Source organism: Halobacillus litoralis (genome assembly GCF_004101865.1).
Lineage (GTDB): Bacteria > Bacillota > Bacilli > Bacillales > Halobacillaceae > Halobacillus > Halobacillus litoralis_A.
On sequence record NZ_CP026118.1, the window covers coordinates 57,672 to 115,342 of the forward strand.

Annotated in this window: 63 protein-coding genes (2 of these 63 cut by a window edge); 60 read left to right on the forward strand and 3 right to left on the reverse strand. The window is 41.9% G+C overall.

What is annotated here, in order from left to right; genetic code table 11:
• From HLI_RS00325 to HLI_RS00340, 4 genes are all read left to right on the forward strand, one after another.
• Window positions 1-215: the end of a genetic competence negative regulator gene (locus HLI_RS00325; RefSeq protein ID WP_128522518.1), read on the forward strand. It extends 367 nt beyond the left edge of the window; only the last 215 of its 582 coding nucleotides appear in the window; the start codon falls outside the window, past its left edge; it ends in the stop codon at window positions 213-215.
• Window positions 216-341: 126 nt separating this feature from the next.
• Complete coding sequence (locus HLI_RS00330; protein ID WP_128522519.1) at window positions 342-1,286, forward strand: D-alanine--D-alanine ligase; 945 nt, start codon at window positions 342-344, stop codon at window positions 1,284-1,286.
• A gap of 130 nt (window positions 1,287-1,416) precedes the next feature.
• Window positions 1,417-2,697, forward strand: a complete 1,281-nt coding sequence (locus HLI_RS00335) for a Glu/Leu/Phe/Val family dehydrogenase (protein WP_128522520.1) — start codon at window positions 1,417-1,419, stop codon at window positions 2,695-2,697.
• Window positions 2,698-2,947: 250 nt separating this feature from the next.
• On the forward strand, window positions 2,948-3,877 hold the full coding sequence (locus tag HLI_RS00340; protein ID WP_241655978.1) for a YpdA family putative bacillithiol disulfide reductase: 930 nt from the start codon (window positions 2,948-2,950) through the stop codon (window positions 3,875-3,877).
• A 90-nt stretch (window positions 3,878-3,967) separates the two neighbouring features.
• Here the strand turns inward: HLI_RS00340 and HLI_RS00345 are convergent, their stop codons facing one another.
• Entirely contained in the window at window positions 3,968-4,936 is a 969-nt protein-coding gene (locus tag HLI_RS00345) for an asparaginase (RefSeq protein ID WP_128522522.1), read from the reverse strand.
• Window positions 4,937-5,025: 89 nt separating this feature from the next.
• On the opposite strand from HLI_RS00345, the gene prsW reads away from it, so the two are divergent.
• The 40 genes from prsW (at window position 5,026) to HLI_RS00545 (ending at window position 40,746) form a co-directional block, all read left to right on the forward strand.
• The gene (gene prsW / locus HLI_RS00350; protein WP_128526772.1) at window positions 5,026-5,688 is read left to right on the forward strand and encodes a glutamic-type intramembrane protease PrsW; all 663 of its coding nucleotides are present in this window, start codon (window positions 5,026-5,028) and stop codon (window positions 5,686-5,688) included.
• A gap of 493 nt (window positions 5,689-6,181) precedes the next feature.
• A complete protein-coding gene (gene sleB, locus HLI_RS00355; protein WP_128522523.1) occupies window positions 6,182-7,039 on the forward strand; it encodes a spore cortex-lytic enzyme in 858 nt (285 codons plus the stop codon).
• Window positions 7,040-7,050: 11 nt separating this feature from the next.
• Window positions 7,051-8,391, forward strand: coding sequence for a germination protein YpeB (gene ypeB, locus HLI_RS00360; RefSeq protein WP_128522524.1), 1,341 nt, complete (start codon window positions 7,051-7,053; stop codon window positions 8,389-8,391).
• A gap of 333 nt (window positions 8,392-8,724) precedes the next feature.
• Window positions 8,725-9,387, forward strand: a complete 663-nt coding sequence (locus HLI_RS00365; RefSeq protein WP_128522525.1) for a flagellar brake protein — start codon at window positions 8,725-8,727, stop codon at window positions 9,385-9,387.
• Window positions 9,388-9,530: 143 nt separating this feature from the next.
• On the forward strand, window positions 9,531-10,211 hold the full coding sequence (gene cmk / locus HLI_RS00370) for a (d)CMP kinase (protein WP_128522526.1): 681 nt from the start codon (window positions 9,531-9,533) through the stop codon (window positions 10,209-10,211).
• Window positions 10,212-10,214: 3 nt separating this feature from the next.
• Window positions 10,215-10,796, forward strand: coding sequence for a lysophospholipid acyltransferase family protein (locus HLI_RS00375; RefSeq protein WP_128522527.1), 582 nt, complete (start codon window positions 10,215-10,217; stop codon window positions 10,794-10,796).
• A 102-nt stretch (window positions 10,797-10,898) separates the two neighbouring features.
• Window positions 10,899-12,041, forward strand: coding sequence for a 30S ribosomal protein S1 (gene rpsA, locus HLI_RS00380; RefSeq protein WP_128522528.1), 1,143 nt, complete (start codon window positions 10,899-10,901; stop codon window positions 12,039-12,041).
• Between the two features lie 16 nt (window positions 12,042-12,057).
• Window positions 12,058-13,092, forward strand: coding sequence for a type 2 isopentenyl-diphosphate Delta-isomerase (fni, locus tag HLI_RS00385; protein WP_128522529.1), 1,035 nt, complete (start codon window positions 12,058-12,060; stop codon window positions 13,090-13,092).
• An 87-nt stretch (window positions 13,093-13,179) separates the two neighbouring features.
• Entirely contained in the window at window positions 13,180-13,776 is a 597-nt protein-coding gene (locus HLI_RS00390; protein ID WP_128522530.1) for a YphA family membrane protein, read from the forward strand.
• On the forward strand, window positions 13,773-14,642 hold the full coding sequence (locus HLI_RS00395; RefSeq protein ID WP_128522531.1) for a YIEGIA family protein: 870 nt from the start codon (window positions 13,773-13,775) through the stop codon (window positions 14,640-14,642). The genes HLI_RS00390 and HLI_RS00395 overlap by 4 nt, the downstream gene beginning before the upstream one ends.
• A 12-nt stretch (window positions 14,643-14,654) precedes the next feature.
• Window positions 14,655-14,840: a capping complex subunit for YIEGIA gene (locus tag HLI_RS00400; protein ID WP_128522532.1), complete on the forward strand. Its 186-nt coding sequence runs from the start codon at window positions 14,655-14,657 to the stop codon at window positions 14,838-14,840.
• A 185-nt stretch (window positions 14,841-15,025) separates the two neighbouring features.
• Window positions 15,026-16,336 carry a ribosome biogenesis GTPase Der gene (gene der, locus HLI_RS00405; RefSeq protein ID WP_128522533.1) on the forward strand — a complete coding sequence of 437 codons (1,311 nt, stop codon included), beginning with the start codon at window positions 15,026-15,028 and terminating at the stop codon, window positions 16,334-16,336.
• A 25-nt stretch (window positions 16,337-16,361) separates the two neighbouring features.
• Window positions 16,362-17,402: an NAD(P)H-dependent glycerol-3-phosphate dehydrogenase gene (locus HLI_RS00410; protein WP_128522534.1), complete on the forward strand. Its 1,041-nt coding sequence runs from the start codon at window positions 16,362-16,364 to the stop codon at window positions 17,400-17,402.
• Window positions 17,403-17,463: 61 nt separating this feature from the next.
• Window positions 17,464-17,721, forward strand: a complete 258-nt coding sequence (locus tag HLI_RS00415; RefSeq protein WP_128522535.1) for a stage VI sporulation protein F — start codon at window positions 17,464-17,466, stop codon at window positions 17,719-17,721.
• A gap of 199 nt (window positions 17,722-17,920) precedes the next feature.
• Entirely contained in the window at window positions 17,921-18,118 is a 198-nt protein-coding gene (locus tag HLI_RS00420; RefSeq protein WP_128522536.1) for a DUF2768 domain-containing protein, read from the forward strand.
• A 16-nt stretch (window positions 18,119-18,134) separates the two neighbouring features.
• Window positions 18,135-18,863 (forward strand): hypothetical protein, encoded by a 729-nt coding sequence (locus tag HLI_RS00425; RefSeq protein WP_128522537.1) that lies wholly within the window; start codon window positions 18,135-18,137, stop codon window positions 18,861-18,863.
• Between the two features lie 307 nt (window positions 18,864-19,170).
• Window positions 19,171-20,649 (forward strand): stage IV sporulation protein A, encoded by a 1,479-nt coding sequence (gene spoIVA / locus HLI_RS00430; RefSeq protein ID WP_128522538.1) that lies wholly within the window; start codon window positions 19,171-19,173, stop codon window positions 20,647-20,649.
• 689 nt (window positions 20,650-21,338) lie between these two features.
• Window positions 21,339-21,611: an HU family DNA-binding protein gene (locus HLI_RS00435; RefSeq protein WP_008638574.1), complete on the forward strand. Its 273-nt coding sequence runs from the start codon at window positions 21,339-21,341 to the stop codon at window positions 21,609-21,611.
• A 194-nt stretch (window positions 21,612-21,805) separates the two neighbouring features.
• Window positions 21,806-22,030 carry a trp RNA-binding attenuation protein MtrB gene (mtrB, locus tag HLI_RS00440; protein WP_128522539.1) on the forward strand — a complete coding sequence of 75 codons (225 nt, stop codon included), beginning with the start codon at window positions 21,806-21,808 and terminating at the stop codon, window positions 22,028-22,030.
• A gap of 90 nt (window positions 22,031-22,120) precedes the next feature.
• Window positions 22,121-22,924, forward strand: a complete 804-nt coding sequence (locus tag HLI_RS00445; RefSeq protein WP_128522540.1) for a heptaprenyl diphosphate synthase component 1 — start codon at window positions 22,121-22,123, stop codon at window positions 22,922-22,924.
• 2 nt (window positions 22,925-22,926) lie between these two features.
• Window positions 22,927-23,634 carry a demethylmenaquinone methyltransferase gene (locus HLI_RS00450; RefSeq protein ID WP_128522541.1) on the forward strand — a complete coding sequence of 236 codons (708 nt, stop codon included), beginning with the start codon at window positions 22,927-22,929 and terminating at the stop codon, window positions 23,632-23,634.
• 16 nt (window positions 23,635-23,650) lie between these two features.
• Window positions 23,651-24,622: a heptaprenyl diphosphate synthase component II gene (gene hepT / locus HLI_RS00455; RefSeq protein ID WP_128522542.1), complete on the forward strand. Its 972-nt coding sequence runs from the start codon at window positions 23,651-23,653 to the stop codon at window positions 24,620-24,622.
• Window positions 24,623-24,713: 91 nt separating this feature from the next.
• Entirely contained in the window at window positions 24,714-25,160 is a 447-nt protein-coding gene (gene ndk / locus HLI_RS00460; protein WP_128522543.1) for a nucleoside-diphosphate kinase, read from the forward strand.
• 401 nt (window positions 25,161-25,561) lie between these two features.
• Window positions 25,562-26,338 (forward strand): CheR family methyltransferase, encoded by a 777-nt coding sequence (locus HLI_RS00465; protein WP_128522544.1) that lies wholly within the window; start codon window positions 25,562-25,564, stop codon window positions 26,336-26,338.
• A 365-nt stretch (window positions 26,339-26,703) separates the two neighbouring features.
• Entirely contained in the window at window positions 26,704-27,873 is a 1,170-nt protein-coding gene (gene aroC, locus HLI_RS00470; protein WP_128522545.1) for a chorismate synthase, read from the forward strand.
• Complete coding sequence (gene aroB, locus HLI_RS00475) at window positions 27,873-28,943, forward strand: 3-dehydroquinate synthase (RefSeq protein WP_128522546.1); 1,071 nt, start codon at window positions 27,873-27,875, stop codon at window positions 28,941-28,943. Before aroC ends, aroB begins: the two co-directional genes overlap by 1 nt.
• Window positions 28,944-28,949: 6 nt before the next feature.
• Window positions 28,950-29,312 (forward strand): chorismate mutase, encoded by a 363-nt coding sequence (gene aroH, locus HLI_RS00480; RefSeq protein ID WP_128522547.1) that lies wholly within the window; start codon window positions 28,950-28,952, stop codon window positions 29,310-29,312.
• A gap of 13 nt (window positions 29,313-29,325) precedes the next feature.
• Window positions 29,326-30,420, forward strand: a complete 1,095-nt coding sequence (hisC, locus tag HLI_RS00485; RefSeq protein ID WP_128522548.1) for a histidinol-phosphate transaminase — start codon at window positions 29,326-29,328, stop codon at window positions 30,418-30,420.
• A complete protein-coding gene (locus HLI_RS00490) occupies window positions 30,420-31,520 on the forward strand; it encodes a prephenate dehydrogenase (protein ID WP_128522549.1) in 1,101 nt (366 codons plus the stop codon). Before hisC ends, HLI_RS00490 begins: the two co-directional genes overlap by 1 nt.
• A gap of 12 nt (window positions 31,521-31,532) precedes the next feature.
• Entirely contained in the window at window positions 31,533-32,822 is a 1,290-nt protein-coding gene (gene aroA / locus HLI_RS00495) for a 3-phosphoshikimate 1-carboxyvinyltransferase (RefSeq protein ID WP_128522550.1), read from the forward strand.
• A gap of 66 nt (window positions 32,823-32,888) precedes the next feature.
• Complete coding sequence (locus tag HLI_RS00500) at window positions 32,889-33,761, forward strand: hypothetical protein (protein WP_128522551.1); 873 nt, start codon at window positions 32,889-32,891, stop codon at window positions 33,759-33,761.
• An 18-nt stretch (window positions 33,762-33,779) separates the two neighbouring features.
• Window positions 33,780-35,033 (forward strand): tetratricopeptide repeat protein, encoded by a 1,254-nt coding sequence (locus HLI_RS00505; RefSeq protein WP_128522552.1) that lies wholly within the window; start codon window positions 33,780-33,782, stop codon window positions 35,031-35,033.
• 30 nt (window positions 35,034-35,063) lie between these two features.
• A complete protein-coding gene (locus HLI_RS00510) occupies window positions 35,064-35,624 on the forward strand; it encodes a ReoY family proteolytic degradation factor (RefSeq protein ID WP_128522553.1) in 561 nt (186 codons plus the stop codon).
• Window positions 35,625-35,901: 277 nt separating this feature from the next.
• The gene (locus HLI_RS00515; RefSeq protein ID WP_164908434.1) at window positions 35,902-36,357 is read left to right on the forward strand and encodes a DUF2487 family protein; all 456 of its coding nucleotides are present in this window, start codon (window positions 35,902-35,904) and stop codon (window positions 36,355-36,357) included.
• Window positions 36,358-36,489: 132 nt separating this feature from the next.
• Window positions 36,490-36,996: a QcrA and Rieske domain-containing protein gene (locus HLI_RS00520; RefSeq protein ID WP_128522555.1), complete on the forward strand. Its 507-nt coding sequence runs from the start codon at window positions 36,490-36,492 to the stop codon at window positions 36,994-36,996.
• Between the two features lie 3 nt (window positions 36,997-36,999).
• Window positions 37,000-37,674, forward strand: a complete 675-nt coding sequence (gene qcrB / locus HLI_RS00525; protein WP_128522556.1) for a menaquinol-cytochrome c reductase cytochrome b subunit — start codon at window positions 37,000-37,002, stop codon at window positions 37,672-37,674.
• A 28-nt stretch (window positions 37,675-37,702) separates the two neighbouring features.
• The gene (locus tag HLI_RS00530) at window positions 37,703-38,596 is read left to right on the forward strand and encodes a menaquinol-cytochrome c reductase cytochrome b/c subunit (RefSeq protein WP_128522557.1); all 894 of its coding nucleotides are present in this window, start codon (window positions 37,703-37,705) and stop codon (window positions 38,594-38,596) included.
• Between the two features lie 74 nt (window positions 38,597-38,670).
• Window positions 38,671-39,285, forward strand: a complete 615-nt coding sequence (locus tag HLI_RS00535; protein ID WP_128526773.1) for a lipoprotein heptaprenylglyceryl N-acetyltransferase LhaT — start codon at window positions 38,671-38,673, stop codon at window positions 39,283-39,285.
• Window positions 39,286-39,312: 27 nt separating this feature from the next.
• Complete coding sequence (locus HLI_RS00540; RefSeq protein ID WP_128522558.1) at window positions 39,313-40,008, forward strand: hypothetical protein; 696 nt, start codon at window positions 39,313-39,315, stop codon at window positions 40,006-40,008.
• Window positions 40,009-40,071: 63 nt separating this feature from the next.
• The gene (locus HLI_RS00545; RefSeq protein ID WP_128522559.1) at window positions 40,072-40,746 is read left to right on the forward strand and encodes a zinc metallopeptidase; all 675 of its coding nucleotides are present in this window, start codon (window positions 40,072-40,074) and stop codon (window positions 40,744-40,746) included.
• 413 nt (window positions 40,747-41,159) lie between these two features.
• Here the strand turns inward: HLI_RS00545 and HLI_RS00550 are convergent, their stop codons facing one another.
• On the reverse strand, window positions 41,160-42,032 hold the full coding sequence (locus HLI_RS00550; RefSeq protein ID WP_128522560.1) for a YitT family protein: 873 nt from the start codon (window positions 42,030-42,032) through the stop codon (window positions 41,160-41,162).
• A 162-nt stretch (window positions 42,033-42,194) separates the two neighbouring features.
• On the opposite strand from HLI_RS00550, the gene HLI_RS00555 reads away from it, so the two are divergent.
• The 16 genes from HLI_RS00555 to nth all read left to right on the forward strand — a co-directional run bounded on the left by HLI_RS00555 (window position 42,195) and on the right by nth (window position 56,769).
• Complete coding sequence (locus tag HLI_RS00555) at window positions 42,195-42,536, forward strand: nucleotide pyrophosphohydrolase (RefSeq protein ID WP_128522561.1); 342 nt, start codon at window positions 42,195-42,197, stop codon at window positions 42,534-42,536.
• Window positions 42,529-43,329: a 4-hydroxy-tetrahydrodipicolinate reductase gene (dapB, locus tag HLI_RS00560; RefSeq protein ID WP_128522562.1), complete on the forward strand. Its 801-nt coding sequence runs from the start codon at window positions 42,529-42,531 to the stop codon at window positions 43,327-43,329. The genes HLI_RS00555 and dapB overlap by 8 nt, the downstream gene beginning before the upstream one ends.
• Window positions 43,330-43,344: 15 nt before the next feature.
• The gene (mgsA, locus tag HLI_RS00565) at window positions 43,345-43,758 is read left to right on the forward strand and encodes a methylglyoxal synthase (RefSeq protein ID WP_128522563.1); all 414 of its coding nucleotides are present in this window, start codon (window positions 43,345-43,347) and stop codon (window positions 43,756-43,758) included.
• 6 nt (window positions 43,759-43,764) lie between these two features.
• Entirely contained in the window at window positions 43,765-44,895 is a 1,131-nt protein-coding gene (gene bshA / locus HLI_RS00570; RefSeq protein WP_128522564.1) for an N-acetyl-alpha-D-glucosaminyl L-malate synthase BshA, read from the forward strand.
• Complete coding sequence (locus HLI_RS00575) at window positions 44,885-46,087, forward strand: CCA tRNA nucleotidyltransferase (RefSeq protein ID WP_128522565.1); 1,203 nt, start codon at window positions 44,885-44,887, stop codon at window positions 46,085-46,087. Before bshA ends, HLI_RS00575 begins: the two co-directional genes overlap by 11 nt.
• On the forward strand, window positions 46,063-47,055 hold the full coding sequence (locus HLI_RS00580; RefSeq protein WP_128522566.1) for a biotin--[acetyl-CoA-carboxylase] ligase: 993 nt from the start codon (window positions 46,063-46,065) through the stop codon (window positions 47,053-47,055). The genes HLI_RS00575 and HLI_RS00580 overlap by 25 nt, the downstream gene beginning before the upstream one ends.
• Window positions 47,048-47,869 (forward strand): 3-methyl-2-oxobutanoate hydroxymethyltransferase, encoded by an 822-nt coding sequence (gene panB / locus HLI_RS00585; protein ID WP_128522567.1) that lies wholly within the window; start codon window positions 47,048-47,050, stop codon window positions 47,867-47,869. Before HLI_RS00580 ends, panB begins: the two co-directional genes overlap by 8 nt.
• Window positions 47,870-47,880: 11 nt before the next feature.
• Entirely contained in the window at window positions 47,881-48,747 is an 867-nt protein-coding gene (gene panC, locus HLI_RS00590) for a pantoate--beta-alanine ligase (protein WP_128522568.1), read from the forward strand.
• A gap of 18 nt (window positions 48,748-48,765) precedes the next feature.
• Window positions 48,766-49,155 carry an aspartate 1-decarboxylase gene (gene panD / locus HLI_RS00595; RefSeq protein ID WP_128522569.1) on the forward strand — a complete coding sequence of 130 codons (390 nt, stop codon included), beginning with the start codon at window positions 48,766-48,768 and terminating at the stop codon, window positions 49,153-49,155.
• An 88-nt stretch (window positions 49,156-49,243) separates the two neighbouring features.
• A complete protein-coding gene (gene dinG / locus HLI_RS00600; RefSeq protein ID WP_128522570.1) occupies window positions 49,244-52,042 on the forward strand; it encodes an ATP-dependent DNA helicase DinG in 2,799 nt (932 codons plus the stop codon).
• A 96-nt stretch (window positions 52,043-52,138) separates the two neighbouring features.
• Window positions 52,139-52,309: a YpmA family protein gene (locus HLI_RS00605; protein ID WP_128522571.1), complete on the forward strand. Its 171-nt coding sequence runs from the start codon at window positions 52,139-52,141 to the stop codon at window positions 52,307-52,309.
• Window positions 52,272-52,799, forward strand: a complete 528-nt coding sequence (locus HLI_RS00610; protein ID WP_241655909.1) for a cell wall elongation regulator TseB-like domain-containing protein — start codon at window positions 52,272-52,274, stop codon at window positions 52,797-52,799. The genes HLI_RS00605 and HLI_RS00610 overlap by 38 nt, the downstream gene beginning before the upstream one ends.
• A gap of 14 nt (window positions 52,800-52,813) precedes the next feature.
• Window positions 52,814-53,998 (forward strand): pyridoxal phosphate-dependent aminotransferase, encoded by a 1,185-nt coding sequence (locus HLI_RS00615; RefSeq protein WP_128522572.1) that lies wholly within the window; start codon window positions 52,814-52,816, stop codon window positions 53,996-53,998.
• Between the two features lie 21 nt (window positions 53,999-54,019).
• On the forward strand, window positions 54,020-55,312 hold the full coding sequence (gene asnS / locus HLI_RS00620; protein WP_128522573.1) for an asparagine--tRNA ligase: 1,293 nt from the start codon (window positions 54,020-54,022) through the stop codon (window positions 55,310-55,312).
• Window positions 55,313-55,410: 98 nt separating this feature from the next.
• A complete protein-coding gene (locus HLI_RS00625) occupies window positions 55,411-56,103 on the forward strand; it encodes a DnaD domain-containing protein (protein WP_128522574.1) in 693 nt (230 codons plus the stop codon).
• Between the two features lie 9 nt (window positions 56,104-56,112).
• Complete coding sequence (gene nth / locus HLI_RS00630; RefSeq protein ID WP_128522575.1) at window positions 56,113-56,769, forward strand: endonuclease III; 657 nt, start codon at window positions 56,113-56,115, stop codon at window positions 56,767-56,769.
• Between the two features lie 39 nt (window positions 56,770-56,808).
• Here the strand turns inward: nth and HLI_RS00635 are convergent, their stop codons facing one another.
• On the reverse strand, window positions 56,809-57,671 hold the final stretch of the coding sequence (locus HLI_RS00635; protein WP_128522576.1) for a penicillin-binding protein 1A. 1,813 nt of this gene lie beyond the right edge of the window; the window shows 863 of its 2,676 coding nt (coding positions 1,814-2,676); its start codon lies off the right edge, out of view — the gene reads right to left on this strand; it ends in the stop codon at window positions 56,809-56,811.

The following is a 57,671-nucleotide window of genomic DNA, read 5'->3' on the forward strand; positions in this document are numbered from 1 at the left end:
TGGATGTTATCGGTGGTAGTGTCTATTACTATGACGAGGATTATTATATGCTTATTCGTGATGAAGATATACTTCACTTGGATCAAGATCAAGTTATTGCTTTGTTGTCCGAATTCGCCTGTGCGACAGCGGCTACATCGCATCGTCTGATAGAATATGGCAAAGAGATCATGGACAGTCATGCATGTGAAACCATTTATAGACATTTTTCATAACCTGTAAGAACGCAGCTTCAAAAAAGCTTCGTTCTTTTTATTTTTGAATAGAAGCAGGATAAGGAACATGTTAAGATGATAACTGGTGTTATTTAATATACAGAGGTATGAAATGGAGTGTAAACAATGAAGATTGCGGTTTTATATGGTGGAACTTCTGGAGAACGCGAAGTTTCCTTGTCGACGGGAAAGGGAATAATAAAAGCGTTAATTAATAAAGGCCACGAAGTCATTGAAATCGACTTCTCCCCGGAACGAATAGAAGAAATCCTCCAATTGGACGTAGACCTCGTTTTCATCGGCTTGCATGGTCGCTTTGGAGAAGACGGGAAGATACAAGGTCTACTGGATATGATCGGCCTCCCCTACGTAGGCTCAGGGGTATTGTCATCCGCCCTGGCTATGGATAAAGCGAAATCCAAACAAATTTTTTCTTTGAATGGTCTTTATACAGCAAAGAGCGAGGTCTATGATGTGTCTGTGGAAGAGGAGTTTGCATCCATTGAAAAAGAAATCAATGATAAGTTTTCGCTGCCCTTTGTCATAAAACCGAATCAAGAAGGCTCCACACTAGGTCTGACGATTGTCAAAGAGGAAAAACAAGTCATGGAAGCCATTCAGATGGCAGCACAATCTGATTCTATGATTCTTGTTGAAGACTATGTTAAGGGAAGAGAGATGACAGTGCCGGTCATCGGTCTAAAAGGGAAGGAACATGCACTCCCGGTAATCGAAATTATTCCGAAGAATGATTATTACGATTTTGATTCAAAATATAAACCCGGGGGGAGTGAACATATCGTTCCCGCCAAAGTTGAGGATTCAATGACGGCTCAACTTCAGGAAGATGCTGTATTGGCACACCAGTTGCTCGGTTGCGACGTCTATTCCCGTGTTGATTTTATCATTAATGAAAATAACGAACCCATTATTCTGGAAGTGAATACATTGCCTGGCATGACACCTACAAGTCTATTTCCTGACTCCGCTCAAGCAGTAGGGATGAGTTATGATGACTTGATTCAAAAATTTGTCGAACTTTCTGGAGTGAATAAGAAGAAAAAAGTGTAATCGCTTACAATTTCTTTTTGAAATCAATCAGAAAAGGTGTATTTACCGCTTTCTTTAAATGTAGGGAACGTGTATACTAATCACTGAAAGAAGAGCCCTAATCGAATGGATTGATATAGGAGGTAAATGGATGGTAGCCGATAAGCCAACAGATTCTGCAAATGAAAACAACGATAAACTTGACGTGTTGAAGTCCACTCAGACAGTGGTCAAAAAGGCACTTGATAAATTAGGATACCCAAACGAAGTCTATGAATTGTTGAAAGAGCCTGTACGTATGATGACAGTAAGAATTCCAGTGCGTATGGACAACGACCATATCAAAATATTCACAGGCTACAGATCACAGCATAACGACGCTGTGGGACCAACAAAGGGTGGGGTTCGTTTTCACCCGAACGTTACCGAAAAAGAAGTGAAAGCTCTGTCCATCTGGATGAGTTTGAAAGCGGGCATCGTCGACTTGCCTTACGGTGGTGGTAAAGGCGGGATCATCTGTGACCCACGTGAGATGTCCTTTCGCGAACTTGAAGGAGTCAGTCGTGGCTACGTTCGTGCCATCAGTCAAATCGTAGGGCCTACAAAGGATATCCCTGCACCTGATGTCTTTACAAACTCCCAAATCATGGCATGGATGATGGATGAATACAGTCGTATTGACGAATTTAATAATCCTGGATTTATCACAGGTAAACCGCTTGTATTAGGAGGTTCGCACGGTCGCGAAACAGCAACTGCCAAAGGGGTGACCATCTGCATCGAAGAAGCTTGTAAGAAAAAAGGCTTCAATGTTGAAGGTGCGAGGGTCGTCGTCCAAGGATTCGGAAATGCAGGCAGCTTTTTAGCGAAGTTCATGCATGATCGTGGAGCCAAAGTTATTGGCATATCTGATGCTTACGGTGGTTTACACGACCCTGATGGATTGGATATTGATTACTTATTGGATCGTAGGGACAGTTTCGGCACGGTAACGAACTTATTCAAAAATACGATTACAAATGAAGAACTTCTTGAACTCGATTGTGATATTCTCGTACCAGCTGCGATTGAAAATCAGATCACGGAAGATAACGCGTATAATATAAAAGCATCTATCATTGTAGAAGCAGCTAATGGTCCGACAACTCTGGATGCCACAAGAATCCTATCTGAACGGGATATCCTCCTCGTTCCTGATGTTCTGGCTTCTTCCGGTGGAGTAACCGTATCTTACTTTGAATGGGTACAGAATAATCAAGGATACTATTGGACAGAAGAAGAAGTGGAAGAAAAGCTCCACAAAGTCATCGTAAAAGGTTTTGATAATGTTTATCGTACCGCGGAGACTCGACGTGTCGACATGCGTCTTGCGGCCTATATGGTCGGTGTTCGAAAAATGGCTGAAGCTTCAAGATTCCGCGGATGGATATAGGTTGATTCTCCTTTTACAATCTCCTATCATTGTTATGGTAGGAGATTTTATTATGTTAAAAATCAGAAAGAGCTGTTAGACTGGTGTCTTTGAAGACCAAAGTAAAACAATAAATTAACCGAAAACATTGATTAATGAAGAGCAAGTATATAATAAAGCTTTGATTATTGGAGAGCTTGGCATAGAAAGAGGAGTGTTGCAGGTGCATCAGGAAGAAAAAGTCATCATCATAGGCGGAGGGCCGTGCGGAATGAGTGCGGCCATTGAATTGAATAAAAGCGGAATTGAACCATTGATCATAGAAAAAGGGAATATCGTTAATTCCATTTATAACTATCCGACACATCAAACTTTTTTCAGTTCCAGTGAAAAATTAGAAATCGGTGAGGTCCCATTTATTACGGAACGCCAAAAACCTGTCCGTAATGAGGCTCTCGCTTATTATAGATCTGTGGCTGATCGAAAGCAGCTGCGCGTCAACACATATGAAAGAGTTCTCGAGGTTGTTCGCAACGATGACGGGTTCACAGTCCATACGGAAAAAGAGATGGGCAAAGAAGCGGTATACGAGGCGGAACAGATCGTAGTCGCCACTGGTTATTATGATCAACCGAATTATATGGGGGTTGTAGGGGAAGATTTGCCAAAAGTGATGCATTACTTCAAAGAAGCACACCCTTATTTCAATAAAAAGGTTGCCGTCATAGGCGGGAAGAACTCGGCTGCTGATGCCGTGCTAGAATTGGAGAAATCAGGTGCCCATGTGACAGTTCTTTATAGAGGAGAAGAATATTCGAAGAGCATCAAACCCTGGATTCTGCCTCAATTCGAAGCCCTTGTCCGAAAGGGGATCGTAGATATGGAATTCTGTGCGAATGTGAAGGAAATAACACAAGATGAAGTCATCTATGATTGCCGTGGTGAGGAAAAACGCATAGACAATGACTTTGTTTTTGCTATGACCGGTTACCGCCCTGATCATAGTTTTCTAACTAGAATGGGTGTGGAGATGGATTCGGAAACCGGACGTCCCACTTTCGACGAAGCCACTATGGAAACGAATGTTCCCGGAATTTACATCGCTGGTGTTATTGCAGCTGGCTATAATAATAATGAAATCTTCATTGAAAATGGTCGTCATCATGGAGGCAAAATCGCTGAAGCAATTAAAAGTGAATAATTGGAACTGAAACCCAGCTCCTCTCCTGGCAATTTTATAATTCCTTCACACAAGAAAAGGAGTCCTATCCGAGGACTCCTTTTTTGTTAGCTAACTGAACATATGTTCCAGTTCTGTTGTGTTTTGTGTCATTTCAAGGGCGACCATCAACTTAATACGTGCTTTTGGCCCTGTTAAACTATTGGCAAAAATAATCCCCATCTCGCGTAGCTTTTTGCCGCCTCCAGGGTAACCATATGTATCCTGGACAATCCCCTGATAACATCTGGAAACAAGAACAATGGGGATTTCCTTTGTCAGAGCACGCTGCAAAGCTTCGACTGTCTCTGGCGGGAGGTTTCCTTGACCTAATGCTTCTATGACAATTCCGTCGATTCCGCTGTCAGTGACCGCATCGATCAGTGACCCATCCATGCCGGCATAGGCTTTAATGAGGGAGACTTTTTTATCAATCTTTTGAACAGGATAAGAGTCGTGTCTTGTCATTTTATGATGAAAGAACACATCGTTCTTCGTAGTGACTCCAACCGGACCGTATTGTGGACTTTGAAAAGTCGCTACATTGCTCGTTGAAGTTTTCGTTACATTTTTAGCAGTATGAATCTCATCATTCATCACAACGAGCACACCCTTGTCCTGCGCTTCATCACAACTTGCTACGCGAATTGCACTCAGCAAATTGTACATCCCATCAGCTCCAATTTCATTGCTGGATCTCATTGCTCCTGTTACAACCACAGGCTTTCTGGTTTGTAAAAACAAATCCAGGAAATAGGCGGTTTCTTCCAAAGTATCTGTTCCATGTGTAATGACAATGCCATCGAAGGATTTTTTGGACATACGTTCATGGATATACCTGCCTAATTTCAACATATGGTCAGGTCTGATATGCGGGGAAGGGAGATAAAAGAGAATATCATCCTCAATTTCGGTTTCTCCTCGCAATAGAGTAGTTATTTCATCAAGCGGATGTTTTGATGAAGTATTGACCTCGCCTGTTTCTTTATTTTCTTTCATTGAAATTGTTCCACCTGTGTGAATTACTAAAATACGTTTCATAACTTCCACCAACTTCCATTCAGTTATTCCTTTTCATATACCTTCATGATACGATGAATTGTAGGTTAAAGAAAGAGAGAGGATTGATTATTTTGGCCATCTTAACTGCTGCCATATCTCCTGCTGTGGCCATTATGACCTTCATATATTTAAGTAAACGGATTGAATTAGAACCGTTCCCTTTAATTATCCGTATGTTCATAATAGGAGTCATTATGGTGTTCCCCATCATGTTCATTCAATATGCATTCGAAGTGGAAAACATATTTCAGCATCCATTATTAAAGTCGTTCTTCCTCGTAGGTCTAATGGAGGAATTCTTTAAATGGTTCTTTATAGTATTTGTCGCTTATCGCCACTCGGATTTTGATCATCACTATGATGGCATCATTTATGCAGTTGCTGTAAGCTTAGGTTTTGCAACGATCGAAAATGTCATTTATTTGTTTTACAATGGTATTGAAATAGCTATGCTTCGAGCTATTTTCCCTGTTTCCTCACACGGTTTATTCGGAATTATCATGGGTTTCTATGTAGGGAAAGCCAAATTTACAACTGTAAAGTCAAAAATTTGTATGGCCTTTGCACTTTTCATACCTGTAGCGCTCCATACGTTGTATGATTACATAATCACTGTGAACGAGAGTGCGTGGATGTATTGGATTACTCCTTTCATGATTATTTTATGGATCATCGGCTTCCGCAAAATCAAAATAGCGAATCAACATCATGAAAAGTTATTGAAGTCCTGAAAGAGTCTGGGATAAATGAATTTTCCCACTAGAAAACCCGAATTCATTCGGGTTTTCTTTATGAAGCAATACATTCATACGCCGCTCCGGCAACATACTTCGTTTTCCGCGGGCACGGCCTCAGCCTACTCAGCAAGCAAAGACCGCTTCCTTCCGGGGGCTTCCGCTCGTGCTGTTCCGGCAGGTTGCCTATCCTCCAATTGATTCATTCTACTCTATTGTTCTTCTTTCCAGTGCCAGTTATCGTTTAGTCCCAGCCTCTTTCTATCCCTCCTTACTACCAAGTCACTTCCACACTTAAATTATCCGGTTCTGACGCCCAGACACTCGAGACATAAGCAACTCCATTCTGTGGCAAAGAACGCCACGACATGGTTTTGTTTATGCTTGTCGTGTCTATCAGGGCGTCTCCACATTAAATTTATGCATAATCTTTTGTTTCTGTTAAAAACTACCCCTATAACTAAACTATTGGGTCAGGGGTGGATGATGGATGGTATGGAAAAAAGCTACGGTCGTATTTGTAGGGATAGCCTTATTGCTATTGCCTTTATCAGAGTGGAGCTATATCAAACCTGTCCAAGGGTTTTCTAATCAGGTCATACAGCAAGGTTCGACAGGGGAAGATGTCATTGAACTTCAATCCAGGTTGCAATACTTAGGTTTTTATAATGGAGATATTGATGGCGTTTTTGGTTGGGGAACATACTGGGCTGTGCGTAATTTCCAATATGAATTCGGGTTGGATATTGATGGATTGGTAGGGCAAGAAGTAAAGAATAAGTTAGTCAAGGCAAGTAAGTATGACAAAGGTTTTGTTAAAGAACAAATCAGACAAGGAAATGAATTCACTCATTACGGCGGCACACCAAAAGCACAGCAAACGAAGAAAAAACAAGACGATCAGCAGCAAACAGGTCAAAAAGCTCCTCAACAGGAGCAGGAACAGCAACAAGAAACAAAGGAACCTACAGCCGTAAACGTTCCAAGTGGTTATTCTCAGAACGATATTCAATTGATGGCAAACGCTGTTTATGGAGAAGCGCGTGGAGAGTCTTATGTTGGGCAAGTCGCTGTTGCGGCCGTTATTTTGAACAGGGTGAACAGCGCATCATTTCCTAACTCTGTGTCAGGAGTCATATTTGAACCGCGAGCTTTCACAGCAGTCAGTGACGGTCAAATTTGGTTAGAACCGAATGAGCAGGCGAAAGAAGCAGTGTTAGATGCTATCAACGGCTGGGATCCTTCAGCACAAGCATTGTACTATTTTAATCCGAATACAGCGACATCCAGCTGGATATGGTCAAGACCACAGATCAAACAAATCGGGAAACATATTTTCTGTAAATAGGAGGTGGGCGTATGACGCGATGGATTACCATCATAGTGTTGAGTATAGCATTAATAGGTGTAGGGGTTTGGGGTTACAAAGAGAATCAAGATAAAAATGCTGTGCTGGTGCAAGCTGAAAATAGTTACCAGCGTGCCTTTCACGATCTGACATACAACATCGACCTTCTGCATGATAAGATTGGTTCAAGTTTAGCGATGAATTCTAGAGAGCGCTTGTCCCCTCAGTTGGCTGAGATTTGGAAAATTGCTTCAGAAGCGAATTCCGATGTTGGACAGCTGCCTTTGACTCTCCTTCCTTTTAATAAAACGGAAGAATTTTTATACGATATTGGGGAGTTTGCGTATCGTACGGCTGTAAGAGACTTAGAGAAAAAACCATTGAGCGAAGAAGAAATAAAAATGCTTGACCAGTTACATGAAAAATCAGGAGAAATAGAAAATGAATTGAGAAAAGTCCAGAACGTTGTGTTAGAAGATAATCTCAGATGGATGGATGTCCAGCTCGCTTTAGCTACGAATGACGAAGTCGGAGATAACACAATCGTAAATGGTTTTAAAACAGTAGAGAAATCAGTAGAAGGCTATGAAGGTTCAGTAATGCAGACTGGGTTTGGATCTTCTGGTGCTGAGAAAAGCTTTCGTCATTTACAAGGGGATAACATTTCTGAGAAAGAGGCGAAGAAAGTAGCAAGCAATTGGCTTGAAAAAGTTGACATCAATAAGTTGACTTTGACCAAGTCAGGTAAAGGGGCCGATGTCCCTACGTACACAGCTTCATTCCAAAATGGAAAGAGAAATGGCTATATCGATTTGACTGAAAAAGGCGGCCATCCTTTGACAATAATGATCAGTCGTCCTGTGAAAGAGGCAAACATCAGCTTGTATGAAGCCTCTGAAAAAGCGAAAAAATATGTTAAGGGTCTCGATATCTCTGAATTAGAACTTGTCGAAAGTAGTCAATACGATAAAATGGGAGTGTTCCGTTTCCTATACACAGAAAACGACATCCGTTTTTATCCAGATTCCATTGTGGTAAAAGTAGCTTTAGATAACGGTGAAGTGTTAGGGATGTCTGCAAGGGATTACTACAATTTCCATAGTGAACGTGACTTGAATGAACCGGAAATCACTCTGGAAGAAGCTAGAGACAAAGTGAATCCAAACGTGGAAATTCAAGAACACCACCTTTCCGTCATCGAAAATGATATTCAAGAACAGGTTCTGTGTTATGAATTCCTGACAACTATGGAAAATACAACTTACCGTATTTTCATAAATGCTTCCACAGGGCAGGAAGAAAAAGTTGAAACATTGAAAAAGGCAGAAATGAAATTCAATCAGGAAGTATAGCTATACATTTAACATTAAAGGAGCCGTCGTCAAGACGGTTCCTTTTTTGATATTGGGAGTTCGTTACTGTATGAGGAGAGCAAGTGGGCTTGACACAACTCGCTGGGGGTATCGCCTGGCTCCTTCACCCGAGGAAAGCGAGTCATTCCCCGTCGCCCCGATCTACTGACCAAACTACTCGGAATCAATTCATGTGGATAAGGGATCTTAAAGTATATTTAAGTAATGTTCAAAAGAACTTGTGGATCATTTTACCTATAATCTTCCTTTTTTAATAAAGAAGTGAGATAATAAAACTGATACGATAGGCTTGTTTCAGAAGGGAGAATTGTGGTGAAAAACATAAAAATAGGGACCCCCTTAACCTTAGAAATTCAAAAACCGCATGAAAAAGAAATGGATCGATATAAATGTAAGATTGTGGACTTTGATGAAGAAAAACTTTATATTGATTATCCTTTACATACCCGGACAGGAAAGACAGGTTTTTTCTTGGATGGAAGTCAATTTCAAGCAAGCTTTGTAGGTGAGGACTCATCGGTTTACTGGTTCAAAACTGAAGTGGTGACTAGAAAAAAGTTGAATATACCAGTCATCGTTCTCACTTTTCCTGGAATGGAAGAATTGACCCGGATCCAAAGACGTAAATATGTACGGGTGGATGCCTCCATTGATGTTGCAGTCCAGACAGGAGAGGCACTCTTCTCGACCCTCACCCAGGATGTAAGTGGTGGTGGTGTTATGCTGATCCAACGGAAAACCCAAAAGTTAGCGGAAGGGCATAAATTGAACTTGACTCTCGTCTTACCGATGAACTCTGGGGATTATCATTACATTGAAGCGACGGGGACGGTAATTCGGGTGATTGCCGCTGAAGGGAATCAGCCAGACCGTGTATCAGTCGAGTTCGTGGATATTCAAGAAAAGGACCGGCAGTTGATTATTCGCTATTGTTTTGATCAGCAAATGCAAAAAAGGATGAAGGCGTTGAGATAGACGGAAATTCATAGATTTTCAATCAAAAGTTATGTTATTCTTGACAGTGTTAATCAGGCAAACACATATCTTACTAATCACAACGCTATCCCCGATCAGGGGACGGTTTGTTTTAGTTAGAGCAGATGGAGGAAGAATGACAAATGAACACAATGACTATTGCAATTGACGGCCCAGCGGCTGCCGGAAAAAGTACCGTAGCAAAGAAAGTCGCAGAGGAACTATCATTTATATATGTAGATACAGGAGCCATGTACCGGGCGCTGACATGGAAAGCGCTCCAAAAGGGCATCTCTTTGGAAAATGAATTATCGCTGGCAGAACTCCTTCAACAAACGGACTTGAACCTCGTCCAAAGTAAAAACGGGCAGCGAGTCATGTTAGATAATAAAGATGTCTCCGATGAAATTCGTACAGATGACGTGACTAACAAGGTGTCAATCGTAGCCAAACATAAACTGGTACGAGAAGAAATGGTACGCCGTCAACAAGAACTTGTGAAAGACCGCGGTGTAGTCATGGATGGAAGGGACATTGGGACTCATGTGCTCCCTGATGCGGAAGTGAAAATTTTCATGATTGCCTCCGTTGAAGAACGAGCAGAGCGTCGCCATAAAGAAAACGTCGAAAAAGGGTATCAGTCAGACATTCAACAGTTAAAAGAGGATATCCGAAAACGAGATGAAATAGACTCCAATCGGGAAATCGCTCCATTGGTAAAGGCTGCTGATGCCATTGAGGTGGATACCACAGCCATGGGTATCAACGAGGTTGTGGCACGTATTTTGACTATTGTAAAAGAAAAAAGCATGAAGGAGGGTTGAGCGATGAATCTTTATAAACTCGGTAAAGCCCTGTGCAGTGTCATTTTCTACCCGATGTACCGCATTAAAGTAATCGGAAGAGAAAATATACCTGCAAAAGGTCCAGTCATCATTTGCTCTAATCATATTTCAAATGTAGATCCGCCGGTTGTGGGAATTACCAACAATCGTAATATTTACTTCCTTGCTAAAGAAGAATTGTTTGAAAACCCCATAATTGGGGGAATATTGAAAAGAGTCCATGCTTTTCCGATCAAACGTGGCATGAGAGACCGTAATGCTTTACGTAAAGGCTTGGAAATTCTTAAAAAAGGGAATGCACTGGGCTTGTTCCCAGAAGGCTCCCGACAAAAGAGCGGGGAAGTAGGTAAAGGTCTCGCCGGAGCCGGCTTTTTCGCTTTGCGTTCTGAAGCTTATATCGTTCCATGTGCAATCATAGGTCCTTATAGGAAGTTCAAACAGCTGAAAGTCGTGTATGGGGAACCCATTGATATGTCACAGTATCGTGAAGAAAAAGCTTCCGCTCAAGTTGTCACTGACCGGATCATGGAAGAAATCAGACAATTGCATAAAATTCATCAATGATGAGACCTAATCACTTGACAAAATGCTCTAAATATTAGAAGTTAGACAAAAGGGCATTTCTGTATTTTAGGTTGTGTCGGAAATTGAAGGAGGTAGCTTGGTATGGATGAAATGAATCAAGAAGTATCAGGAATGAATGAATTCTCTGCAGGGGACATCGTGACTGGTAAAGTCGTGAAGATTGAAGAAAAACAAGTCCTTGTAGATGTTGGATATAAAGTCGAGGGGATTGTACCCATCAGTGAACTATCCAGCCTTCATGTAGAAAAAGCTTCAGATGCAGTCAGTGAAGGGGACGAACTGACATTGCAAGTCAAGAAAGTGGAAGATGATGAAATCGTACTTTCCAAACGTGCTGTCGATGCAGATAAAGCATGGCAGGACTTAGAAGCTAAATTCGAAAGTGGAGAAATTTTTGAAGCGGAAGTCAAAGATGTCGTTAAAGGCGGTTTAGTCGTTGATATCGGACTCCGTGGATTCATTCCAGCTTCATTGGTCGAAACGTATTACGTTGAAGATTTTGAAGACTACAAAGGAAAGAGCTTATCTTTGAAAGTCGTGGAATTGGATCGTGAACAAAACCGTGTCATCCTCTCCCATCGTGCTGTCGTTGAAGAAGAAGAATCAGCTAAAAAGTATGATGTGCTTCAGTCACTAGAAGAAGGTCAGGTGATCGAAGGTACTGTACAACGTTTGACAGACTTTGGTGCTTTCGTAAATCTTGGAGGTATTGACGGACTCGTACATATCTCCCAGCTATCACACCAGCACGTTGAAAAAGCGTCTGATGTAGTGGAAGAAGGTCAAACTGTCAAAGTGAAAGTGCTTTCTGTCGATCGTGACAATGAAAGAATTTCTCTTTCATTAAAAGCGACTCAACCAGGACCTTGGCACGAAATTCAATCTAAAGTAAGCTCTGGAGAAGTGCTGGAGGGAACTGTACGCCGTCTTGTAAGCTTCGGTGCTTTTGTCGAAGTATTCCCAGGTGTAGAAGGCCTTGTACACATTTCTCAAATTTCCAACCGTCACATCGGGACTCCAGATGAGGTTCTTGAAGAAGGGCAGACCGTGGAAGTGAAAGTCCTTGATGTAGATGAAAACGCGAAACGCCTATCACTGAGCATGAAAGAACTTGAGCGTGAAGAAGCACGTGCTGAAATCCAGCAATACGAAAAAGAAGATGATAGTTCCGGCTTCTCACTCAGTGACATGATCGGAGACAAATTAGACAAATATAAAAAATAATGATTGGGTGATGGATATGAGTAGAGCTGAGAGAAAGGTCGATCATATCCGCCATGCCTTAGGTCATGAACGGGAATTTCACAACCATTTCGATGATGTGGAAATCGTCCATCAGAGTCTGGCTAGGATGGACTTCAATCAATTAAGCATAGCAACACAAGTAGGGGAACTTAAATTAAGTTCCCCTCTTTTTGTTAATGCCATGACTGGCGGAGGCGGGAAAGAAACAGAAGCGATCAATCGCGATTTAGCCTTAGCGGCCAAGGAGACAGGTATCAGCATGGCTGTAGGCTCTCAAATGTCCGCAATTAAAGATACCGAGGAGCGCAGTACCTATGAGGTTGTGAGAACTGTGAATCCTGAGGGAATCATATTTGCAAATGTAGGAAGTGAAGCAACTTTGCCACAAGCGAGAGAAGCGATCTCTATGATTAAAGCTGATGCCCTGCAAATTCATATTAATACTTTGCAAGAATTGATCATGCCTGAAGGCGACAGGGATTTCACCAAACGTCTCCATAACATCCAACGTATAGTCGATGCGCTTGATATTCCTGTAATTGTCAAAGAAGTCGGTTATGGGATGTCGAAAGAAACCGCACGGACTCTTCTTTCTATGGGCGTTCGTTATTTGGATGTAGCTGGGAGGGGCGGAACGAATTTTTCAAAAGTAGAAAATATGCGGAGGAATCGACCGTTTGCTTCTTATGATAACTGGGGGATTCCGACACCGTCTTCTGTATGTGAAGTCTCCATGATCCAGGATGATTTTCATGTTCTCGCTTCAGGTGGCATAAGAAATGGTCTGGATGGTGCTAAAGCATTGATTCTCGGGGCTAAGGGGTTCGGAATGGCTGGTGGATTGTTGAAAGTATTAGTCAAAGAGGGAGAAGAAGCTGTAATTGATGAAATCAACCATATTCATAAAGAAGTGAAAATGTGCATGATGCTTCTTAATGCACCTTCTCCTTTAGAACTTAGAGGAAAGCCACACGTCTTATTCGGCCAAACCAAAGAATGGGTAGAACAAAGAGGAATGAACAGTCTATGACAATAGTCATAGGCTTTTTTATTTTATTAGACGTTTAAACGTCCTGGGAACCACACATAATAATTGAGAAAGGGTGGAGAGGAAAAAATGACGGCAATTTTTTATTGGTATGCATGGATCGCTGCCATTATTGTGATCTTTTATATTCAAAAGCGGACACTTCGTCATGCTCTTATGCTCTTTATCGGTATAGCCATGTGTACATTTTCGGTGTCCTCATTAAGTACTGGAGCTCACATCTACATTCATGTTCTCCTTCTTTCCGGGTTTGGCACTCATCTATGGGTTCGTAGACATCGAAGTATTTTTGAACACTTTTGGCCATTTGTTTTAAGCATTGGATATGCAGCGATTCTCATGTTTTTTGTGATACATCCTGTTTGGGGGGAATTTCCTGGGATATCTCTGGGGATGGTTCTCATTTTTTTACTATTGCGGATGATTGTTAAAGACATAGAAGGTTTACTGGCAATTTGGATGTTAATGAACGCAGGAGGCACGTTAAGTTCCTACGTAATTTTCTCGACTTATTCTAATGAAGGTCTGATTGAGAGTCAGACCATGATGACCTTTGTCCTCAAAGGAGTACTATTTCTTTTTGTTTTCTATGGGGTTCATAACCTGAAGCGTGCTATACGCAGGAAACGGTTGAACTCATCAAGCAAAGGAGCTGCTGTTGTGTGAATGAATATACTTACCCCATTCTTTTCGGGATTGTCATCGGCACCGCATTACGCGTGTTCATGCTGCGGACAGACTATCGGCAATACCCAACATATTTACACGGAAAAATAATCCATTTATCTTTAGGGTTCATTGCAGCTGCTTTAGGTACGATTGCAATCCCCTCCATTATGGAGAAAGAGTTTACTGCAGTTACTTTCCTGACGCTTGCTGCTTCTCAATTTCGTGAAGTGCGAAATATGGAAAGGAATACGTTGACAGAAATGGATGCCTTTGAGCTTGTCCCCAGGGGAAATACTTATATTGAAGGAATTGCGGTTGCTTTTGAAAGCCGTAACTATTTAGTTATTTTTTCTTCCTTTCTCGTAACTTTATGTTATTTGGCTGTAAATATATGGGTGGCAATTGCAGCCGCTGTTCTTGCGTTTGTCCTTTCGAATATACTCATGAGCGGATCAAAATTGTCAGATATCGTAAGTGTCGAACATTCTGAATTGTCATTCGAAGGGGCTGGATTGTATGTGGATAACATTTATATTATGAACATCGGGCTACCAGAGCGGCAAGAAGAAATCATGAAGCACGGCATGGGCTTTGTGTTGACGCCAAAATCATTCAGTATACGCTCGACAATCGCCAATTTAGGTCAGAGACAAGCAATCTTACATGATGTTTCTGTAACACTGGGCGTTTTTCGTGATTCGGGAACCCCGGCACTCGTTCCATTAATTAAGAGAGACTTGAACGACGGCAGGATTGGAGTCTTTATTCTGCCCCAAGTAAAAGACCCGGAAAGAGCGAAAGAAATCATTTCTGCTGTACCTGTGCTGGAAAATGCTATCCAGATGCCTACAAAAAAGCGGTAGGAGGAATCTACTATGAAGATGGAAAAAGCTATTTTAGCTGCCGTTACTACCCAGACTGATAAAGTCCATGGCAGTGCTGCTGTATTTCAATGTGAAACAAAAGAAGAAATGGATGCAGTCGCCGCTAACTTGGAAGCAATTTTAGATGGAATCGCCCATGCTCTTAGTGATCATCTATATATCATTGTCAAGCATTGACAATCAGATAAAGAATTGTGTCTTTTCACAAAGTTTGCTAAAATAATAAAGTTAATGGCTTCCTGCTGTTCTTCGGAAGATGGGCTGTTAAATCCTCTTCCTTGGAAGAGCAGTATTTTTTTGCTTTTCACTACTGAGGAAACATGAAATAATGAAAATAGAAATAGAGAAAGGATGATCCTTTCATGAGAAAATCAGTAATTGCTGTAGTAGGTCGACCGAATGTCGGTAAGTCAACGATTTTCAATCGACTGGTCGGAGAAAGAATATCTATCGTAGAAGACACCCCAGGGGTGACAAGAGACCGTATTTATGCAGAAGCAGAATGGCTCACCACCCGTTTTAACGTAATCGATACAGGGGGGATTGAACTCGGGGACGAGCCACTGCTCGTTCAGATGAGAGCTCAAGCTCAGGTTGCGATTGATGAGGCGGATGTCATCGTATTTATGGTGAATGGCAGGGATGGAATTACTGGCGCCGATGAAGAAGTTGCTAAACTGCTCTTCAAGTCGAATAAGCCTGTCGTTTTAGCTGTCAACAAAGTTGACAATCCTGAAATGAGAGAGAACATTTATGAATTTTATTCTCTCGGGTTCGGTGAGCCTTTCCCGATTTCGGGAACCCACGGTTTAGGACTTGGAGATATGTTGGATGAAGTCGTCAAACATTTTCCGGAAAAAATTCAAGAGGAAATTGATGACGATACAATCCGCTTCAGCCTGATCGGGCGGCCGAATGTCGGCAAATCCTCACTTGTCAATAGTCTATTGGGGCAAGAGCGGGTGATCGTCAGTGAGATCGCAGGAACGACTAGAGATGCCATAGATACTCCATTTACTAAAGATGATCGTGATTATGTCATCATCGATACGGCAGGTATGAGAAAACGTGGCAAAGTATATGAATCCACTGAAAGATACAGTATCATGAGAGCTTTAAAAGCGATTGAACGCTCGGATGTTGTTTTGGCGTTGATTGATGCAGATACGGGAATCCAGGAACAGGATAAAAAGATAGCAGGCTATGCCCATGAAGCAGGCAAAGCAGTTATAATAGTCGTAAATAAATGGGATACGATGGAAATTGAAGAGAAGACAATGAAAGAATTTCAAGATAAAGTCAGGGATAACTTCAGGTTCTTGGATTATGCTCCTATAGTCTTCTTATCAGCAAAAACGAAAAAGCGTATACACACACTCATACCTAAAGTGTTGGAAGCGAGCGAAAACCACGCGATGCGCGTACAAACAAATGTCCTGAACGAGGTAATTATGGATGCGCTTGCGATGAATCCGACACCATCGGTCAAAGGCCAAAAGCTTAAGATTTTCTACGCGGCTCAAGTGTCGGTCAAACCGCCGAGTTTCGTTGTGTTTGTAAACGAACCTGAATTGATGCACTTCACTTATGAACGTTTTCTTGAAAACCGGATCCGCGAAGCATTCGGGTTTGAAGGGACTCCAATTAAGATTTTTGCAAGAAGACGGAGTTAATCGGCCAGGAAGGGAGTTAGGTAAGATGGGTAAAGTAGCTGTATTAGGAGCAGGGAGCTGGGGTACCGCCCTCGCTCTAGTGCTTGCAGATAATGGTCATGAGGTCCATTTATGGGCTCATCGTAAATCATTAGCAGACGAAATCAACCAGTCACATACCAATGAGAAATACTTACAAGGGATTGAACTTCCGTCATCAATTGTTGCAAATGATGATTTGAAAACCATTGTAGATGGTGCTGAACACATCATACTTGTTGTGCCGACAAAAGCTATGAGAGAAGTGTGCGGCCAATTGAAACATGTAATGAAGGATAAGGCTATACTTACACATGCCTCCAAAGGTATTGAACCAGGCACGTATAAACGAGTGTCTGAAGTGATCCGTGAAGAAATACCATCCGATTTATATGAAGATGTTGTCGTCCTTTCCGGACCGAGTCATGCAGAGGAAGTCAGCCGCAGACAACCGACCACCGTAACTGTATCTGCAGAGGAGTTAGAAGTAGCGAAAAAAGTTCAGGACGTGTTCATCAACCGCCAGTTCCGTGTCTACACATCTCCAGACTTAGTCGGCGTAGAATTGGGAGGCGCATTGAAGAATATCATAGCGCTTGGTGCAGGTATTTCAGACGGTCTTGGATATGGTGATAATGCTAAAGCAGCCTTGATCACACGTGGTCTGGCTGAAATTGCTCGTCTCGGTACGTCTTTGGGTGCTAACCCTTTGACATTTTCTGGACTCACAGGTGTCGGTGATTTGATTGTCACTTGTACAAGTTCCCATAGCCGGAATTGGCGTGCAGGTTATAAATTGGGACAAGGAAATGATTTAGAGGAAGTCCTCGAACAGATGGGAATGGTTGTTGAAGGTGTCCGTACGACAAAGGCAGCCTATCAATTAGCCAAAAACCAGGGAGTTGAAATGCCGATTACAACAGGGATTTACAGACTTCTGTTCGAAAACGAAGCGCCCCGGGATGTGGTCGATCAATTGATGACCAGAATCCGCAGGCATGAAATGGAGGATTTGACGAATATTCTTGATGAAAAAATGAATGACTGACAAATGTCGACCTTCGTGCATATACTACACAGAACCTAATGTACGAGGAGGTCAATTGTTAATGAGTGATTTTCAGAAGAATATTTTCGATCATTTGAAAAAGAAGGCGAACATCGATGCGGAAGATGTATTTAAAGTGGCGAACTCTATGCAAAATGCAGATTTCAGTGATGAGAAGACCGTACGTCGCCTTGTACGACAGTTAGCGAAAGTCGCTAACAAAAATGTTTCGAAACAAAAAGAAGATAAAATCGTCGATGCGATCACAAAGCAAAACATGCCTCTTGATATGAACACGCTAGGCAAATTTTTAAAATAACTGCGAGTGAGTGGGCGCCTGAGGAGGCGGTCCTTCAATTGTATGCATAAGATAACACGCAGCAATCATTACACATGAGCTGGTTAGGAATTATTTAGTCACCCGGGGCAAGGGATTGTCCCGGCTCTTTTTTTATGTCCGGGTCTGTTAACATGTGGTATAATACCAAAAGCAAAATGTGCCTGAAGGAGGAAGAGCTATGTCTGAATCTATGCTGAAAATGTACATATCATTTGCTGGAATCATTTCATTATTTCTTGCAGTTGGTTTGATTTACTTAAGCAGACATAAAATGAAAGGGGTCGGCGCGGCGATCGTTGCTACATTTGCTTACCTTTTCATGATTTTTGGAGGAATCATCATTTTTTACATCGTCTTCAGTGGACCGACGGCTTAATGAAGGGGGACTCAACATGAAACGGTTACTTTTATTCTCTATGCCATTATTGGCCATCCTTTTATCGGGATGTTTATATCCACAAAGTGAATTGCAAAAGAATAAAGTGCCTAATCAAGCGCAATTGGAGATGGTCCAAAACGCTGTAGATAATTATCAAAATCAAAAAAACGGATTATTACCGATAAAGACAAAACCACAAGATACACCTATCTTTCAAAAATATCCGGTTGAGTTCGGAAAACTGAAAGAATTGAATTTGATCGGAGAACTCCCTGGTACATCATTCGAAAATGGAGGGCACTATCAATATGTCATCATTAACGTGGAAACAGATCCAACAGTCAAAGTTCTGGATTTAAGAGCCACTGAAGAGGTCCGTTCATTACAAGTGAAGGTGAAGTTCTATACAGAAAATAATAAGTATCCACCATTGGGTGAGTTTATTGCGCCTGGTGTCTACAAACTGGATCATGAGGAACTGGGGATGGATGCACCGCCGATGGTGGACAGCCCATATTCTGACCAGCGCCTTCCGTTCTTCCTTGATGAACAAGGAAAAGTATACATCGACTTTCGGAAAGACTTATATACCTATTTAAGGAATCAGGAACATTCGTACGGTACAGGTGAGGATATTCGCTATTTATTAACGGATCATACCCCGTTTGTTCCGGCTTATTCAAAACCATATACCGTTCAGGATGGTGAACCGATTTTCATGAGTGAAGCTCCGTCTTCCTGAATATATACCGCTCCCTGCATAGGGGAGCGGTTTTTTTCATAGAATAGAGAATCAAATACGGCCGGGGCCAGCTTTCAAAATCATTAAGTGACTGGTTTTGTTTCTCTGGTTCCAGCTACATATGTATTTTTCTATATACAGCTGCCTGGACATCTTGAGAAATTATATTAATCTATGACTTTTTATTGCCTATCGTGAATTCATTTTCCTTGAGAATTAATTTCTTGCATAAATCACTAGGACAATGTCATAGAATTAGATTGTCTAGGCTTGTATGATGGTGAAATTTTATTTGGGAGGGGATCCTTTGGAAAAGGTTGATATCTTCAGTGATATTTCCAAACGGACAAATGGAGATATTTATTTAGGAGTCGTAGGAGCTGTTCGTACAGGAAAATCTACATTTATAAAGAAATTCATGGAACTCGTCGTCTTACCGAACATGGAGGAAGAATCCGATCGTGAACGAGCATTAGACGAACTGCCTCAAAGTGCAGCAGGAAAAACAATCATGACAACAGAACCCAAGTTTGTCCCTAACCAAGCCGCTAACATCAATATAGATGACCACCTCGACATTCGTGTGCGTATGGTGGACTGTGTAGGGTATGCGGTTAAAGGTGCGGTGGGTTACGAAGATGAGCATGGTCCTCGTATGATCCATACGCCCTGGTATGAAGAGGCAATCCCTTTTCATGAAGCAGCAGAAATCGGGACGCAAAAAGTTATCCAGGAGCATTCTACAATCGGAATTGTCGTCACGACTGATGGTACCATCGGTGAGATTGCCCGGGAGGATTATGTAGAAGCAGAAGAAAAAGTCGTTGAGGAATTGAGAGAAGTCGGTAAACCATTCATAATGATTGTGAACTCTGCTCAACCGCACCATCCGAATACAGAAAAGCTGAGACAAAAACTTTCAGAAAAATACGACATCCCTTGTCTCGCTCTTTCAGTAGAGAGCATGCGGGAACAAGATGTACAAAGCGTTCTTAGAGAAGCGTTATTTGAATTTCCGGTATTAGAAGTCAATGTCAACCTTCCGAGCTGGGTCATGGTGCTCGATTCCAGACACTGGTTGAGAAACAACTTACAGCTCGCGATTGAGGAGACAGTGAAAGATATCAAGCGGCTACGGGATGTTGATAGCGTTGTCGATAATTTTGATCAGTATGAGTACATCACAGGTGCTCATATATCCGGAATGGATCTAGGTGAAGGAGTAGCGGAGATTGATTTACAAGCTCCCGAGCACTTATATGATCATGTTCTAAAAGAGATAGTCGGCGAAGAGATTCGAGGCAAAGACCACTTGCTGGAAATCATGCAGGATTTCTCCCATGCAAAACGTGAGTATGATATCGTGGCTGACGCACTGCAAATGGTTAAACAAACAGGATATGGAATTGCAGCTCCAAGTTTAGAGGATATGACTTTAGACGAACCGGAAATCATCCGGCAAGGGTCACGTTTCGGAGTTAGGCTTAAAGCGGTGGCACCTTCCATTCATATGGTGAAAGTGGATGTGCAATCAGAGTTTTCACCAATCATCGGTACCGAAAAACAGAGCGAAGAACTGGTCCGATATTTGATGCAGGACTTTGAAGAAGATCCATTATCCATCTGGAATTCAGATATATTCGGTCGGTCTTTGAGTTCTATAGTCCGCGAAGGGATCCAGGCAAAATTAGCTTTAATGCCTGAAAACGCAAGATATAAATTAAAAGAAACACTGGAACGTATCATTAATGAAGGGTCTGGCGGCATGATCGCTATCATTTTATAACGGCTCCGAGGGGGCCGTTTTAATTTTTCACCAGTGAACACTGCTAAAGTCTTGAAAAGTAAAGAGACCCTCTGATTTTTTTGCCTTAATTTCATGCGCTTCAAGCTTCGTTGATGGCTGGTTTTGCAAGAGGGGCTCTTATACTTTAAATCAAATGATTTCATAGAGTTACTGGTCAAATAAACCTTGAATAAAAGCTCTGACTTCGTATGTTTCAATCCAGCCAGTCATCGTACTGCATTTTAATAGTATGATGATTTTCAACTTTTGTAATGGGAACTGAATCTGACGGGGATGGCTCTGTCGAGAGGTGAAAACGGTATACATAACTGCATGAAAAGCTTTAAATCAATTTTTTTAACGGAAATTTTATTCTTTTTAAAGGAGTTTCTCATCTTGATGTCGTATTAACAGAAGTGAAGGTATAAAAAAGGTCAAAAACCCTGTCATGACGCGGTTGTTGAAGTGTTGCTCATCCAAGTGGTTTATGTTAGTCTACTTATGAAATGAGGTGGAATTCAGTAAAGAAATCGCTTTGTTACGCGATTTTAAAAGGATTGTCTATTGAATTTCGTAGAAAACTCGTTTATTATAAGGCTTGTCATCAAATGATGACTGCTAAATAAACATTTGAAGTGGATATGACACCACTTGAATGAGTTAAACCTTCGTGAGAGGAGGTGAATGTCATGAATAAAACAGATCTAATCAACGCGGTATCTGAAAAAGCTGATCTTTCTAAGAAAGATGCTACGCAAGCTGTAGATTCTGTATTCGAATCTATCATGGATTCACTTAAAGACGGTGATAAAGTCCAACTTATCGGATTCGGAAACTTTGAAGTTCGTGAGCGTGCGGCACGTAAAGGCCGTAATCCACAAACTGGAGAAGAGATCGAAATCTCTGCCAGCAAAGTACCAGCTTTCAAACCTGGTAAAGCCCTTAAAGATGCAGTTAAATAATTAGCTACATAGGGCTTGGAAAAAGGGTGCACTGTGCACCCTTTTTCTTTTTTGTATTTTTAAAAAGATTATCTTATGGCTATAATGGTCTTAACAAATAAGAGATGCTTCGTGAAATAAAGAAACCAAGGTGGATATTTTGACAAAGAACACCTGTTAAGAGATAGTAATGATAAAAGAAGGAGGCTTCAAATATGTCTGCAGAGACCAATGATTTTTTTGTGATTAAAGCCCTGGAAGATGGCGTGAATGTTATCGGATTGACCCGCGGGACGGATACAAGATTTCACCATTCGGAGAAGCTTGATCGCGGAGAGGTGATGATTGCTCAATTTACAGAACATACATCTGCTGTGAAAGTCAGGGGGAAAGCCGTCATTCAGACCAGTCACGGTGAAATGACGAATGAAACAGAGTGAGATAGCTTTTGAGACCGTATACATAACAAGCGCAGATTGGTGAATTATGCTATAATAGGAGTGGTTTAATAGTGTTCAGGAAGGGACCAGGTGATCAAGTTGAAATCTTCAGATAACGATATCAAACAGCTGAAACAGAAAATTGCATCTAAAGTTCGCCATCCTTATTTGGTTCGTTTCATCCCTGAACCGACGATTGATGAAGACAAGCTGGTCATTCTATCATCCATCATGGATCACACTAATCTTTCAGATGTCAAAAAAGAACAGTACATCGTCACCACGATGCTTGTTCAAATTGCGCTAGATACTCACGACCTGGTCACACTGACAGAAGAAGATGATGACAAGGATACGGTCAGGAATCGCCAATTGACTGTTCTGGCCGGTGATTATTTCAGCGGATTATATTACTATTTATTATCCCAGCTTGATGATATCCCGATGATTCATACACTTGCGGGAGCCATCAAGGAAATCAATGAATTGAAAATGGAACTCTATTATAAAGATGTGGAATCTTTCCAGGAATTTTTAGAAGGATTGAAGAAAATCGAGTCACTGCTTATTCAGAGAGTTGCTTCTTACGTCCAAAAGACGACGATCAATGATATGGCAGGAGAATGGTTGTTAGCGAAAAAATTACTGGAAGAGAAAAGGACATACCAAGAAGGTAATTTTTCCCCGTTATTCGACGTTCTGACAAGAAGACCCGGTATCCTGGGGAATAATGGACAAGTACTGGTGAACATTGAGCAAACGTTGCAAAACCATATCAACCGCCTGGAGATGACAGTTTCTCAATTGCCTATCCATTTCAACTGGCTGAAATCATACGTCCATTCAGCGATCCATCATCAATTCAATCAGAGACAGATTGCGGAAGAAGGGTGAACATGGAACCACAAACGAAAGAAGAGCGGGTACACCACGTATTTGAAAATATTTATAACCGTTATGACAAAATGAATTCTATCATCTCATTCCAACAGCACAGACTGTGGCGTAAGGATGTCATGAAGCGAATGAATGTCGCTGAAGGCGACCAAACGCTTGACGTTTGCTGTGGGACAGGAGACTGGACGATGGCTCTCGCAAAAGAAGTGGGTTCGAACGGAAAAGTCATCGGTTTGGACTTTAGTGAAAATATGCTTTCGGTGGGGATCAAGAAGAAACTTGCAGGCAGCGTCCGCCAAGTTGAATTTCAACATGGCAACGCAATGGATCTTCCTTTTGAAGATGATCAATTCGACTTTGTAACCATTGGTTTCGGATTGCGGAATGTTCCGGATTACAAACAGGTATTACGGGAAATGTATCGCGTCGTTAAACCAGGTGGAAAGGTCGTATGCTTGGAAACCTCACAACCGACCAACCCATTATTCAAGAAATTGTATTACTTATATTTCGCCAACATCATGCCATTGTTCGGAAAGCTTTTTGCAAAAAGTTACCAGGAGTATAGCTGGCTTCATGAATCGGCGAAAGACTTCCCAGGTAAAAGAGAGTTGAAGAAGATGTTTGAAGACGTCGGATTCAGTTACGTGAAAGTCAAATCCTATACAGGCGGCGTTGCAGCCATGCATATGGGTGAAAAGCTTTAATTAAGGATGAAGTGCGATGAAATTAGCCATGATCTATTCATTTTTGAAAAATGATTTAGCCGTGATTGAAAATGCTGTCAACGAAACGATTCAGTCTGACAACACAGTTTTACGACAAGCGTCAAGTCAGTTACTTCAAGCCGGTGGGAAAAGAATCCGTCCTGTCTTCGTGCTGTTGGCTGGAAAGTTCGGAGACTATGATATTGAGCGAATGAAAGCAGTCGCTGTTTCGCTGGAGCTTATACATACGGCTTCCCTCGTCCATGATGATGTCATCGATGAAGCTCAATTGAGACGTGGAGAACCGACGATAAAGGCGCGCTGGGATAACCGCATTGCTATGTACACAGGAGATTACATATTTGCTCGGTCATTAGAAAATTTGTCAGCACTCGAGAACCCCAGGGCCCACCAGATACTTGCGAAAACGATGGTGGAGCTTTGTCTCGGGGAAATTGAACAAATAAAAGATAAATATAATATTGAGCAGGACTTGAGAACTTACCTGCGGCGAATCAAACGTAAAACGGCTTTGCTGATCGCCGCAAGTTGCCGTTTGGGAGCTATTGCAGCAAACGTAGATGATGAACAAGAAACCGCCTTATATCAATATGGATACTACGTAGGGATGAGTTACCAAATCATTGATGATGTGCTTGATTTTACAGCTTCTGAAAAACAGCTGGGCAAACCTGCAGGTGGTGACTTGTTACAAGGTAATATTACGCTTCCTGTACTTATATCTATGGAAGATCCCTATTTCAAAAAGCGTCTGGAAACAGCCTTTCAGAAGAGAGAGGAATGGACTATGGAAGATCTTCGTCCATTGATTGACACGATTCAAACTAATGGATCGATTGAGCGATCACTGGAAATCAGCGACCGTTATTTGAAAAAAGCCTATCAATCACTCGAAAGACTTCCTGCAAACCGTGCCAAACAGACATTGAAGGGGATTGCAAAGTATATTGGAAAAAGAAGGGCATAAACCTATTGCCTTTCTCTCCATTGTTTGATAGACTTTTTTATGGCACTTATTAAAAGCGCTTTCACACTATACATAAGATGAGGTGTTTGTCATGGAAAAGACTTTTTTAATGGTTAAACCTGATGGTGTACAACGTAGTTTGATTGGTGATATTACAGCAAGGTTCGAACAAAAAGGTTTTAAATTGGCAGGGGCTAAGCTGATGGCGATTCCTGAATCACTAGCCGAAGAACATTATGGTGAACATAAAGAAAAACCTTTTTTCGGTGAACTTGTGGACTTTATCACTTCCGGACCGGTTTTTGCCATGGTATGGGAGGGTGAAGGGGTCATCGCTACGGCACGCCAAATGATGGGAGCGACAAAACCGTCAGAAGCTGCACCTGGGACCATCCGTGGAGACTTTGGTGTCACAGTCGGTAAAAATGTCATCCATGGCTCAGATTCCCCTGAGAGTGCTGAGCGGGAAATTGGTTTATTCTTTAACAAAGAAGAAATTGTCGATTACCAAAAAGACAACTTGAACTGGGTATATTAATCCAGTTACAAGTCAATAGGACTCTCTAGGATATTCAATTTTTATTAGAATGAAAGCCACCTACAAACAGGTGGCTTTTTTTGATAGGAAGAATATTAACATACTGATTGAATGCCGGCTTCTTGTGCTATAGTTTTCAGCGTACTGCGGCCTCTTGGGAATTTATGTGTCCGTGTTTACCCCTAGCGCCTGCCCATCAGGGATCTCAATGCCTTCTGTGAGTGAGAGGAGACCAGCTCACTAAATTTTCATTCTGAAGCTTGTCGAGTCTGAACAAGGCTCCTGCCTTTTAGTTCGGTATAAGGAATGTTAGTTTTTTAAACTTCAGAAAACTTGTATATTTACAAGTTGGAAATGGTGAAGTAGTCTTAATATGGAATAGAAGGGTAAGGAGTTAGATGATGAGCAGTGATTATCAAGAATTTATTCAGCAGATACATAATAAGACAGGAATTGATTTATCCTTATACAAAGAAGCCCAGATGAAAAGAAGACTAACCTCCCTCCGTGAGAAAAGGGGCTATAAGAACTTTCATAGTTATTTTCAAACATTGAACGGGGATCCGGCATTACTTGATGAATTTCTTGACCGGATGACAATCAATGTTTCCGAATTTTATCGTAACCGTAAACGATTTGAAGTCCTTGAAAATAAAGTCATTCCTTATCTGCTTCAAAAGAAAAAAAGCTTGAAGATATGGAGTGCCGCTTGTTCGACAGGAGAAGAACCTTATACATTAGCCATGATCCTCAGCAAATACATTCCTCTTAGGCAAGTGGAGATTATAGCTACGGATCTCGATCAAAATGCTCTTGAGCGAGCAGAAGCAGGAAGATATCATGAACGCTCACTCAAAGAAGTTTCAAATGAAGTGAAGAGCGAGTACTTCATCAAAGATGGTCCTCTGTATGAAGTAAAAAAAGAAATTAAAAAGTGCGTCACTTTTAAAAAGCACAACCTGTTAGCAGATCGTTATGAAAAGAGCTGTGACTTGATTGTCTGCCGTAATGTGCTTATTTATTTCACGGAAGAAGCGAAAGAGAGCATTTATAGAAAGTTCAGCTCATCTTTGGAAGATGGAGCGATTTTTTTCGTTGGCAGCACAGAACAAATCTTTTCGCCTCAAAAGTATGGATTTGATGTATATGATACATTCTTTTATATAAAGCAACATTAAGTACTGTAGTTGTATTTTTCATAAAAGGCCATGAAGTATTGGCAGTTATCTGGAAGGCTTAGTTTCGAGATTCTTGAGAGAGGAGATGATGGGTGGCCTTACTTAGAATGACCTCCTTATTTTTAATCAAATTATTTCAGATAAAATTTCAAGAAATAATTGAACTAATTGATTTTATTGAAGAAGAATGGCTGAATAAAATGTAATAAAAAAAGAGTCGGAAGCGCTTTCCGGCTTTTTTTATAAAATTTCGGATATTTAAGCATCACAAATGGATGTCCATATGATATAGTAGTATCTAAAATTTAAAACACTCTCACGGTTTAAAGTGAGAAAATCTCAGAAACACAGGAGGTACGTTGTTCATGCGCTACTTAACCGCTGGTGAATCACATGGTAAACAGTTGACCACAATTATTGAAGGGATTCCTTCCCATCTGCCACTTCTTAAAGATCAAATCAATGAATCCTTAATTCGTCGCCAAGGAGGATATGGTCGTGGCAAACGTATGCAAATTGAAAAAGACCTCGTCGAAGTAACGAGTGGTGTGCGTCATGGATATACATTAGGCTCTCCAATCACATTAGTCGTACATAATGATGATTTCAAACACTGGATAGATATTATGGGAGAAGACCCACTTCCTGAAGATACACAAAAAATACGCCGTACGGTTACGAAACCAAGGCCTGGTCATGCTGATTTGAATGGAGGTATGAAATACGGCCATAGAGATATGAGGAACGTTCTCGAACGCTCTTCTGCCAGAGAGACAGCTGCACGCGTCGGGGCTGGGGCAGTCGCCAAAGTCCTTCTTAAAGAATTAGGAATCGAAGTGACTGGATATGTAAGAGAAATAGCCGGTATCGTCAGTGAGGTCGACGAAGACTTATCTCTCAAGGAACGACGGGAAATATCGGAAGCTTCCCCTGTTCGTACTTTTGATGAAGCAGCTGCAGAAAAAATGATGCATGCCATAGATGCAGCGAAAAAAGAAGGCGACACAATTGGCGGGGTAACGGAGGTTTACGTTGAAGGAATGCCTCCAGGTATTGGCTCGTATGTCCAATATGACCGTAAGCTGGACGCGAAAATTGCCGGAAGTGTTATGAGCATCAATGCCTATAAAGGTGTAGAGTTTGGCATCGGCTTTGAAGCAGCCAGGAGAAATGGCAGCCAGGTCCACGATGAAATTTTGTGGGATGAAACGAAAGGATACCGACGTCGCACTAACCGTTTAGGAGGGTTTGAAGGTGGAATGACGACAGGAATGCCGATTGTAGTCAAAGGCGTGATGAAACCGATCCCTACCCTGTACAAGCCATTACAAAGCGTGGATATTGAAACGAAGGAACCTTTCAATGCAAGTATCGAGCGTTCTGATTCCTGTGCAGTACCGGCAGCATCTGTCGTAATGGAACACATCGTCGCTTTTGAGCTGGCAAAAGCAATTACCGAGGAGTTTCCATCTGATTACTTCCCTCGTCTGAAACGAGCAGTGGATGATTACAGGCAGGAAGTCAGGGAATTTTAATGACTACAATCACCATTCATTCCAGTACACACGAATATGAAGTAGAGATAGGATCAGGCTTGAGAAATCAATTAGCAGAAAGATTACTGAAAAACTATCAAACTGTTTTGGTGATTACGGATACTACGGTAGCGGGCCACTATTTGAATGACATTACAAAACACTTATCTTCTGTTGAAAACCTCCACACAGCAGTGGTCCCGAGTGGAGAATCATCGAAAAGCATGGAACACTACCGGTCTCTTCTTGACCAATGCATAGACGCTCAACTTGACCGTCACTCCTTAATCATTGCCCTTGGTGGGGGGATGATTGGTGACCTGGCTGGATTCGTGGCTTCAACGTATCTAAGAGGAATCGATTATATTCAAATGCCGACAAGCATCCTTGCTCATGATAGCAGTGTAGGCGGGAAAGTCGCCATTAACCATCCAAAAGGGAAAAACTTGATTGGAAGTTTCTATAATCCTAAACAGGTCATTTATGATGTGGAGACGCTTAAAAGCTTGCCTGAACGCGAGATCCGTTCAGGTTACGGAGAAGTCATCAAACATGCATTTTTAAGTGATGAATCCTGGGTGAAAAACCTTTTGCAACAATCCTTGAAGGACCTGACGAGCCAACAGCTGAAACAAGATTTGACGAAAGGCGTCCGTGTTAAAGCTTCTATCGTAGAAGAGGATGAGAGGGAAGCAGGAATCAGGAAGCACCTCAATCTCGGACACACACTCGCCCATGCAATTGAGGCAGAGTTGGGATACGGGGAAATTACGCACGGGGAAGCAGTAGCTATCGGACTTTTATTCACCTTACAGTTAAGTGAAATTAAAAATAGCGCTCATTTGCCAATAAAAGATTATGTAAACTGGTTAGAAAAAAACAAATACCCGACTTCAATTATGACAAAATTGGATCCTGAGCAGTTACTCAAGCGGATGAAATGGGATAAAAAGACAGTACACCAAAATATCAATTTTGTTCTTTTGGAAAAAACCGGCTCTCCATATGTGATACAAATGGGTGATGAAGAGCTGGTTCATGAATTAAAAAGAATGATTTCTGCGAGGTGAGTGAAAATGATCAGAGGAGTACGTGGAGCGACCACAGTTGAAAATAATGAAGCGGATGAAATCGTTGAGAAATCCGTAGAACTGCTTAAAGATGTCATTCAGTCCAATCAGATTCAGGCCGAGAGTGTCGTTTCTGTCTTTTTCACTGTCACCCAGGACATCAATGATACATTTCCAGCAAAATCGTTACGCAAGTTGGAGGGATGGACTTATGTACCTGTCATGTGCATGAGGGAAATTCCCGTCCCCGGGAGTCTGCCTAATTGTATTCGCGTTATGGTAACGGTAGAAACGGATAAGCAGCAAAAGGAAATCAAACATATTTATCATTATGACGCAAAACAGTTAAGACCGGATTTAAAGAGTTGAGAGGAGTTTTTCCATGAAGGCTAAAGACATTCTGAAAAATATGAAACCATATAAACCAGGAAAGGGAATTGAAGAAGTGAAAAAAGAGTACGGCTTGGACCGTATTGTAAAACTCGCCTCCAATGAAAACCCATTCGGATTTTCTCCTGCTGTAAAAAAAGAATTGCCTGAACTGATCGCCAACTTGGAAATTTATCCTGATGGGTATGGAGCAGAGATCCGCAAAAAAGTGGCTTCTTTCATCAATGTAGATGAAAGTGAGTTGATTTTTGGAAATGGTTCAGACGAAGTCGTACAGATCATATGCCGGACGTTTTTAGAACCTGGCTCTAATACGGTAATGGCTACCCCGACTTTCCCTCAATATCGGCACAATGCTTTAATCGAAGGGGCAGAGGTAAGAGAAGTACCTCTGCAGGAAGGTCACCATAATCTAGAGGAGATGCTTGCGAACATCGACGAACAGACAAGGGTACTTTGGATATGTACGCCAAATAACCCGACTGGCGTACATATCGACAGAACAACATTACAATCTGTATTAGAGCGCTGTCCTGCTCATGTCCTGATCGTGATTGACGAAGCCTACTACGAATATTTAGAAGCTGAAGATGCATTCGATTCGCTTGCTGCCCTGAAAAAATACCCGAACCTGCTGGTTTTGCGTACCTTCTCCAAGGCGTACGGGTTAGCTGGACTACGTATCGGATATGGTGTTGCTCACCCTGAGGTCATCCAAATCCTAGAGCCATCCCGCGAGCCTTTCAATACATCGACCGTTGCACAAGCTGCAGCATTGCTGGCTCTTGATGATCAAGAATTCATTGAGGAAACAGTTAAAGAAAACCACAAGAACAAAAAATCTTTGATGGAGTTCTGTGATGACCACGGACTTTCCTATTATGATACACAGGCTAACTTTCTTTTGATCCATTTGCCAATAAGTGGTGATGAAATGTTCGAACACTTATTGACCAAAGGTTTCATTGTGCGATCCGGTGAAGCTCTAGGGTTACCGAATACAATTCGATTGACCATAGGAAAGAAAGACGATATGGAACAAATACAGGAGGCCATGAAGCAAAAGTTAGCTTCTGGTGAGAAGTAATGAAACAAACCGTATTGATCGTAGGATTAGGACTAATCGGTGGGTCACTCGCGATGAATGTCACGAAAAAAGAAGATGTCTTCATTATTGGAATCGATGGAGATGAGGCCACGGTGAATATGGCGTTGAAACAAGGTGTCATCGATCAAGCTTCTTCTGATTTCAGTAAAGCCATACTCGAAGCAGATTTATGTATTTTGGCCACACCCATCTCTGTGACTATCGAATATTTACAAATACTTGAGTCTATTGAATTAAACAAACCGTTGTTAGTGACTGATGTATCATCCGTTAAAAATCAAGTTTTGGAAGCAGCCAATCGTTTAGAGCACCCTTTCTTCTCATTTGTAGGGGGACATCCGATGGCAGGGTCACATAAACAAGGTTATACCGCTGCAAAGCCACACCTCTTTGAAAATGCCATCTATGTTTTGACACCTTCTGTCCATGCGACCACGAGTGAAGCGGAGAGGCTCAAAGACTTATTTTCTCAAACGGAGGCACGTTTCTTAACATTCACGACAAAGGAACATGATGAAATGACAGCTGTCATTTCTCATTTCCCGCATTTGATAGCATCATCTCTCGTACACCAAGCTAGAATCTGGCAGGAAACTCATCCTTATATCGAACAGCTTGCAGCCGGAGGATTCAAAGATATCACACGGATCGCTTCCAGCAACCCGAAATTATGGCAGGATATATTTTTTCAGAATCGTCATTTGCTCATATCCATGCTTGATGATTGGATCGGCGAAATGGAGCGTGTCCGTTCTTACTTATGTGATGAAGCGAAAGAGCAAACCTTTCAATATCTATTTGACGCAAAGCAGTACAGGGATGGCTTGCCTGTAAAAGAAAAAGGAGCGATTCCTGCTTTTTACGACATATATGTTGATATCCATGACCAGCCAGGTGCCATTCATGATGTGATCGGTATCTTGGCGAAAGAGGAAATAAGTATTAAAAATATTCAAATCCTTGAAATCAGAGAAGGGATCACAGGGGTTTTACGAATCAGCTTCGCAACGCATAGAGAACAAACGGCTAGCAAACAAGTACTTGCTCACCATAATTATGAAGTTATGATCCAACAATGAAGGAGGAATCCCATGTCTACGATTGAACTGAAATCTACAGATAAGAAGTTGAGAGGTGAGCTGCGTGTCCCAGGTGATAAATCGATTTCCCACAGAGCAGCCATTTTTTCTTCTTTAGCTGAGGGTACCTCTCACATCCAATACTTTTTAACTGGTGAGGATTGCCTCCGTACAGTAGAAGCCTTTCGAATGATGGGCGTCAAGATTGAACAGGACGGGGGAGCACTCATAGTGCATGGCGAAGGAATCACCAGGTTGAACGAGCCTTCAAGTCCAATAAACTTTGGCAATTCAGGGACCACTGCCCGTTTGATGAGCGGTGTGTTAGCTGGATTACCATTATTTACGACTGCATTTGGTGATACTTCTTTATCAAGAAGACCGATGGACCGGGTTGTGGCCCCCCTGCAAGAAATGGGCGCGGATATTACCGGGAGAGAGGGAGGATCGCTGCTTCCCCTGGCATTTAATGGAAAGAAACTTTCAGGCTATAGGCATGAATTGAAAGTGAAAAGTGCTCAAGTAAAATCTGCCTTGTTATTAGCTGGTATGCTTGCAAAAGGAAAAACTGAAGTCATTGAAATAGGAGAAACCCGTAATCATACGGAGATGTTATTGCCTGAGTTCGGAGTAGACCTCGATATTGATGGCCGAGCGATTACCATCGAGGGTGGCCAACAACCGAAAGCTTCGGACATACGTGTACCTGGAGATATTTCTTCAGCAGCCTTTTTTATTGTTGCAGCGTCGATCACACCAAATAGTCAACTTACGATACGTGATGTCGGTCTGAATAAAACGAGAATTGGAATTCTATATGCACTAGAGAAAATGGGAGCGGCGATCAAAACGGACGTCCATACTCATGTAGGGCGTGAGCCTGTAGGTGATATCCATATTCAAAGCAGTAATTTGAATGGAATTACTTTGGACGGGGAGATTATCCCTAACGTCATTGACGAAATCCCGATTATCGCATTAGCTGCCACACAAGCTGAAGGAACTACCATCATCAAAGACGCGGAAGAGTTGAGACATAAGGAAACAGATCGCATAGAGGCAGTTGTTGATACATTGAATAGGCTCGGGGCAAACGTTGAAGCTCTCAAAGATGGAATAATCATCCACGGCAAATCTCATTTGGAAGGTGGAGTGATTAATTCCTATGGCGACCACCGAATCGGAATGATGGGAGCAATCGCCTCATTAGTCACATCCAATCATGTAACAATCCATGATAAAGATTGTATAAATATCTCATACCCTACTTTTTTTGAACATTTAAATGACGTCCTATGTTAAATTAACTTCATAGTTTATGCAAAGCTCTCATACGATATAAAAAGCCTGCTTGGAGGTTTGAGTCGTATGGGAGCTTATTGGTTTCAAGCTGATGTAGAAGAAGATACAGGGCCGGTTTTCAGAGAGTTGACAGTATGTGAGGGCAAGTTCGTCAGAGATCGCATAGGGAGTCACCGCTATAAGAATTTGGTGCTGGATAACTTTGTCGTTGCTCCGGGTCATGTAATGATAGATACTCAAGAGCCGTTAGCCGATTGTGTATTACCTGAAAAAACAGCAGAGAATTACATAAAAAGAGGGTGTACCTTGCTGCTCATACAACACCTAGTGACTAGCTTACGTCATTATCGAGAGCATTATGACCACTTTTTGCAGAAGTTCAAGCAGCTTCCTCTGGATTATATGATTTTACCTGTCGTTCCGGTAAAATGGCTTCGACCAGAGTTGATCCGGTTTTTCGCCCGGAAAGGAAGCCCCTTTTTATGTATTGAAGTGCAGTCCAGAGAAGAGTTGGAAGGTGTTTGCTGGGAATGGCTGACTCAGGCGCAGGCTTACAAAAGAATCCCTTTGACATTGTTCGTCAAAGATACAGAGAATACGTCGAACAACTATTCAGAATTGTGGTCTTCACTCTGTGAACAGTATGGTATGATTAAACTAACAGACATGCAGGACGATGAAGTCGTATCAGCTCAAAACTTAAGGGATAGTGGTATTTTTCCTAATAAAGGAGGCATCCTCCCAGGTGGTCAAGCTGATTATAACTTGTATTGGATTCAAACGGACAGAACGTTTGATGAACACGAGAAATTCAGATATCATAATGCTGTTCCAGATGTAACGATCATGAATGGTCAGGTGAGACAGGTCAACCAGAATTTGACCGATCCTCAGCCCGGCACTCATATAAAAGTGAAGATTCACAAGCATTTTGCTTAAGATGGAAAGGATGTCATCATGGAGGAAATACAAAAGGCCATCCGTCAAATGGAAGCCCATAAGACGGAAGACGCAATCAAAACTTTAACAGAATATCTACCCGATGCGGATGAAGAAGAGCGCTTTACCATTGCAGAGCTTTATATACAATGGGGGATGTTGGAAGAAGCGAAAATGGTTCTTCATGAACTCATCCAACGCTATCCGAAAGAACAGGAACTGAAAGTGATGATGGCAGAAATCCACATTGACTTGGATGAAGATGACGAGGCGATTGAATTGTTGAATCAGTTTGGTCCGGAAGACGAAGATTATTTGCAGGCACTTGTACAGCTTGCCGATCTTTACCAAGCACAAGGACTTTATGAAGTGGCTGAACAAAAATTGTTGACAGCTAAACGTGTGGAACCGAACTCTTCCATCATCGATTTCGCTTTAGGTGAATTGGCATTTTCAAACGGGGAGTACTCGAAGAGCATTCCATATTATGAGAATGCGATGCATCACGAACCGGTGATTGGTGATATTGAAGTGGCTACACGGTTGGCGGAAGCTTATGCAGCAAATGGAGAATTCGAACAAGCCTTGGACTTTTTCCAAAAAGTCGAAGAAGATAATCCAGATGTAATGTTCCGATATGGGTTTGTTGCATTTCAAGCTAACCGTAATGATATCGCGATTCATGTTTGGGAAGAACTGATTGAAAAGGATCCTTATTTCCAATCTGTCTATCAACACTTAGCTCAAGCCTATGATTCAGAGGGAATGCCCCAGCAGGCTTTGGATATGGCTAAGCAAGGGTTAGCAAAAGATGAGTTCAACAAGGAACTTTATCACCTTGCCGGAACTCTCTCTCATCGACAAGGTAACAAAGAAGAAGGTTATCAAATGATGAGGGAAGCTGTTGCGCTTGACCCTGGTTATAAAGAAGCTGTCCTGTTTTTGATTGAAAACTTCAAACAAGATGAAAATCATGATAATATCATCGAACTGATCAACGAACTGATCGCTCTAGGAGAAGAAGATCCGAATTACTTGTGGGAATTGGCTCAAGCTTATGAAGAAGAAGAGCGTTTCAAAGATGCATATGAACAATATAAACAAGCATACCCAGCATTGAAAGAAGACACTGAATTCCTGAAATCTTATGCCTATTTCTTAGTTGAAGAAGGAAGAATGAAAGAAGGCCAGCAAGTATTCGAAGAATATTTGGCCATTGATCCGACAGATACAGAAATCGAAGACTTCGTCGAGCGGCTTAAAGAACAATGAGATGATCAATAAAGCGCAGGAGGGGCGCATATGCAAACACCAATTTCTGTGGATGAGAAAAAAGACTTTGTCCGCTGGTTTTTGAATCATTTTCAATTGAAAAAAAGGGAAAGTGTCTGGATTCTGAATTATTTGATGAATCATGAGTCGCTTTTATCAAGCGTTCATTTCGTTCAAGAAGTAAAGTTCTGCCCGCGGGGGATGGAAATCAGCGCCCAGGGAGTTTCTGATCCTCCTTTTCGGTTTTATAAAGGCCAAGTGATGACAAATGACGCTGAAAAATCGTTTCATGATTTAAGAATGAATCAAGGCGAGCCGGTTTATATTCAAATGAACTTCGAAAATGCCCAACAGTGTTCTAAATATGCTCTAGTTCTTGAAGAGAACCCTTACCTTCCAAAAGATTATTATCTGAATGACCGGGATAAAAATGAAGCGGAACGGTTGTTATCTGTAAGTTTATTACAGCACAGTCAAAAGCGAATTGAAGATTCCATCGATGAAGCACTCGTAAACGGAAAACGAGAAGAATTCAAGGAATTATGTACCAAACTTGAAAAAGTGAAACAGGATTTGAATACGTTTTTATGAAAAGTCAGAGTCAGGGCCGCCTTAATTGGTGGTCCTGTTTTTTTGTACTTTTTTAAAAAAAGGTGCTGTGATTTTAGAAGTGTTTCCTCTGCTCCTTTTTGTTGTAAAGGACGAATTCGATCAAATGTTGGTAAATATGGCGCTTGCGCTCATGTTATTGGCAGGAAAAAATGAAATCTTCAGGAATTCACCATTAATTGGGTATGTTTGCGCTTTAATTTTTGTCGGAATGTAGTAGAATAGAGAAGAAGTTACATAGTAAAGGAATGAATGAATGATGCGCTGGACAAAAGCAGATACTACACAATATCTACCAGAAAAACAATATATTGATACGGTTTTGATCCCTTTGGTCTCTTTCGATCCTTCAGCAGACGACGAGATGGTCAAGCACGCTTTCCAAAGGGAATTGAACCAGGTGTTTTCAAACCTTATAGAAAAAGAATACCGGGGCCGTATCTTCCTGGCTCCGGACTATAATTATCTGAATGGTTCAAATGAGAGCGAAGTCGAACGATTGAACCGATGGATCAGCAAATTTCAGGAGCAGCCTTTTCACCATGTTTTCCTATTCACTTTCGATAGTAAATGGAAAAGGTATGAGTCCTACCTGAATGGACAGCTTTTATGGGTCCCAGGACTTCAATCAGGCAACATTCAATCAACGGAAACCCAATCGTTCGTGAAGGAACAAGCCCATCAAATCAACGAATTGATTCAATCGTATTGGTAATTATGAAAAGTTACGACAAGGTATGATAATTTATTGACCGCGCCTTTAGATTGCGCTATCATGGTAATGTCCTAGTAAACTGTGTGTAATCAATCCATGTCGCATGGATTACAGCATAGAGGGGGGAAAAGAATGAGCGATAAAAAACGAGTATCCCGTCGTCAATTTTTAAACTACACACTGACTGGTGTAGGCGGCTTTATGGCAGCCGGAATGCTGGCACCGATGGTTCGTTTTGCAATCGATCCTGTATTGAAAACGAAAGAAGGTGGAGATTTTATCTCCGTAGCTTCCGTTGATGAAATTACGAATGAACCACAACGTTTTGAATGGACGATCGATCAGGTCGATGCTTGGTATGAATCCGAAGTCCAAAAAACAGCGTGGGTGTACAGAAATGAGAATGATGAAATTGTAGCATTATCTCCGATTTGTACTCACTTAGGGTGTACAGTCGACTGGGCTTCTAATGAGGAGTATCCAAAAGAGTTTTTCTGTCCATGTCATGGTGGCCGGTACACGAAAGATGGAGTCAATGTACCAGGAACTCCACCGACGGCACCATTGCCGATGTTCGAACACAAAGTAGAAGAAGGCATGCTTTACTTAGGTGAAGCTCAAGAAAGAGGGGGGGCATAATACATGCTTCAAAAGATTTATGATTGGGTGGATGAGCGTGTAGATATCACCCCGCTATGGCGTGATATTGCCGATCACGAAGTGCCGGAACATGTAAACCCAGCACACCACTTTTCAGCTTTTGTATATTGTTTTGGAGGATTGACGTTCTTTATCACCGTCATCCAAATTCTATCTGGTATGTTCTTGACCATGTATTATGTACCAGATATTGAGAACGCATGGAAATCCGTTTATTATTTGCAGCGTGAGGTCGCTTACGGCCAAATCGTTCGCGGTATGCACCACTGGGGCGCGAGTCTTGTCATCGTCATGTTGTTTCTACATACGTTGCGGGTATTTTTCCAAGGAGCTTATAAGAAACCTCGTGAGTTGAATTGGGTCATTGGGGTCCTGTTGTTCTTCGTCATGCTTGGTTTAGGCTTTACAGGGTACCTGCTGCCATGGGATAACAAAGCTTACTTCGCGACTCAAGTAGGTCTCGAAATCGCAGCTGCGACACCGTTTATCGGAGATCAAGTACGGACACTTCTTGCAGGAGACCCGTCAATTGTAGGGGCTCAAACACTTACACGTTTCTTTGCGATCCACGTGTTCTTCTTGCCGGCTGCACTGTTCGGGTTGATGGCTTTCCACTTTGTCTTGATCCGTAAACAAGGTATTTCCGGTCCACTATAATAAAGTAATGTAAAAAGGAGGGAAAGCTGTGCATAGAGGAAAAGGGATGAAATTCGTCGGTGATTCACGTATTACCGCCGAAACAAAAGCCAATTTACCAAAAGACTATTCTGAGTATCCAGGACGTACGGAAGCATTCTGGCCGAACTTCTTATTGAAAGAATGGCTCGTTGGTGCTGTATTCCTGATTGGATTCCTGATTTTGACTGCTGCTCACCCATCACCACTCGAGCAACAAGCTGATCCAAACAACGCAGGCTATATTCCGTTACCTGACTGGTACTTCTTATTCTTATACCAGTTTCTGAAATACCAATTTGCTGGTGGCGAGTTTATCGTTCTAGGTGCCATCGTCATGCCTGGTTTGGCTTTCGGTGCTCTATTGCTTGCACCATTCCTGGATCGAGGTCCGGAACGCCGCCCTCATAAACGTCCGATTGCTGTTGGTTTGATGCTGATAGGTTTTATTGCTACATTCTGGTTGACATATGAATCTGTATCTCATGCCGATTATGAAATGCGTGCGGAGAAGTATGGTGTGAATGTGGAAGCTGTCGAGTCAACAATCAATAAAGATCATCCTGGGTATGCTTTATATGAAGCAAACTGTATGAGCTGCCACGGGGATGCATTGCAAGGACAAGGGAACTACCCGTCATTGATTGACGCAGAAGTATCTGTCGAACAAGTTAAAGATATTGCTGTCAACGGAATCGGCGAGATGCCATCTGGAATATTCGGTGGCTCTGATGAAGAACTTCAACAATTAGCTGAGTTCGTCGCTCAGGCTGGTTCAGGTGAAGGTAGTGAAGGTGGATCTGAAGAAGGATCATCAGGTGAAGGGTCCGGAGAAGGATCTGAAGAAGGATCATCAGGTGAAGGATCTTCTGAATCCGGAGAAGGGTCTGGATCGGAAGAATAATTAGATACTTAATTGATCTAAAAAGCCGCGCTTAGATAAGCGCGGCTTCATTTGTATAGGAGGGCAGAATGATGATGAAGAGCATTATCCCCTACATATTGACGAAGAGAAGTTTTTTATTATTATTATTTGTCGTGAACCTTTTTGGAACAATATATGGCTATATATGGTATGAATCACAATTATCTGTAACGGAACCGATCTTTCTGATCTTCGTCCCAGACAGTCCGACCGCAAGTATGTTCTTTACGATTTTTTTAGCTTTTTTTATTTTTGGTAAAAACGTGCCTTATATCGAGGCACTTGCTGTCATTACTCTGATGAAATATGGACTGTGGGCTGTGGTGATGAACGGGTTGACGTTCTTAGAATACGGCTCTTTGCCGTGGACAGGGTATATGCTTATTATTTCTCATGGTGCTATGGCTGTTCAGGGGCTTCTATATGCACCCTATTATGCGATACGTTTAAGACACATCATCGTTGCGGCTGTATGGACGCTGCATAATGATGTGATTGATTATGTTTTCGAACAAATGCCTGTTTATCCGGCAATCGTTGAACACATGGATCAAATCGGTTATTTCACTTTTTGGTTAAGTATTTTATGTATAGGGACAGCATATTTTCTATCTGAAAAATTTACAGGTGGGTCTAATCCCTCTTCATCTCTCATAGATTCTAAGTAAGACTTCTAATGAGAGGGGAGAAGTGAAATGGGACGGGCAATCATCATACTATGTTCTCTTATTTTCACACTCATACCATTGAGCCAAATAGAAGGGACGGAAAAAAATCTGTCTTCATGGGAATCGTTCATTACGCAATATAATTGGTTGGTCATGGATGAAAAGTATGAGTTAGCCGACCGGTTATTGAATAACCGACTGCCTGAAATGGAACAATATGTACAAACACTTTCCCCTAGACACCAGGACACATGGCGCCAATTGAATGAAACACCTGCCATAAATTCTGAAACTAAAAGGTCAGAACAAATAATTGTATTTATTGAAATTTTCACTTCAAGTCAACCTCATGAAATAGTAAGGGAAAAGCTGGAGGTTCTTTCTTCCTCAATCGAAAACCCTCAGAATAGTTCTTTAGAATTAAATGAGTTGTGGGAAAACATATCTCCTGCAGTATCAACTATTTATGAAGCTGAAGTAGTTGATACTGCAAAGGTGTCATTTAACAAGCTGACTGTAAAAGATTCAATGAACGAGCGTAAACAATTAATTGCACATTTGAATAAAATAAAGCAGACAGATGATGGTATAGCTGGCGATGCAGTCATTTGGACAGCTTTCATTGTCGGGGGAACGATCTTGATTACACTCCTATATGTTTCATTAAGACAATTTAAAAGTCGTTCAAAAATTAGACACATGGTTAAAAGTGATAATAGTTGATTTTATCAGTCATTTTGACTAAAATTAACCTAAGCAAACACATCCAAGACGGAGGAATGTACGATGAGTTTTATTCTTTATTTCGCCTTGATTATTATTATTCCGATCTGGGCTCAATCAAAAGTAAAAAAGACTTATAAAAAGTATTCAAAAGTTCCCACTTCCTCATCCATGTCCGGCGCTGAAGTGGCTAGAAAGATCTTAGATGATAATGGTCTATATAATGTAGCTGTCGAAGAAGTAAGAGGTCATTTGACTGATCACTATGACCCACGTTCCAAGGTGATTCGTTTATCCTCCGAAATTTACCACGGGCGATCTACAGCTGGTGCTGCTGTGGCGGCCCACGAGGTAGGGCATGCGATACAGGATGCCCAGGATTATGCATTCCTAAGGTTCCGTAGTGCTCTTGTACCGGTGGCCAGTTTTGGCTCTAATATCTCCATCTTTTTGATCATTGGTGGAATGCTGTTGCAAATGACCGGTCTGTTATTCGTAGGAATCGTCTTCTTCGCAGCAGCTGTGCTCTTCCAATTGATTACACTGCCTGTAGAATTCGATGCATCGAACAGGGCGATGAGTCAGCTCGTTTCTACAGGTGTCATCCGAAACGATGAAGAACGGAAAACGAAAAAAGTACTCAACGCTGCAGCTATGACATATGTAGCGGGAGCACTAGTAGCATTGGCAGAATTATTACGGTTCATCTTTATGTTTATGGGCATGGGTGAAGAGTAAACTTAATATCAGAAAAAGCCCCGATTCAATGCGAATCGGGGCTTTTTCAATGTTAGGAAATATAATGTATGACCGTCAGTGGATTTTTAGCAATGGATGAGCCAGTGACCAGTGATCCAACTTCTCGTAAGCTGCTTGGGGGAGACCAGCACTTACGCTTTTGATCCATCCAGCTCCAGCGCCTAGCCTCTCGAGGTCTTAAGTCCATTAGTCTTGTGAAGAAAGGTCGCTCCACAAGACTAATGTTCTTAAGCGTGTCGAGGCTGAACAAGGCGCTTGCGCTTTTGATCCGTCCAGCTCCAGCGCCTAGCCTCTCGAGGTCTTAAGTCCATTAGTCTTGTGGAGAAAGGTCGCTCCACAAGTCTAATGTTCTTAAGCTTGTCGAGGCTGAACAAGGCGCTTGCGCTTTTGATTTAATCCAATGGGTTTTTGTTTTCATCTAATGTAAAACCTTCACCCATAACGTCGTGTACATGGCTGACAGCAACAAAAGCGTGGGGGTCAATATGATCGACGAGACTTTTCAATCGGACGATTTCATTTTTTCCAATTACACAATAGAGGACGTCTCTTTTTTCACCAGAAAATGAACCGCGTCCTTCGAGTATTGTGACACCTCGATCCATTTCTTCCATGACATGCTTCGAAATTTCTTCGCTTTTTTCAGAGATGATTGTTGTACCTCTGGCTGCATAAGCTCCTTCTTGAATGAAATCGATGACTCTTGCCCCGACGAATACGGCCACAAGGGTGTACATCCCTTTTGTGTATTCCAAATAGGTAATGATAGATATGAAGATGACAATTGCATCAAAGACGAACATAGCCCTCCCCATACTCCACCCCATGTATTTATGCACAAGCCGGGCAATGATATCCACCCCACCAGTAGTGCCCCCATAACGGAAGATGATACCGAGTCCAACGCCGATGAATACACCTGCGAATAGGGCAGCTAGTGTCAAATCGGAAGCTAAGTCAAAGTGGATCATATACTGCTGGGAAATTTTAATGAAAACAGATACGGCTACAATCCCGATCAAAGAATATAAAAAAGTCTGTCGGCCAAGGATTTTCCATCCTATAATGAGGACAGGAATATTGAGCACAATATTCATAACAGCAGGATCCCAATTGAATAAGTATAATAGCAAGAGAGTAATACCAGTAAATCCACCTTCGCCTAATTCATTTTGAATATTGAAGTGGACGAGTCCAAAAGAAAAAATCGCAGAACCGATAAGTATTAATATGATGTTTTTCACCCGTAAGCCAAAGACCTTCATTTACTCACCTCCATTTATATTTCACACGATATCCATTATAGAGAATAGATGAAAAACCGGCAATGTTGTAGGATGTGAGTTTACAGACGTATAATTTGTCAAACGACAACCTTTTGGCTAACATTTAGGGAGAATACATTAAGGAAGCGGGAGGGACGAAAGTTGAGCTATACGACAAACGATATACAGAAGAGAGTCGATGATTACATATCCCAATTTAAAGAAGGTTATTTCTCTCCTTTAAGCCTGCAGGCAAGATTGACTGAAGAAGTGGGAGAACTGGCGAGAGAAATCAATCATAGATATGGTGAAAAACCTAAGAAGTCCACAGAAAAAGATAAGGCCATAGAGGAAGAATTAGGTGATATCATTTTCGTATTGACATGCTTTTCCAATTCTCTGGATATCGATTTATCCGACGCATTTGAACAATCGATGGGTAAAATAGAAACGAGAGATAAAGATCGCTGGACAAGAAAAGAAGGAGGAGAAGATGATGAGTGAGATAAAAGTGATTGTCGCAGGCCCGCGTGGTAAAATGGGCAGTGAGGCGTTGAAAATGATCGAAAAACAGCCTGCATTGTCTTTATCTGCTTGTATAGACCGCAAGCATGAGGGCAGGAAAGTTTCTGATATAGATGGCTTACCACCATTTGATGCAGTGATTTACACGGATGCAGAAGCATGCTTGAGGCAAGTGGATGCTGATGTTCTTATTGATTTGACCACTCCGGAGAATGGATATAAACATACGAAACTTGCACTTGAGAATGGGGTTCGTCCAGTGGTCGGTACAACTGGTTTTACCCGAGAGCAGCTGGATGAATTGATGCAATTGTCGGAAGAGAAAAAAACCGGGGCAGTTATTGCACCCAATTTTGCCATTGGAGCGGTGTTAATGATGCAATTCGCTAAATGGGCAGCCAAGCATTTCCCGGATGTTGAGATTATCGAAAAGCATCATGATCAAAAGTTGGATGCTCCCTCTGGCACAGCCGTTAAAACAGCTGAGTTGATCAAAGAAATGCGTGAGCCACATCATCAGGGGCATACAGATGAAAAAGAAACGCTCGAAGGTGCCCGTGGAGCAGATGTAGAAGGAATGAAAATACATAGTATGCGGCTGCCAGGACTTGTGGCTCACCAGGAAGTCATTTTCGGAGGGTTGGGAGAAACGCTCACTGTAAAACATGATTCCATTCACCGTGAATCATTTATGAGTGGGGTGAAGCTTGCAACTGAGAAAGTAATGGATCTGGATGTCCTTGTTTATGGTCTCGAATATTTACTTGACTAAAGGGGAGAGACGTATATGAATATTGCACTGATTGCTCACGACAAAAAAAAGAAAGATATCATTCAATTTGCAAAAAGCTATCATACTATTTTATCCAAACACCAACTATTCGCTACAGGAACAACTGGAAAGCAAATATCTGAGTCTTCAGGCTTGTCTATAACCCGCTACCAATCCGGTCCGCTTGGGGGTGACCAGCAAATCGGTGCGAAAATTGCTGCTGAAGAAATGGACATGGTGATTTTTTTCCGCGATCCATTGACTGCTCAACCTCATGAGCCTGATATCAGTGCGCTTCTAAGACTGTGTGATGTGCACCAAATTCCTGTAGCGACCAACTTAGCTGGAGCAGATATCATGATCAAAGCTTTGGATCATGAAGATTTTGAATGGCGGACGATCATTGAAGAGAACAGAAAGCAGGAGTGAATATGTATGGCGAAAATAGGAATCACGTGTTACCCCACTGTAGGGGGGTCAGGTGTTATTGCAACTGAATTGGGAAAACTGTTAGCTGAGCAAGGCCATGAGATCCATTTTGTAGCATCTCAAGTACCTTTCCGGTTGAATCGGGTCTACCCAAACATTTATTACCACGAGGTGGAGGTAAGCAACTATCCAGTTTTCCAGCATCCTCCCTATGATTTAGCACTCGCAGCTAAAATGGCAGAGGTTATAAACAGGGAAGAGTTGGACATTCTTCATGTCCATTATGCAATGCCGCACGCGGTTTGTGCTATTTTAGCCAAACAAATGTGTGAACGTGACGTTAAAATCATTACGACACTGCACGGAACGGATATTACAGTTTTAGGAATTGATTCGAGTTTGAAACAAATGATCAAGTTTGGTATTGAGCAATCGGATAGGGTTACAGCTGTATCACATAGTCTTGTTGAACAGACGAAGGACCGGCTGCAAACAGAGCGTTCTATCGATGTGATTTACAATTTTGTAGATGAAAGAGAATATCATCGTAAGCCAGACCTGGATTTGAAGTCACATTATGGTATTAAAGAAGAAGATGCGGTTCTTATTCATATCTCGAATTTCAGACGTGTTAAGAGGGTTCCGGATGTAATTCGGACATTCGCGGATGTTGCACAAGAACTTCCAGCTAAGCTTTTACTGGTCGGAGATGGTCCTGAATACTCGGAATGTCATCAACTTGTCCATGACCTGGGGCTGGAAGATCAAGTGCTATTCCTGGGGAAACAGGAAAATGTAAGTGAGCTGCTCTCTATCTCTGATTTGAAGTTATTGTTATCTGAAAAGGAAAGTTTTGGACTTGTTTTACTTGAAGCGATGGCGTGTGGTGTCCCTTGTATCGGTACGAATGTAGGGGGAATCCCGGAGGTCATTGATCATGGCGAAACCGGTTATATTGCCGAGCTTGGGAATATAGAGCAAACAGCGTATTTCGCTAAAAAAATCCTGCAAGATAAAGCGCTGCACAAGTCCATGGCTGACCAGGCCAAACGCACCGTCAATGATAAATTCGCTACGGAAACAATTCTTAGTGAATACGAGAAACTTTATGATCAGGTGTTATATGATGAAAATTGATCCTGTCTTCCACCCGGCATTCGAAGTGATTGAAAGAATTGAGCAGGCGGGAGGAGAAGCTTTTGTGGTTGGTGGTTCTGTGCGTGATTTCATAAGTGGCCGACCAATCGGAGATATTGATATTGCCACATCAGAACCTCCTCAACGGATTCAAGAGATTTTTGATAAAGTGATCCCGGTAGGAATTGAACATGGTACCGTCATCGTTCGTCATCAATCAGTGTCTTACGAAGTAACCACTTACCGCACTGAAAAAGGTTATGAAGACTACCGGCACCCTGATGAAGTGACATTCGTTCGTGATATTGCTATTGATTTAGCCCGAAGAGACTTTACAATGAATGCGATAGCTATGGACCGCTGCGGGAATTTCATAGACCCTTATGAAGGGCGGATAGCGATTCAGAATAAGACGATTGAAGCGGTGGGCGATCCCTTTCACAGATTCCGTGAAGACCCTCTTAGAATGATGCGTGCGATTCGCTTTTCCAGTCAGCTTTCATTTACTTTAGACGCTTCTACTAAAGAAGCTTTAGATGCAGAGTCGGCTTTACTTGCTTATATATCAATTGAAAGAATTGCAGTAGAGGTCCAAAAAATGTACGCTGGAAAAGGTTTTAGAAATGGATTGGAACTACTTACGGAGACCCGGCTTCACCATCAACTGCCGATTATTAATCAATTTGACTTGAGTGAGCTGGCACCAAGCGTACCGTTACAACATTGGCATGAGTTATTAGCTTACTTTATAACGTTGGATGAGAAGTTAAGTCTGGACCATTTTGTGAAGAGGTGGAAATTGTCCAATTCAACAAAACGACAGGCGGGCTCCTTATTAAAGGCAGTAGAAGCGTATGAGGAGCATCGAGATGTGACAGCATGGCTTGTGTATCGTCTTCCTGCGGAGTTATTTGATTCATTTGCCCGCTTGCTACAGGCTCTTGGTCAAGTAGAGGAAGATCTCAAAAGCATTATTGAACAGAAAAGGAAGCAACTGCCTGTGCAACGCAGGAAGGAGATCACCTTTCAAGCGGAAGATCTTATTGCATTGTATCCAGATATCCGTAAAGGACCGTGGATTTCTAAAGCCATGGAGCAGATAGAATACGAAATCATAAAAGAAAATATCGAAAATGACTACGAAAAGATAAAGGAGTGGGTCTTAGCGTGGAATCCACCCGTAAACAATTAATTGAACTATTGAATAAAAAAGATGGGCATATTTCCGGACAGGAACTTTCCAATCAATTAAACATCTCAAGAACTGCCATTTGGAAACATATGAATGAGTTGAAAAAGGACGGCTATGACATTGAAGCTGTTCAAAGAAAAGGCTATAAAATATTGTCTTCCCCTGATAAAATGAGTGAAAATACTTTACAGTGGGGATTGGACACAGAATGGATCGGCCATCAGCTTTTCCATTACGACCAGGTGGAGTCGACACAGGAGATCGTGCACCAAATGGCTAAGCAGGGAAAGCCGCACGGGACCGTTGTTATCGCTGATGAGCAAGTTAAAGGAAAAGGCCGTATGGCAAGGAAATGGGACTCACCCAAAGGAAAAGGCATTTGGATGAGTATTTTGTTAAGACCGAATTTACCACCATTCAAAGCGCCGCAGCTGACCTTGCTTGCAGCGACTGTGCTGGCTGAAATGATTTCGGAAAGGTCTGCACTTGTGCCACAAATCAAGTGGCCGAATGATTTGCTCATCCATCATAAAAAAGTTTCTGGTATTCTGACAGAGATGCAGGCAGAGCAGGATGCAATCCAGTATATTGTAGTGGGAATAGGGATGAACGTTAACCAGAATGGAGAAGAGATTCCTGAGGATATCCGCCACAAAGCATCTTCCCTTAAGAATGAAGCAGGTGAAGAGTGGAACATTCAAGAAACGGTTCAGCACATTTTGCGTTTGTTCGAACGTACATATGATCAATACGAATCCGATGGTTTTGAGGCGATAAAGGCAAACTGGGAAAAGCATGGCTATCGGATTGGTGAAGAGGTAACGATTTCAACTATGAAACGAACGTGGAAGGCTACTTTAGTAGGGATAGAACCAGACGGGGCTCTTTGTGTGAGAGATCGTGATGGGAACCATGAAAAGCTGTATTCAGCAGAAATTCATTGGGGAGAGGGAGGATATCATGCGTAACAAAAACCAATTTCTACGTATGAAGCAAGACCAGGAAAAAATCGCTATGATCACCGGTTACGATTTTCCATCAGCCAAAATGGCAGAAGAGGCAAAGGCAGATATGATTCTCGTAGGGGATAGTTTAGGGATGACTGTGCTTGGCTACGATTCAACCATCCCTGTTACCATCGAGGACATGGTCCATCATGGGAAAGCTGTAGCGCGTGGAGCAGGTGATACGTTCAAAGTGATTGATATGCCGTTTATGTCTTACCATATTTCTATAGAAGAAGCATTGAAAAACGGGAGAAGACTGTATCAAGAAACAGGTGCGCAAGCTTTAAAACTTGAGGGAAGCGGAGAAGTTGCGGAAATCATGTCTAAGCTTGTCCACGCGGGGATCCCGGTGGTCGGACATATTGGATTGACACCTCAATCAGTCAACGTATTGGGAGGTTATAAAGTTCAAGGGAAAGATCGTGAAGCCGCCCAGCGTCTGTTGGATGAGGCGCTTGAAATCGAAGCGGCCGGAGCTATGGCCATCGTATTAGAATGTATTCCACACCAGTTGGCAGAGGTCATTACCAAGCGAATATCCATCCCTACGATCGGAATAGGAGCCGGTGCAGAATGCGATGGCCAGGTCCTTGTCTATCACGACATATTAAGATACGGGGTTGAACGTCTGCCTAAATTTGTGAAACCCTATGTCGATAGTAATCATTTATTAGGAGAAGCTGTGCAAACCTATGTGAACGAAGTTAAATCCAAAGCTTTTCCAGAAGAACAACATACATTCACCATGGATGTTTCAGTACTGCCAGAAGAATAAGGGGAGCCGACATGGAAGTTATGAAAGAAGTGGAAAAAGTACAGAACAAAGTAACAGAGCTTATTAAAGAAGGAAAATCAATCGGTTTTGTTCCAACTATGGGATATCTCCATGAAGGACATGTCCGTTTGATCAAAGAAGCACGAAAAGAAAATGATTTTGTGATTCTTAGTATTTTCATAAATCCCTTACAGTTCGGTGAAGGTGAGGATTTAGAAACCTACCCCCGGGATGAACATCACGATAAGAAGGTGGCTGAAGAAAACGGTGCAGATCTGATTTTCTTACCTTCGACAGATTCGATGTATCCAAACCCACTTTCCATCCATATGTCAGTTGAAGGACGTACGGATGCCTTGTGTGGAAGAAGCCGTCCCGGTCATTTTGAAGGGGTGGTCACAGTACTGACGAAACTGTTTCACATCACCCGCCCGACACGGACGTATTTCGGGATGAAAGATGCACAGCAGGTAGCTGTCGTGGATGCTCTTATCAAGGATTATAACTTCCCGATTGAACTTGTTCCTGTTCCAACGGTTAGAGAAGCGGATGGTCTTGCGAAAAGCAGCCGCAATGTCCACCTTTCTGCTAAGGAAAGAGAGGAAGCTCCCGCCATTCAGAAGGCATTACAATATGGCAGGGAACTTGTGTGTAATGGAGAAACAAGACCAGAAGAAGTTGTGCGGTCTACCCGGAAGTTTCTTGAAAGCCAAACTCATGGTAAAATAGATTATATTGAATTATTATCCTATCCTGAGTTAGAATTCGTAAAAACCATCGAACGACCTGTCATACTGGCCACTGCGGTCTTTTATGAAAAGGCGAGGCTGATCGATAATGTGGTTTTTAATGAAAAAGGAGAAGAGACAGCAGGATGAGCGGTAAGGAGGAACATGATGTTTCGCACCATGATGAAAGCCAAAATCCATCGCGCCCGGGTAACGGAAGCGAACTTGAATTATGTGGGGAGTATTACAATTGACCAGAATTTGATGGACCAAGTAGGGATTCTTCCTCATGAAAAGGTTCAAATCGTCAATAATAATAATGGTTCCCGTTTAGAGACTTATGTGATTTCAGGAGAGCGTGGAAGTGGAGTTATATGCTTGAACGGAGCTGCAGCAAGGCTTGTCCAACCAGATGATGTCGTCATAATCGTCTCTTATGCCATACTTAGTGAAGAAGAATTAGCAGATTTCAAACCGAAAATTGCCTTGATGGGCGAAGGTAATCAAGTGGAAGAAATCATAGAAGAGGAACCACCATTAACGGCTTTACCTTTTTGATGAGCAGGAACAAGCGAGTATTAAAGGGATTTTGCCATCATCGATCGGCAGGATCCTTCCTTTTTGTGGACGAAAGTAGGGGGATCGCATGACTACATTTGCAATTGTAGACTTAGAAACAACAGGAAATTCAGCATCTAAAGGAGATCGGATCATTGAGATCGGTATCGTTGTGATGAATGAAGAGGGATCCGTAGTAGAGGAATTCTCTTCTTTGGTTTACCCTGAAAGAGAGATCCCTCCGTTCATCACTTCCTTAACAGGGATAGAGGATGAAGATGTATTGGAAGCACCATTATTCTCGGAAATAGCAGAGGACATTTATCCTCTTTTTCAAAATGGATATATCGTTGCACATAATATAGAGTTCGACCTCAGCTTTTTGAATGATGAGTTAGCACGCTGCGGTTATCAACCATTACATAATCCCATCATTGATACAGTAGAATTTTCCAGGATCATGCTCCCGACCTCCCCGACTTATAAGCTGGGCCAATTGGCTGACCACTTGAATATGGGACACGATCGTCCTCATCGGGCTCTTTCTGATGCTCAAGTGACAGCGGATCTATTAGCATATCTTTTGAAAGAATTGAAAAGTCTCCCTGAGCGGACTTTGGTTCACCTTTTAAAGGTGGAATCTAAACTGAAAAGTGATCTTCGCCCTTTCATTCAACTGAATATAGACCAGAAACGTTATGGCCAAATAACAGATCCAGACATCGACATCCGTCATGGAATTTCTGTGAGAAAACAAACGAACTTACGTACCACGGCCCCTATAAATCTTCCTTCTTTTGAAAGTTGGAAAAAAGACGTTTATGAAGGTGAAAATGGTCTGAAAAGTCTGCTTGATAACTTTGAAAATAGACAAGGTCAGCAAGAGATGACTACAAATGTCCACGAGGCTTTTGAACAAGACAAACATGCAGTGATTGAAGCCGGGGCTGGGACGGGGAAATCGGTCGCTTATTTGTTGACTGCTTCCTATCATGCATTACAGCATGATTCGAGAGTGGTTATTACCACACATACAACCAGTCTTCAGAAACAATTGTTAGAAGATGAGATCCCTAAAGTCGAAAGAATGTTCCCACGCCCGATCAAAGCAGTTTTATATAAAGGGAAAAGTCACTATATCAGTCTGGTACATTTTCATTATGAACTCGAGAATTCTTATCAGGACAATTATGATGTAGCTCTTACTAAAGCCATGATTCTTGTATGGTTAACGACTACGAGGACTGGTGATGTCGATGAAATCCAATTGCCCTCCAATGGCCGGCAGTTCTGGCATAAAGTTTCGGCGGAGCAGTCAAGTAAATCCGTGCAGTTGGGTTATGTGGATGATTCATTTTATCAATGGGCTCAACAAAAAGCATTACATGCAGATTTGGTCATTACCAACCATGCACTGTTTTGTATGGATATTATGAAAGAGGAATCGATTTTACCGGAATATGACCGTGTCGTCATCGATGAAGCTCATCATTTGGAATCTGTTTCCAGCCGTTATTTCGGTGTAAGAATGAATTATAAAGAGATACAAAGGCACTTAACCCAATTTGGGGAAATCTTTCACAAGAGTGTATACAGGCAGTGGCCGTTACAACGAGAATTTCATCAATACCTTGAAAGAGGACAGTATGCCATTGATGAAGCAAAAGAAGAGTTGAGTCATCTTTCCCGTTTCATTTACCAAAATGTAAAAAAGCAAAAAAATCTCAAAGGGAAAAGTGATGTGGGGAGAATCCAACTGGTACTTAAACCGGAGGAAATGCCTTCTTTCATGACTACAGCTAAAGAAATGTCCTACCGCTTCTTAGCTTCTTTACAAAAGCTCAGCCATGAAATGAGTAAAATTGAAGAGCAATTGAGAGGGCTATTATCCCTTAAAGAAGACGAAGGTGTTCCCATTTTATTGACCCGTCTGCATACACATAGAGAACTTTGTCAGACAATTCGTTCCCAACTGATACACTACTTTGACTTCGTAAGAGAGGGAGAAGTGAAGTGGGTAGAGATTGAAGGAGAAGGGGCAGCCAATTCCATCTATTTGTTCAGTGAACCCTTTGACATCGCGCGCTTGCTTAACCAACGCCTGTTTCAGGTGAAGAAGAGTGTCATTTTGACAAGTGCCACTCTTGCTACCGATCATTCGTTCACATATATCCGTGACACTTTGGGGTTAATTGATGATGAACGCACATTAGAAGTCAACATACCTTCACCCTACAATTATAAAAACCAGGTGCAATTGATGGTCCCCAATGACTTTCCGAATGTGAAGGAAGATCCTGATGCTTTCATAGAAGCAATCAGTGAAGCGATATATTCTGTGGCTGAAGTGACTAGAGGAAGGATGCTCGTCCTATTCACCTCATATGACATGCTGAGAAAAACCTATCATTTGTTGAGGGATTTCATCGATCCAGAAGAGTTCATGATTTTCGCTCAAGGGATTTCCAGTGGAAGCAGAGACCGTCTGAAAAAGAATTTCCAGGCTTTCGATCAGGCGATTTTATTAGGGACAAGTTCGTTTTGGGAAGGTGTCGATATTCCAGGAGATGATTTATCCTGTCTTATGATGGTACGCTTACCTTTTCAACCCCCAGACCAGCCTGTCCAATCCATCAGGAACGAACGTATGAAAAAAGAAGGGAAAAATTCCTTTATGGAAAAATCCCTCCCTCATGCAATCATCCGTTTTAAACAAGGTTTTGGCAGGTTGATTAGAAGCAACAAGGATAGAGGTATCGTATTCATTTGTGATACAAGGTTGATGGAAGCTCGTTACGGCAAGTATTTCTTATCTTCACTTCCTGATGTACCAGTTTCTTATAAATCGACAAGACAATTGATTAATCAAATAGAAGATTGGTTGTAATAAAGGAAAGAAGTATAAGTGTGAACCTGTTATAATATTAAGCGGGAAACAAAAGAAATTGCGTATTCTTAACGAAGTACGTTGGAGGGTTAATCGATGGAGAATAAAATTGAAACACTTTCGACCGTAAGAATTCAAAAATCCGACGATTTATATAAGGTTGTCGATACATTGAATCGCACACTGAAAGAAAATAATCTAATGTTTGGATTGTCTTTGGATGATGACGATGCTGAAACCGCAGTCTTCACCATATACCGCACCTAGATGGCTGAAATGGGCTTTGCTCATCGCAGGAATACTTTTGATCTTAGGCCTTTCATTAGCCGTGTGGATGTATATAGATATCAATGGTGATCGAAAAAAAGGACATGAGCAAGCGGCGTCATTTGCAAAAAGTGAAACTGAAATATCACAAATAGAGAAAGTTTCTACATACCACGGCGAAAGGGAGATCCATGTCGTTCAAGGCCTGAAAGAAAATGAGGATAGTTTAATCGTTTTTATGGACTTGAAAGATGAGAAAATCCTCGATACGGTTTCTGATAAAGAAACCCTTTCAATAGAAGAAATGCAAGGACAATGGGCGGACAGTTGTTCAGCATGCACTTTCAAAGACGTGCAATATGGTTATGAAGAAAACGAGCCCGTCTATCAACTGACCTATATTGATGGTCAAGATCGGTATGTGCTCGACTATTTCACATTGACAGGTGATTCATTCGACCAGCGTTTCGCCTTTAGAAAAAAAGAATAGAAGGAGTGAGTTTGATGCAATTAGCAGACCGCGTGCAATCTTTGACACCATCAAGTACATTAGCCATTACAGCTAAAGCGAAAGCATTGAAAGCAGAAGGCCATGATGTGATCGGATTAGGAGCTGGGGAACCAGATTTCAATACACCATCTTATATTATCGAAGCAGCCAAAAGAGCAATGGATGAAGGGTTGACGAAATATACACCAGCAGGTGGCATACCTGAGCTGAAAAACAGTATTACCACCAAGTTGAAACGTGATCAAAGCTTAACGTACACAAATGAACAGATCATCGTGACAACAGGGGCCAAACATGCATTATTCACACTCTTTCAAGTGCTGTTGAATGAAGGGGACGAAGTCATCGTACCAGCACCGTATTGGGTCAGTTACCCAGAGCAAATCAAATTAGCGGGTGGAAAGCCCGTCATTCTTCCGGCTCAAGAATCGAATGATTTCAAAATTACTCCAGGTCAATTGAAAGAAGTCATTACACCTAAAACGAAAGCGGTCATCATCAATTCACCGAGTAATCCGACAGGGATGATGTATTCAGAAGATGAATTGAGAGCACTTGGGCAAGTTTGCCTAGAAAATGACATATTAGTCGTATCAGATGAAATTTATGAAAAACTTATTTACACAGAAGAAAGCCATGTATCAATCGCTCAGTTGTCCGAGGATCTTTATAACCAAACGGTCATTATCAATGGAGTTTCGAAATCCCATTCCATGACTGGATGGAGGATCGGCTTCGCTGCAGGTAATAAACAGATTATCAAAGCGATGTCGAATATGGCTTCTCATTCTACATCCAATCCGACTTCAATCGCCCAATATGCCGCTTTAGCTGCCTATACGGGTTCAGAAGAAAAGGTGATTGAGATGAGAGATGCTTTCAAAGATCGTCTGGAAGCACTCTATCAATGGCTCATCGAAATTCCAGGAGTAGAATGTGTCAAACCATCTGGGGCATTTTATTTATTTCCAAATGTCAAAAAAGCAGCAGAAGAAGGTGGGTTCGAAGATGTAGACAGTTGGGTGAAAGCTCTGCTGGATGAAGAAAAAGTAGCTCTCGTTCCCGGTTCAGGCTTTGGAAGTCCGGAAAATGTCCGGTTATCTTATGCAACATCATTGGATCAACTCGAAAAAGCAGCCGATAGAATCAAACGTTTTGTAAACAATCATCAATCATAATGCAATGTTGGAGGTATTATAGTGAAAACGACGATTACAGAAGTAGCAAAGCATGTCGGGGAAGAAGTTACGATTGGAGCATGGCTCAGTAACAAACGTTCAAGCGGGAAAATTGCATTTCTTCAACTCCGTGATGGAACAGGATTTATGCAAGGGATAGTTGTCAAAGCAGATATTGGTGAAGAAAAGTTTCAAGAAGCCAAAGCACTTACCCAAGAATCTTCTCTTTATGTCACCGGAGTGATTGTAGAAGATACCCGCTCACCATTAGGTTTTGAGATGCAAGTCAATGATTTTGAAATCATTCACGAAGCAGTTGATTATCCGATCACCCCTAAAGAGCATGGTACAGAATTTTTGATGGACCATCGGCACTTATGGTTGCGCTCTAAGCGTCAGCATGCTGTGATGAAGGTGCGTAACGAAATCATTCGCGCTACGTATGAATTCTTCAATGAAAACGGTTATGTTAAGATCGATCCGCCAATTTTAACCGGTTCCTCTGCAGAAGGAACGACTGAGCTCTTCCATACGAAATATTTCGAAGAAGATGCTTATTTATCTCAAAGTGGGCAGCTTTATATGGAAGCAGCCGCTATGGCATTTGGTCGAGTATTCAGTTTCGGCCCGACCTTCCGTGCTGAAAAATCCAAAACGCGCCGTCACTTGATTGAATTCTGGATGATCGAACCGGAAATGGCATTCATGGATCATGAAGACAGCCTTGAAGTCCAGGAACAATATGTTTCCCATGTCGTCCAGTCTGTCTTGAATAATTGTAAGATTGAACTAGAAGCATTAGGACGCGACACAGAAAAACTGGAAAAAGTAAAAGCCCCATTCCCTCGTATCAGTTACGATGATGCTATTCAAATGGTGAAAGAAAAAGGCTTTGATGACATTGAATGGGGGGATGACTTCGGTGCACCTCATGAAACTGCCATTGCAGAAAGCTATGATAAACCGGTATTCATAACGAATTATCCAGCTGAAATCAAAGCCTTCTATATGAAACCAGATCCAAAGCGTTCGGAAGTCGTCTTGTGTGCTGACTTGATCGCTCCTGAAGGATATGGTGAGATTATCGGAGGTTCGCAGCGAATCGATGACTTGGAATTAATGAAGCAGCGATATGAAGAGCATGACTTAACGGGGGATGCTTATAAATGGTATCTTCAGTTGAGAGAGTACGGAAGCGTTCCACACTCTGGGTTCGGACTAGGTTTAGAACGGACAGTAGCATGGATCGCCGGGGTTGAACATGTACGTGAAACAATCCCATTCCCGCGCCTATTGAACCGTCTTTACCCTTGATCCAATCCTCAGGCGGATGATCAAACACCGATAACTCGCCCTATGGCGTATCGGTGTTTTTCATTCGAAAGGAATCTAATGAAAGAGGAGGGATTAATTTGGCTAAATATCAAAGTTTCCAAGACATCCTGGATAACCAAATGGTCGTTCCCAAACAATTGTTGATGAATTATCAAAAACTGAACATCAATGAAACAGATTTGGTGGTTATTTTACAAATTCATCGATTTCGGTCGGACGGAAATAATTTTCCCACTCCAGAGGAATTGGCAGATCATCTGTCTATATCTTCCCAAGAATGCTCACAAGTGCTGAGAAGTCTCATTCAAAAGCGAATTATGACTATTGAGCAAAACCATAACGAAGACAAGGTGTTAAATGAGTGTTATTCACTGGAACCATTATGGGAAAAACTGTTCGCGGCTACACCTGCACGAAAAGAGCCATCTTATGATGAAAATATTTTTCCCTTATTTGAGCAGGAATTCGGAAGACCATTGTCCCCATTTGAAATTGAAACGATCAATATTTGGTTAGACGAAGAAGAGCAGGCTCCAGCATTAATCAAAGCAGCGTTGCGAGAAGCAGTTTTGATGAGTAAACTCAACTTCAAGTATATCGACCGTATTTTGAGGGAATGGAAAAGAAAAGGAGTAAGGACCGTAGAACAAGCCCGCGAGCAGGGGAAACAATTCAGACAGGCTCAGCAACCAGCTAAAGCACAGCAGCAGCTGGAAAGTAAGAAGCGGGATATCTCATTGTACTATAACTGGTTGGAGGAGGATTCTTAAACAAGGATTATGCTGAATAAAAAACAAATCCGTCATTGTTTAGATGCCTTTGAAGAAATGTTTCCAGAGGCAGAATGTGAATTGACACACAGCAACCCATTTGAACTCTTAGTGGCAGTCGTATTATCTGCCCAAGCTACGGACGCGCTTGTAAACAAGGTAACTCCTGGTCTGTTTGAAAAATATAAAACACCTGAAGATTTCATGGCTGTCCCGCTTGAAGAACTGCAAGATGATATTAGAAGAATCGGGCTGTATCGGAACAAGGCAAAAAATATTAAGAAGCTTTCCCAAACGCTTGTTGAAGAGCATGGAGGGGAAGTTCCTTCTACCAAAAAACAACTCGAAAACTTGGCTGGAGTAGGAAGGAAGACCGCAAATGTCGTGGCATCAGTTGCCTTCGATGAACCGGCGATTGCGGTAGATACTCACGTAGAGCGTGTTTCGAAAAGATTGGGCCTCTCCCGGTGGAAAGACTCTGTTTTAGAAGTTGAAAAAACGTTAATGAGAAAAATCCCCATCGAAGAGTGGAGTGTGACACATCACCGGATGATTTTCTTCGGTAGATATCATTGCAAGGCTCAGCGGCCCAACTGTGAAGAATGTCCACTATTATTCTTATGCAGGGAAGGGCAGAAACGTATCCGAAAAAAAGAAAAGCAATAGAAAAAGCACTCCCGATTTTTCGGGAGTGCTTTTTTGATGCTATGCTGCATCATCTTGTTGATTATTGGAACCATCTTCTGATGGACTTCCTTCATCTGATCCTGAATCCTGACCAGAATCCCCGTTTCCATCATTGTTCCCGCTATCGTCATTATTTCCTCCATCATTGTTCCCGCCGCTATTATCATCTCCGTTTCCGTCTTGGTTGTTGTCACTATCATCGCCATTTTCATTACCGTTGCCGTTTCCATTTCCATTGCCATTGTTATTGTCATTATTTTCTTCGTTACCGTTGCCATTTTCATTGTTACCTTCATCCTGGTTTTCCTGCTCATTTTCCTGATCAGCATTTCCATCATCTTCATTCTGGTTTTCATCTTCATTTTCTTCAGTTGGTTCTTCTTGTAATGAACCAGGCGTTTGAACTTGAACTGTGGCAGGATCACTATTTTCAGCATCTTCATTATCACTGACGGCTACTACAGAGAATTCATAAGTAGCTCCAGGATCGATACTGGTGATCTCTAACTCCGTTTCTTTTGTTGTAGTCAATTCCCTGCTTTCTCCTCCATCAATAGAAGCTGCGATACGGAATGTGACACCATCTTTTTCTTCATAATTCCAACTCAAGTCAATACTGCCGCTTTCCTCATTGAACGCTCCGGATAGGGACTGTACTGGGTCCAGTTTTTGAAAGACTTCAGATACTTTTGATGGTTGATTATCAACATGGAAAAGTTCAGTCACTATTCGACTATCCGGTGTGTAGTCACTCGGAAGTCTCGCAGGACGAGAATCTTCTTCGACATCCACCCATGCTACAGAGTCAGGTTTTTTGAAGTCTGCGGTATCTTTACCTTCTGATAAGCTTGCCATTAAAGGTCTGTAAATTTGTTTTGGAA

Coding starts and splice junctions, on each gene's coding strand:
- aroB (WP_128522546.1), top strand. CDS start 27,873: ATGACTACAATCACCATTCATTCCAGTACACACGAATATGAAGTAGAG.
- cmk (WP_128522526.1), top strand. CDS start 9,531: ATGAACACAATGACTATTGCAATTGACGGCCCAGCGGCTGCCGGAAAA.
- bshA (WP_128522564.1), top strand. CDS start 43,765: ATGGCGAAAATAGGAATCACGTGTTACCCCACTGTAGGGGGGTCAGGT.
- HLI_RS00375 (WP_128522527.1), top strand. CDS start 10,215: ATGAATCTTTATAAACTCGGTAAAGCCCTGTGCAGTGTCATTTTCTAC.
- ypeB (WP_128522524.1), top strand. CDS start 7,051: ATGACGCGATGGATTACCATCATAGTGTTGAGTATAGCATTAATAGGT.
- ndk (WP_128522543.1), top strand. CDS start 24,714: ATGGAAAAGACTTTTTTAATGGTTAAACCTGATGGTGTACAACGTAGT.
- HLI_RS00335 (WP_128522520.1), top strand. CDS start 1,417: ATGGTAGCCGATAAGCCAACAGATTCTGCAAATGAAAACAACGATAAA.
- aroA (WP_128522550.1), top strand. CDS start 31,533: ATGTCTACGATTGAACTGAAATCTACAGATAAGAAGTTGAGAGGTGAG.
- HLI_RS00410 (WP_128522534.1), top strand. CDS start 16,362: ATGGGTAAAGTAGCTGTATTAGGAGCAGGGAGCTGGGGTACCGCCCTC.
- HLI_RS00615 (WP_128522572.1), top strand. CDS start 52,814: ATGCAATTAGCAGACCGCGTGCAATCTTTGACACCATCAAGTACATTA.
- HLI_RS00535 (WP_128526773.1), top strand. CDS start 38,671: ATGAAGAGCATTATCCCCTACATATTGACGAAGAGAAGTTTTTTATTA.
- HLI_RS00450 (WP_128522541.1), top strand. CDS start 22,927: ATGGAACCACAAACGAAAGAAGAGCGGGTACACCACGTATTTGAAAAT.
- HLI_RS00520 (WP_128522555.1), top strand. CDS start 36,490: ATGAGCGATAAAAAACGAGTATCCCGTCGTCAATTTTTAAACTACACA.
- nth (WP_128522575.1), top strand. CDS start 56,113: ATGCTGAATAAAAAACAAATCCGTCATTGTTTAGATGCCTTTGAAGAA.
- qcrB (WP_128522556.1), top strand. CDS start 37,000: ATGCTTCAAAAGATTTATGATTGGGTGGATGAGCGTGTAGATATCACC.
- HLI_RS00550 (WP_128522560.1), bottom strand. CDS start 42,032: ATGAAGGTCTTTGGCTTACGGGTGAAAAACATCATATTAATACTTATC.
- hepT (WP_128522542.1), top strand. CDS start 23,651: ATGAAATTAGCCATGATCTATTCATTTTTGAAAAATGATTTAGCCGTG.
- panB (WP_128522567.1), top strand. CDS start 47,048: ATGCGTAACAAAAACCAATTTCTACGTATGAAGCAAGACCAGGAAAAA.
- hisC (WP_128522548.1), top strand. CDS start 29,326: ATGAAGGCTAAAGACATTCTGAAAAATATGAAACCATATAAACCAGGA.
- HLI_RS00515 (WP_164908434.1), top strand. CDS start 35,902: ATGCGCTGGACAAAAGCAGATACTACACAATATCTACCAGAAAAACAA.
- HLI_RS00490 (WP_128522549.1), top strand. CDS start 30,420: ATGAAACAAACCGTATTGATCGTAGGATTAGGACTAATCGGTGGGTCA.
- HLI_RS00610 (WP_241655909.1), top strand. CDS start 52,272: ATGCTGAAACCGCAGTCTTCACCATATACCGCACCTAGATGGCTGAAA.
- panC (WP_128522568.1), top strand. CDS start 47,881: ATGGAAGTTATGAAAGAAGTGGAAAAAGTACAGAACAAAGTAACAGAG.
- HLI_RS00605 (WP_128522571.1), top strand. CDS start 52,139: ATGGAGAATAAAATTGAAACACTTTCGACCGTAAGAATTCAAAAATCC.
- rpsA (WP_128522528.1), top strand. CDS start 10,899: ATGGATGAAATGAATCAAGAAGTATCAGGAATGAATGAATTCTCTGCA.
- dapB (WP_128522562.1), top strand. CDS start 42,529: ATGAGTGAGATAAAAGTGATTGTCGCAGGCCCGCGTGGTAAAATGGGC.
- dinG (WP_128522570.1), top strand. CDS start 49,244: ATGACTACATTTGCAATTGTAGACTTAGAAACAACAGGAAATTCAGCA.
- sleB (WP_128522523.1), top strand. CDS start 6,182: ATGGTATGGAAAAAAGCTACGGTCGTATTTGTAGGGATAGCCTTATTG.
- HLI_RS00340 (WP_241655978.1), top strand. CDS start 2,948: ATGAGTGCGGCCATTGAATTGAATAAAAGCGGAATTGAACCATTGATC.
- HLI_RS00330 (WP_128522519.1), top strand. CDS start 342: ATGAAGATTGCGGTTTTATATGGTGGAACTTCTGGAGAACGCGAAGTT.
- HLI_RS00420 (WP_128522536.1), top strand. CDS start 17,921: ATGTCTGAATCTATGCTGAAAATGTACATATCATTTGCTGGAATCATT.
- mgsA (WP_128522563.1), top strand. CDS start 43,345: ATGAATATTGCACTGATTGCTCACGACAAAAAAAAGAAAGATATCATT.
- HLI_RS00390 (WP_128522530.1), top strand. CDS start 13,180: ATGACGGCAATTTTTTATTGGTATGCATGGATCGCTGCCATTATTGTG.
- HLI_RS00465 (WP_128522544.1), top strand. CDS start 25,562: ATGAGCAGTGATTATCAAGAATTTATTCAGCAGATACATAATAAGACA.
- HLI_RS00415 (WP_128522535.1), top strand. CDS start 17,464: ATGAGTGATTTTCAGAAGAATATTTTCGATCATTTGAAAAAGAAGGCG.
- HLI_RS00575 (WP_128522565.1), top strand. CDS start 44,885: ATGAAAATTGATCCTGTCTTCCACCCGGCATTCGAAGTGATTGAAAGA.
- HLI_RS00500 (WP_128522551.1), top strand. CDS start 32,889: ATGGGAGCTTATTGGTTTCAAGCTGATGTAGAAGAAGATACAGGGCCG.
- HLI_RS00505 (WP_128522552.1), top strand. CDS start 33,780: ATGGAGGAAATACAAAAGGCCATCCGTCAAATGGAAGCCCATAAGACG.
- der (WP_128522533.1), top strand. CDS start 15,026: ATGAGAAAATCAGTAATTGCTGTAGTAGGTCGACCGAATGTCGGTAAG.
- HLI_RS00540 (WP_128522558.1), top strand. CDS start 39,313: ATGGGACGGGCAATCATCATACTATGTTCTCTTATTTTCACACTCATA.
- HLI_RS00545 (WP_128522559.1), top strand. CDS start 40,072: ATGAGTTTTATTCTTTATTTCGCCTTGATTATTATTATTCCGATCTGG.
- HLI_RS00345 (WP_128522522.1), bottom strand. CDS start 4,936: ATGAAACGTATTTTAGTAATTCACACAGGTGGAACAATTTCAATGAAA.
- HLI_RS00425 (WP_128522537.1), top strand. CDS start 18,135: ATGAAACGGTTACTTTTATTCTCTATGCCATTATTGGCCATCCTTTTA.
- HLI_RS00400 (WP_128522532.1), top strand. CDS start 14,655: ATGAAGATGGAAAAAGCTATTTTAGCTGCCGTTACTACCCAGACTGAT.
- HLI_RS00435 (WP_008638574.1), top strand. CDS start 21,339: ATGAATAAAACAGATCTAATCAACGCGGTATCTGAAAAAGCTGATCTT.
- panD (WP_128522569.1), top strand. CDS start 48,766: ATGTTTCGCACCATGATGAAAGCCAAAATCCATCGCGCCCGGGTAACG.
- HLI_RS00510 (WP_128522553.1), top strand. CDS start 35,064: ATGCAAACACCAATTTCTGTGGATGAGAAAAAAGACTTTGTCCGCTGG.
- fni (WP_128522529.1), top strand. CDS start 12,058: ATGAGTAGAGCTGAGAGAAAGGTCGATCATATCCGCCATGCCTTAGGT.
- aroH (WP_128522547.1), top strand. CDS start 28,950: ATGATCAGAGGAGTACGTGGAGCGACCACAGTTGAAAATAATGAAGCG.
- mtrB (WP_128522539.1), top strand. CDS start 21,806: ATGTCTGCAGAGACCAATGATTTTTTTGTGATTAAAGCCCTGGAAGAT.
- aroC (WP_128522545.1), top strand. CDS start 26,704: ATGCGCTACTTAACCGCTGGTGAATCACATGGTAAACAGTTGACCACA.